Origin of the sequence: Streptomyces tagetis (assembly GCF_018069565.1) — a bacterium.
In the GTDB taxonomy this organism is placed as follows: domain Bacteria; phylum Actinomycetota; class Actinomycetes; order Streptomycetales; family Streptomycetaceae; genus Streptomyces; species Streptomyces tagetis.
In genome coordinates, this window is sequence record NZ_JAGPNL010000006.1 from 115,071 (window position 1) to 169,603 (window position 54,533).

54 protein-coding genes, 1 tRNA gene and 1 pseudogene are annotated in these 54,533 nt (G+C 72.4%); 32 read left to right on the forward strand and 24 right to left on the reverse strand.

The window, feature by feature from the left end; genetic code table 11:
- Positions 1 to 435 precede the first annotated feature (435 nt).
- The 3 genes from J5Y05_RS21340 (at position 436) to J5Y05_RS21350 (ending at position 4,050) form a co-directional block, all read left to right on the forward strand.
- Positions 436 to 2,232 carry a DEAD/DEAH box helicase gene (locus J5Y05_RS21340; RefSeq protein ID WP_210874649.1) on the forward strand — a complete coding sequence of 599 codons (1,797 nt, stop codon included), beginning with the start codon at positions 436 to 438 and terminating at the stop codon, positions 2,230 to 2,232.
- A gap of 324 nt (positions 2,233 to 2,556) precedes the next feature.
- Positions 2,557 to 3,207: an IclR family transcriptional regulator gene (locus J5Y05_RS21345; RefSeq protein ID WP_210874650.1), complete on the forward strand. Its 651-nt coding sequence runs from the start codon at positions 2,557 to 2,559 to the stop codon at positions 3,205 to 3,207.
- A gap of 51 nt (positions 3,208 to 3,258) precedes the next feature.
- Positions 3,259 to 4,050, forward strand: a complete 792-nt coding sequence (locus tag J5Y05_RS21350; RefSeq protein ID WP_210874651.1) for a S16 family serine protease — start codon at positions 3,259 to 3,261, stop codon at positions 4,048 to 4,050.
- A gap of 71 nt (positions 4,051 to 4,121) precedes the next feature.
- Here the strand turns inward: J5Y05_RS21350 and J5Y05_RS21355 are convergent, their stop codons facing one another.
- From J5Y05_RS21355 to J5Y05_RS21375, 5 genes are read right to left on the reverse strand one after another with little or no spacing between them, the layout of a single operon-like run.
- On the reverse strand, positions 4,122 to 5,087 hold the full coding sequence (locus J5Y05_RS21355; protein ID WP_210874652.1) for a glycine betaine ABC transporter substrate-binding protein: 966 nt from the start codon (positions 5,085 to 5,087) through the stop codon (positions 4,122 to 4,124).
- Entirely contained in the window at positions 5,084 to 6,001 is a 918-nt protein-coding gene (locus J5Y05_RS21360; RefSeq protein ID WP_307854019.1) for an ABC transporter permease, read from the reverse strand. The genes J5Y05_RS21355 and J5Y05_RS21360 overlap by 4 nt, the downstream gene beginning before the upstream one ends.
- Entirely contained in the window at positions 5,998 to 7,257 is a 1,260-nt protein-coding gene (locus J5Y05_RS21365) for a betaine/proline/choline family ABC transporter ATP-binding protein (protein ID WP_210874653.1), read from the reverse strand. The genes J5Y05_RS21360 and J5Y05_RS21365 overlap by 4 nt, the downstream gene beginning before the upstream one ends.
- Positions 7,250 to 7,897: an ABC transporter permease gene (locus J5Y05_RS21370; RefSeq protein WP_210874654.1), complete on the reverse strand. Its 648-nt coding sequence runs from the start codon at positions 7,895 to 7,897 to the stop codon at positions 7,250 to 7,252. Before J5Y05_RS21370 ends, J5Y05_RS21365 begins: the two co-directional genes overlap by 8 nt.
- Positions 7,898 to 7,946: 49 nt before the next feature.
- Complete coding sequence (locus J5Y05_RS21375) at positions 7,947 to 8,429, reverse strand: Lrp/AsnC family transcriptional regulator (protein WP_210874655.1); 483 nt, start codon at positions 8,427 to 8,429, stop codon at positions 7,947 to 7,949.
- 122 nt (positions 8,430 to 8,551) lie between these two features.
- On the opposite strand from J5Y05_RS21375, the gene hppD reads away from it, so the two are divergent.
- Positions 8,552 to 9,697 (forward strand): 4-hydroxyphenylpyruvate dioxygenase, encoded by a 1,146-nt coding sequence (gene hppD, locus J5Y05_RS21380; protein ID WP_210874656.1) that lies wholly within the window; start codon positions 8,552 to 8,554, stop codon positions 9,695 to 9,697.
- A gap of 10 nt (positions 9,698 to 9,707) precedes the next feature.
- Here the strand turns inward: hppD and J5Y05_RS21385 are convergent, their stop codons facing one another.
- Positions 9,708 to 11,132, reverse strand: coding sequence for a tetratricopeptide repeat protein (locus J5Y05_RS21385; protein WP_210874657.1), 1,425 nt, complete (start codon positions 11,130 to 11,132; stop codon positions 9,708 to 9,710).
- 92 nt (positions 11,133 to 11,224) lie between these two features.
- Here J5Y05_RS21385 and J5Y05_RS21390 point away from each other — a divergent pair, with 92 nt between their 5' ends.
- Complete coding sequence (locus tag J5Y05_RS21390; RefSeq protein WP_210874658.1) at positions 11,225 to 12,637, forward strand: FAD-binding oxidoreductase; 1,413 nt, start codon at positions 11,225 to 11,227, stop codon at positions 12,635 to 12,637.
- A 28-nt stretch (positions 12,638 to 12,665) separates the two neighbouring features.
- Here J5Y05_RS21390 and J5Y05_RS21395 read toward each other — a convergent pair whose 3' ends face one another.
- The gene (locus J5Y05_RS21395; RefSeq protein ID WP_030418438.1) at positions 12,666 to 13,079 is read right to left on the reverse strand and encodes an SsgA family sporulation/cell division regulator; all 414 of its coding nucleotides are present in this window, start codon (positions 13,077 to 13,079) and stop codon (positions 12,666 to 12,668) included.
- Between the two features lie 304 nt (positions 13,080 to 13,383).
- Between J5Y05_RS21395 and J5Y05_RS21400 the strand changes: the two genes are divergently transcribed.
- The gene (locus J5Y05_RS21400) at positions 13,384 to 13,617 is read left to right on the forward strand and encodes a DUF6087 family protein (RefSeq protein WP_307854020.1); all 234 of its coding nucleotides are present in this window, start codon (positions 13,384 to 13,386) and stop codon (positions 13,615 to 13,617) included.
- A gap of 394 nt (positions 13,618 to 14,011) precedes the next feature.
- The gene (locus tag J5Y05_RS21405) at positions 14,012 to 15,541 is read left to right on the forward strand and encodes an RDD family protein (protein ID WP_210874660.1); all 1,530 of its coding nucleotides are present in this window, start codon (positions 14,012 to 14,014) and stop codon (positions 15,539 to 15,541) included.
- Between the two features lie 97 nt (positions 15,542 to 15,638).
- Here J5Y05_RS21405 and J5Y05_RS21410 read toward each other — a convergent pair whose 3' ends face one another.
- On the reverse strand, positions 15,639 to 16,508 hold the full coding sequence (locus J5Y05_RS21410) for a hypothetical protein (RefSeq protein ID WP_307854021.1): 870 nt from the start codon (positions 16,506 to 16,508) through the stop codon (positions 15,639 to 15,641).
- 377 nt (positions 16,509 to 16,885) lie between these two features.
- Between J5Y05_RS21410 and J5Y05_RS21415 the strand changes: the two genes are divergently transcribed.
- Complete coding sequence (locus J5Y05_RS21415) at positions 16,886 to 17,635, forward strand: RDD family protein (protein WP_210874662.1); 750 nt, start codon at positions 16,886 to 16,888, stop codon at positions 17,633 to 17,635.
- A gap of 60 nt (positions 17,636 to 17,695) precedes the next feature.
- Here the strand turns inward: J5Y05_RS21415 and J5Y05_RS21420 are convergent, their stop codons facing one another.
- Positions 17,696 to 17,980, reverse strand: coding sequence for a hypothetical protein (locus J5Y05_RS21420; RefSeq protein WP_210874663.1), 285 nt, complete (start codon positions 17,978 to 17,980; stop codon positions 17,696 to 17,698).
- Between the two features lie 404 nt (positions 17,981 to 18,384).
- Between J5Y05_RS21420 and J5Y05_RS21425 the strand changes: the two genes are divergently transcribed.
- Together J5Y05_RS21425 and J5Y05_RS21430 are read left to right on the forward strand one after the other, a co-directional pair.
- Positions 18,385 to 20,760 (forward strand): immune inhibitor A domain-containing protein, encoded by a 2,376-nt coding sequence (locus J5Y05_RS21425; RefSeq protein ID WP_210874664.1) that lies wholly within the window; start codon positions 18,385 to 18,387, stop codon positions 20,758 to 20,760.
- 133 nt (positions 20,761 to 20,893) lie between these two features.
- Positions 20,894 to 21,235, forward strand: coding sequence for a hypothetical protein (locus tag J5Y05_RS21430; RefSeq protein WP_210874665.1), 342 nt, complete (start codon positions 20,894 to 20,896; stop codon positions 21,233 to 21,235).
- A 112-nt stretch (positions 21,236 to 21,347) separates the two neighbouring features.
- On the opposite strand, the gene J5Y05_RS21435 is transcribed toward J5Y05_RS21430, so the two are convergent.
- Entirely contained in the window at positions 21,348 to 21,938 is a 591-nt protein-coding gene (locus tag J5Y05_RS21435) for a nicotinamidase (protein WP_210874666.1), read from the reverse strand.
- An 84-nt stretch (positions 21,939 to 22,022) separates the two neighbouring features.
- Positions 22,023 to 23,369 (reverse strand): nicotinate phosphoribosyltransferase, encoded by a 1,347-nt coding sequence (locus J5Y05_RS21440; RefSeq protein WP_210874667.1) that lies wholly within the window; start codon positions 23,367 to 23,369, stop codon positions 22,023 to 22,025.
- 177 nt (positions 23,370 to 23,546) lie between these two features.
- On the opposite strand from J5Y05_RS21440, the gene clpS reads away from it, so the two are divergent.
- The 7 genes from clpS to J5Y05_RS21470 all read left to right on the forward strand — a co-directional run bounded on the left by clpS (position 23,547) and on the right by J5Y05_RS21470 (position 28,447).
- A complete protein-coding gene (clpS, locus tag J5Y05_RS21445; protein WP_210874668.1) occupies positions 23,547 to 23,864 on the forward strand; it encodes an ATP-dependent Clp protease adapter ClpS in 318 nt (105 codons plus the stop codon).
- 41 nt (positions 23,865 to 23,905) lie between these two features.
- Positions 23,906 to 24,514, forward strand: coding sequence for a DUF2017 domain-containing protein (locus J5Y05_RS21450; protein ID WP_210874669.1), 609 nt, complete (start codon positions 23,906 to 23,908; stop codon positions 24,512 to 24,514).
- A 339-nt stretch (positions 24,515 to 24,853) separates the two neighbouring features.
- Positions 24,854 to 26,281 (forward strand): amino acid permease, encoded by a 1,428-nt coding sequence (locus tag J5Y05_RS21455; RefSeq protein WP_210874670.1) that lies wholly within the window; start codon positions 24,854 to 24,856, stop codon positions 26,279 to 26,281.
- A gap of 144 nt (positions 26,282 to 26,425) precedes the next feature.
- Positions 26,426 to 26,848, forward strand: coding sequence for a M67 family metallopeptidase (locus tag J5Y05_RS21460; RefSeq protein ID WP_210874671.1), 423 nt, complete (start codon positions 26,426 to 26,428; stop codon positions 26,846 to 26,848).
- A 143-nt stretch (positions 26,849 to 26,991) separates the two neighbouring features.
- Positions 26,992 to 27,087 (forward strand): putative leader peptide, encoded by a 96-nt coding sequence (locus J5Y05_RS32650; RefSeq protein ID WP_324616640.1) that lies wholly within the window; start codon positions 26,992 to 26,994, stop codon positions 27,085 to 27,087.
- A 125-nt stretch (positions 27,088 to 27,212) separates the two neighbouring features.
- Entirely contained in the window at positions 27,213 to 27,491 is a 279-nt protein-coding gene (locus J5Y05_RS21465; protein ID WP_210874672.1) for a MoaD/ThiS family protein, read from the forward strand.
- A gap of 5 nt (positions 27,492 to 27,496) precedes the next feature.
- Complete coding sequence (locus J5Y05_RS21470) at positions 27,497 to 28,447, forward strand: PLP-dependent cysteine synthase family protein (RefSeq protein ID WP_210874673.1); 951 nt, start codon at positions 27,497 to 27,499, stop codon at positions 28,445 to 28,447.
- Between the two features lie 138 nt (positions 28,448 to 28,585).
- Here the strand turns inward: J5Y05_RS21470 and J5Y05_RS21475 are convergent, their stop codons facing one another.
- A complete protein-coding gene (locus J5Y05_RS21475; protein WP_210874674.1) occupies positions 28,586 to 29,059 on the reverse strand; it encodes a type II toxin-antitoxin system PemK/MazF family toxin in 474 nt (157 codons plus the stop codon).
- Positions 29,060 to 29,263: 204 nt separating this feature from the next.
- On the opposite strand from J5Y05_RS21475, the gene J5Y05_RS21480 reads away from it, so the two are divergent.
- Entirely contained in the window at positions 29,264 to 30,016 is a 753-nt protein-coding gene (locus J5Y05_RS21480) for an MBL fold metallo-hydrolase (RefSeq protein WP_210874675.1), read from the forward strand.
- Positions 30,017 to 30,112: 96 nt separating this feature from the next.
- Here the strand turns inward: J5Y05_RS21480 and J5Y05_RS21485 are convergent, their stop codons facing one another.
- Positions 30,113 to 31,378, reverse strand: a complete 1,266-nt coding sequence (locus tag J5Y05_RS21485) for a PTS transporter subunit EIIC (RefSeq protein WP_210874676.1) — start codon at positions 31,376 to 31,378, stop codon at positions 30,113 to 30,115.
- Positions 31,379 to 31,852: 474 nt separating this feature from the next.
- On the opposite strand from J5Y05_RS21485, the gene J5Y05_RS21490 reads away from it, so the two are divergent.
- The 4 genes from J5Y05_RS21490 to rdgB all read left to right on the forward strand — a co-directional run bounded on the left by J5Y05_RS21490 (position 31,853) and on the right by rdgB (position 34,291).
- Positions 31,853 to 32,086: a PTS sugar transporter subunit IIB gene (locus tag J5Y05_RS21490; RefSeq protein WP_030418420.1), complete on the forward strand. Its 234-nt coding sequence runs from the start codon at positions 31,853 to 31,855 to the stop codon at positions 32,084 to 32,086.
- A gap of 75 nt (positions 32,087 to 32,161) precedes the next feature.
- Entirely contained in the window at positions 32,162 to 32,899 is a 738-nt protein-coding gene (gene rph, locus J5Y05_RS21495) for a ribonuclease PH (RefSeq protein ID WP_210874677.1), read from the forward strand.
- Positions 32,900 to 33,077: 178 nt separating this feature from the next.
- Positions 33,078 to 33,503: a hypothetical protein gene (locus tag J5Y05_RS21500; RefSeq protein WP_210874678.1), complete on the forward strand. Its 426-nt coding sequence runs from the start codon at positions 33,078 to 33,080 to the stop codon at positions 33,501 to 33,503.
- 185 nt (positions 33,504 to 33,688) lie between these two features.
- Positions 33,689 to 34,291 carry an RdgB/HAM1 family non-canonical purine NTP pyrophosphatase gene (gene rdgB, locus J5Y05_RS21505; RefSeq protein WP_210874679.1) on the forward strand — a complete coding sequence of 201 codons (603 nt, stop codon included), beginning with the start codon at positions 33,689 to 33,691 and terminating at the stop codon, positions 34,289 to 34,291.
- Positions 34,292 to 34,299: 8 nt separating this feature from the next.
- On the opposite strand, the gene J5Y05_RS21510 is transcribed toward rdgB, so the two are convergent.
- Together J5Y05_RS21510 and bcp are read right to left on the reverse strand one after the other, a co-directional pair.
- A tRNA-Leu gene (locus J5Y05_RS21510) sits at positions 34,300 to 34,386 on the reverse strand.
- Positions 34,387 to 34,428: 42 nt separating this feature from the next.
- Positions 34,429 to 34,896 (reverse strand): thioredoxin-dependent thiol peroxidase, encoded by a 468-nt coding sequence (gene bcp / locus J5Y05_RS21515; RefSeq protein ID WP_210874680.1) that lies wholly within the window; start codon positions 34,894 to 34,896, stop codon positions 34,429 to 34,431.
- 138 nt (positions 34,897 to 35,034) lie between these two features.
- Between bcp and J5Y05_RS21520 the strand changes: the two genes are divergently transcribed.
- On the forward strand, positions 35,035 to 35,367 hold the full coding sequence (locus J5Y05_RS21520) for a DUF3618 domain-containing protein (protein WP_210874681.1): 333 nt from the start codon (positions 35,035 to 35,037) through the stop codon (positions 35,365 to 35,367).
- Positions 35,368 to 35,485: 118 nt separating this feature from the next.
- Positions 35,486 to 35,788: a GroES family chaperonin gene (locus tag J5Y05_RS21525; protein ID WP_247615119.1), complete on the forward strand. Its 303-nt coding sequence runs from the start codon at positions 35,486 to 35,488 to the stop codon at positions 35,786 to 35,788.
- Between the two features lie 91 nt (positions 35,789 to 35,879).
- On the opposite strand, the gene J5Y05_RS21530 is transcribed toward J5Y05_RS21525, so the two are convergent.
- Positions 35,880 to 38,840 carry a transglycosylase domain-containing protein gene (locus J5Y05_RS21530; protein ID WP_210874683.1) on the reverse strand — a complete coding sequence of 987 codons (2,961 nt, stop codon included), beginning with the start codon at positions 38,838 to 38,840 and terminating at the stop codon, positions 35,880 to 35,882.
- 239 nt (positions 38,841 to 39,079) lie between these two features.
- On the opposite strand from J5Y05_RS21530, the gene J5Y05_RS21535 reads away from it, so the two are divergent.
- From J5Y05_RS21535 to J5Y05_RS21550, 4 genes are all read left to right on the forward strand, one after another.
- Positions 39,080 to 39,886, forward strand: coding sequence for an ABC transporter permease (locus J5Y05_RS21535; RefSeq protein WP_210874872.1), 807 nt, complete (start codon positions 39,080 to 39,082; stop codon positions 39,884 to 39,886).
- Between the two features lie 85 nt (positions 39,887 to 39,971).
- Positions 39,972 to 40,829, forward strand: a complete 858-nt coding sequence (locus J5Y05_RS21540) for an ABC transporter permease (RefSeq protein WP_307854024.1) — start codon at positions 39,972 to 39,974, stop codon at positions 40,827 to 40,829.
- Between the two features lie 2 nt (positions 40,830 to 40,831).
- A complete protein-coding gene (locus J5Y05_RS21545) occupies positions 40,832 to 41,926 on the forward strand; it encodes an ABC transporter ATP-binding protein (protein WP_210874684.1) in 1,095 nt (364 codons plus the stop codon).
- A gap of 33 nt (positions 41,927 to 41,959) precedes the next feature.
- The gene (locus J5Y05_RS21550) at positions 41,960 to 42,748 is read left to right on the forward strand and encodes a DUF1707 SHOCT-like domain-containing protein (RefSeq protein ID WP_210874685.1); all 789 of its coding nucleotides are present in this window, start codon (positions 41,960 to 41,962) and stop codon (positions 42,746 to 42,748) included.
- 77 nt (positions 42,749 to 42,825) lie between these two features.
- Here J5Y05_RS21550 and J5Y05_RS21555 read toward each other — a convergent pair whose 3' ends face one another.
- The gene (locus J5Y05_RS21555) at positions 42,826 to 44,193 is read right to left on the reverse strand and encodes an SGNH/GDSL hydrolase family protein (RefSeq protein WP_210874686.1); all 1,368 of its coding nucleotides are present in this window, start codon (positions 44,191 to 44,193) and stop codon (positions 42,826 to 42,828) included.
- 417 nt (positions 44,194 to 44,610) lie between these two features.
- Between J5Y05_RS21555 and J5Y05_RS21560 the strand changes: the two genes are divergently transcribed.
- Positions 44,611 to 45,873: a DUF445 domain-containing protein gene (locus J5Y05_RS21560; protein ID WP_210874687.1), complete on the forward strand. Its 1,263-nt coding sequence runs from the start codon at positions 44,611 to 44,613 to the stop codon at positions 45,871 to 45,873.
- 273 nt (positions 45,874 to 46,146) lie between these two features.
- Here J5Y05_RS21560 and J5Y05_RS21565 read toward each other — a convergent pair whose 3' ends face one another.
- Positions 46,147 to 46,449: a hypothetical protein gene (locus J5Y05_RS21565; protein WP_210874688.1), complete on the reverse strand. Its 303-nt coding sequence runs from the start codon at positions 46,447 to 46,449 to the stop codon at positions 46,147 to 46,149.
- A 225-nt stretch (positions 46,450 to 46,674) separates the two neighbouring features.
- On the opposite strand from J5Y05_RS21565, the gene J5Y05_RS21570 reads away from it, so the two are divergent.
- On the forward strand, positions 46,675 to 47,145 hold the full coding sequence (locus tag J5Y05_RS21570) for a carboxymuconolactone decarboxylase family protein (protein WP_210874689.1): 471 nt from the start codon (positions 46,675 to 46,677) through the stop codon (positions 47,143 to 47,145).
- Here the strand turns inward: J5Y05_RS21570 and J5Y05_RS21575 are convergent.
- The 5 genes and pseudogenes from J5Y05_RS21575 to J5Y05_RS21595 all read right to left on the reverse strand — a co-directional run.
- Entirely contained in the window at positions 47,121 to 47,423 is a 303-nt protein-coding gene (locus J5Y05_RS21575) for a helix-turn-helix domain-containing protein (protein ID WP_210874690.1), read from the reverse strand. The genes J5Y05_RS21570 and J5Y05_RS21575 overlap by 25 nt on opposite strands.
- Positions 47,423 to 47,920, reverse strand: a complete 498-nt coding sequence (locus J5Y05_RS21580; RefSeq protein WP_210874691.1) for a DUF2975 domain-containing protein — start codon at positions 47,918 to 47,920, stop codon at positions 47,423 to 47,425. Before J5Y05_RS21580 ends, J5Y05_RS21575 begins: the two co-directional genes overlap by 1 nt.
- Before the next feature lie 135 nt (positions 47,921 to 48,055).
- The gene (locus tag J5Y05_RS21585; RefSeq protein ID WP_210874692.1) at positions 48,056 to 48,718 is read right to left on the reverse strand and encodes an HAD family hydrolase; all 663 of its coding nucleotides are present in this window, start codon (positions 48,716 to 48,718) and stop codon (positions 48,056 to 48,058) included.
- 152 nt (positions 48,719 to 48,870) lie between these two features.
- Positions 48,871 to 49,107 (reverse strand): DUF397 domain-containing protein, encoded by a 237-nt coding sequence (locus tag J5Y05_RS21590; protein WP_210874693.1) that lies wholly within the window; start codon positions 49,105 to 49,107, stop codon positions 48,871 to 48,873.
- Between the two features lie 5 nt (positions 49,108 to 49,112).
- A pseudogene (locus J5Y05_RS21595) lies at positions 49,113 to 51,500 on the reverse strand (DUF3427 domain-containing protein); the annotation flags it as partial.
- 398 nt (positions 51,501 to 51,898) lie between these two features.
- On the opposite strand from J5Y05_RS21595, the gene J5Y05_RS32480 reads away from it, so the two are divergent.
- Positions 51,899 to 52,939, forward strand: a complete 1,041-nt coding sequence (locus J5Y05_RS32480; protein ID WP_210874695.1) for a YDG/SRA domain-containing protein — start codon at positions 51,899 to 51,901, stop codon at positions 52,937 to 52,939.
- Here the strand turns inward: J5Y05_RS32480 and J5Y05_RS21605 are convergent.
- On the reverse strand, positions 52,936 to 53,946 hold the full coding sequence (locus J5Y05_RS21605; protein ID WP_210874696.1) for a hypothetical protein: 1,011 nt from the start codon (positions 53,944 to 53,946) through the stop codon (positions 52,936 to 52,938). The two genes, J5Y05_RS32480 and J5Y05_RS21605, sit on opposite strands and share 4 nt — an antisense overlap.
- Before the next feature lie 267 nt (positions 53,947 to 54,213).
- Between J5Y05_RS21605 and J5Y05_RS21610 the strand changes: the two genes are divergently transcribed.
- Entirely contained in the window at positions 54,214 to 54,525 is a 312-nt protein-coding gene (locus tag J5Y05_RS21610; RefSeq protein ID WP_210874697.1) for a DUF6412 domain-containing protein, read from the forward strand.
- The last annotated feature ends 8 nt before the right edge of the window (positions 54,526 to 54,533 follow it).

The window sequence follows — 54,533 nt, forward strand, 5'->3', positions numbered from 1 at the left end:
CATGCCGGCTGTGAAGTCGGTTCCGCGCCGCGCGGCCTGTGGCGTCGGTCCCGTCCCGGGTCGCCTGTGAAGCCCGTCCCACACCGCGTCGCCTGTGAATCCCGTCCCACACCACGTCGCCTGTGAATCCCGTTGACCCTGCGTCGGCTGTGAAGTCGGCCCCGCGCCGGGCCCGGCCGTGAACTCGGCCCCTCCCCGGGCTGGCTGTGAAGTCGGTTCACGTCGCGTCCGCCTGTGAACTCGGTCCCACCCCACCCCGGCTGTGGCGTCGGCCCCACCCCACCCCGGCTGTGACACCGGCCCCACCCCACCCCGGCTGTGACGTCGGTCCCACCCCGGGCCGGCGGGGCGTGGTCCGGGCCCGGAGCGGCGCGGGGCGCGGATAGGGTGGCCCGGTCGTCATACGTGGCCGCCGTTCTACCCCCATCGGAGACCGTGACTACCACCGCCAGCCCCAGCGCCTCCCACCACCTCTCCCCGGCCTTCCCGGGCCGTGCCCCCTGGGGCACCGCCGGCAAGCTGCGGGCCTGGCAGCAGGGGGCGATGGAGAAGTACGTACAGGAGCAGCCCCGGGACTTCCTGGCGGTCGCCACCCCCGGGGCCGGCAAGACCACCTTCGCCCTGACACTGGCGTCCTGGCTGCTCCACCACCACGTCGTGCAGCAGGTGACCGTCGTCGCACCGACCGAGCACCTGAAGAAGCAGTGGGCGGAGGCCGCGGCCCGGATAGGGATCAAGCTGGACCCGGAGTACAGCGCGGGCCCGCTCAGCCGCGAGTACCACGGTGTCGCCGTCACCTACGCGGGTGTCGGCGTCCGTCCGATGCTGCACCGCAACCGGTCCGAGCAGCGCAAGACGCTCGTCATCCTGGACGAGATCCACCACGCCGGCGACTCCAAGTCCTGGGGCGAGGCGTGCCTGGAGGCGTTCGAGCCGGCCACTCGGCGGCTCACGCTCACCGGCACACCCTTCCGCTCCGACACCAACCCGATCCCGTTCGTCACGTACGAGGAGGGCGACGACGGCATCCGCCGCTCCGCCGCCGACTACACGTACGGGTACGGGTCCGCGCTCGCCGACGGTGTCGTGCGGCCGGTCATCTTCATGAGCTACAGCGGCAACATGCGCTGGCGCACCAAGGCGGGCGACGAGATCGCCGCGCGGCTCGGCGAGCCGATGACCAAGGACGCGATCAGCCAGGCGTGGCGCACCGCGCTCGATCCGCGCGGCGAGTGGATGCCGGCCGTGCTGCGCGCCGCCGACCAGCGGCTGACCGAGGTGCGCAAGGCCATCCCGGACGCGGGGGCGCTCGTCATCGCCGCCGACCAGGAGTCGGCCCGCGCCTACGCCAAGCTGATCCGGGAGATCACCGGGGACAAGGCCACCCTGGTCCTCTCCGACGACACCGGCGCGTCGAAGAACATCGACACCTTCAGCCAGAGCACCGACCGGTGGATGGTCGCCGTCCGCATGGTGTCCGAGGGCGTCGACGTGCCCCGCCTCGCGGTCGGGGTGTACGCCACCACCATCTCCACGCCGCTCTTCTTCGCCCAGGCCGTCGGGCGTTTCGTCCGCTCCCGGCGGCGCGGCGAGACCGCCTCGGTCTTCCTGCCGACCGTGCCCGACCTGCTCACTTTCGCCAATGAGATGGAGCGCGAGCGCGACCACGTCCTCGACAAGCCCAAGAAGGGCGGCGAGGAGGACCCGTACGCCGAGTCCGAGAAGGAGATGGAGGAGGCGAACCGGGAGCAGGACGAGGACACCGGCGAGCAGGACACGCTGCCCTTCGAGGCGCTGGAGTCCGACGCCGTCTTCGACCGGGTCATGTACAACGGGGCCGAGTTCGGCATGCAGGCCCACCCCGGCAGCGAGGAGGAGCAGGACTACCTCGGCATCCCGGGGCTGCTCGAACCCGACCAGGTCCAGCTCCTGCTCCAGAAGCGGCAGGCCCGGCAGATCGCGCACAGCCGCAAGCGGCCCGACGACGAGGCCGACCTGCTCGAACTGCCGGCCGAACGGCGTCCGGTCGTCTCGCACAAGGAGCTGATGGAGCTGCGCCGGCAGCTCAACACCATCGTCGGCGCCTACGTCCACCAGAGCGGCAAGCCGCACGGTGTCGTCCACACCGAGCTGCGCCGGGTGTGCGGCGGCCCGCCGAGCGCCGAGGCCACCGCCGGGCAACTGCGTCAGCGCATCGACAAGGTGCGGGAGTGGGCAACCCGGATGAAGTAGGTGATCCGGATTAAGTAAGTGATCCGGGTGACGGGTGGTTCCCGCGGACGCGGTGTGTATCGGGACAAATGCGGAGAGTTCGCCCCCGCGATTGCCCGGATTCTGGACGGAGCCTTCCGCTGAGCGGACCTGGCTCGCTACTGTCCCGCTACGCACACGCCCCGTGGCAGCGCCGCCGCGGAGCGCAGCCGTGAAGCGACTGGGTCCGGGCACAGGGCCGGACCGTCAGCCGACCGGCGGCCTCTCTCCAGCGCGTCGCCGACGGGACTCGGTGACGCGCACACCGCGAGGGGACCGCCGACTCACCACGAAGGAGTGGGCGTCGTGACCGCGGAGACCTCCCAGACGCTCGACAGGGGACTGCGGGTCCTCAAGCTGCTGGCCGACACGGACCACGGACTGACCGTCACCGAGCTGTCCCACCGGCTGGGGGTGAACCGGACCGTGGTGTACCGGTTGCTCGCCACGCTGGAGCAGCACGCCCTCGTCCGCCGTGACCTCGGCGGACGCGCCCGCGTGGGACTCGGGGTGCTGGGCCTGGGCCGCCAGGTGCACCCGCTGGTGCGCGAGGCGGCGATGCCGGCGCTGCGGTCGCTCGCCGAGGACATCGGCGCCACCGCCCACCTGACGCTGGTGGACGGCGCCGAGGCGCTGGCCGTGGCGGTGGTGGAGCCGACCTGGACCGACTACCACGTGGCCTACCGGGCCGGGTTCCGGCACCCGCTGGAGCGGGGCGCCGCGGGCAAGGCGATCCTCGCCGCCCGCCGGTACCGGGCCGCCGAGCACGACGACCCCGGCTACACCCTGACCCAGGGCGAACTGGAGGCCGGCGCCTGCGGTGCCGCCGCGCCGCTGATCGGGGTGAGCGGGGTGGAGGGCAGCGTCGGGGTCGTCATGCTCTCCGACGTGGTGCCCGAACGGGTCGGCGTCCGCGTGATGGACGCGGCCCGGGAGGTCGCCGAGGCGCTGCGCTGACCGGTGCGGGCGCCCGCCCGGCCGCCGCGCGGGGCGCGTTAGATTGACCCCGTGCTCTCACGTCTCACGCGTCCCCGTGCCCTGGCCGTCTGCGCCCTGCCCGTGGCGGCCCTGCTGGCCACCGCGGTCTCCGCGCCGCTGCCGTTCTCCGTGGCCCGGCCCGGACTGACGGCCGACGTGCTGGGCGCGAACCAGGGCACGCCGGTCATCACCGTCTCCGGCGCCCCGACCCGGACCACCGAGGGCCAGTTGCGGATGACGACGATCGAGGCGACCGGGCCCGACGCCGACATCCGGATCGGCGAGGTGATCGGCGGCTGGTTCGACACCGACCGGGCGGTCATGCCGCGCGACGCGGTCTATCCGAGCGGCGGGGACGTCCGCGAGATCGAGCGGTACAACGAACGCCAGATGAAGCAGTCCCAGGACGCGGCGACCACCGCCGCCCTCGGCTACCTGGGGCGCGACGGCGAGGGCATCGACGTCACCCTGCGCCTCGCCGACGTCGGCGGCCCCAGCGCCGGGCTGATGTTCGCCCTCGGCATCGTCGACAAGCTGGACGGTGACGGCAGCGGCGGCGACCTCACCGGCGGCCGGGTCGTCGCCGGCACCGGCACCATCACCGACGGCGGCGTGGTCGGCGCGGTGGGCGGGGTGCCGCTGAAGACGCAGGCCGCCCGCCGGGACGGCGCCACCGTCTTCCTGGTGCCGAAGGCCGAGTGCGCCGACGCGCGGGCGGAGCTGCCGAAGGGCCTGCGGCTGGTCCCGGTCGGCACGCTCAAGGGCGCCGTCGACGCCCTGCGCGCCCTGACCACCGGCAAGGGCGAGGTCCCCGCCTGCTGAGCGCGGGGCCGGGGACGCGCCCGCGCCCGCCCCCGCGCCCTCCCCGCCTGCTCGCCCCGCCCCCGCCCCGCCTACTTCTCCTTCACGAAGCCCTTCTCCTTCAGCCAGTCCAGCGCCACCTGGTGCGGGTCCTCGCCGTCCACGTCGACCTTCGCGTTCAGCGTCCGCGCCACGTCGTTGTCCAGCGCCTTGGTGACCGGCGCCAGTACGTCGGCGATGGCCGGCCACTTCTTCAGCGTCGAGGTCCGGATCACCGGCGCCGCGTTGTAGTTCGGGAAGAACTTCTTGTCGTCCTCCATCACCACCAGCTTCATCGAGTTGATCCGCCCGTCGGTGGTGAACACCTCGCCGTAGGTGCAGGCGCCCTTCGCGGTCTGCGTGTAGATGATGCCGGTGTCCATCTGGGTGACGTTGCCGGCCGGGATGTGCATCCCGTACGCCTTCTCCATGCCCGGCAGCCCGTCCGCGCGGTTGGCGAACTCGCCCTCCACGCAGAGCGTCACCGCGCCCGGGTCGGACGCGGCCAGCTCGGCCACCTGCGAGAGGGTGTCCGTCCCGTACTTGCGGTGGTTGGCCTGGTTCATCGCCAGCGCGTAGGTGTTGTTCAGCGTCGACGGCGGCAGCCAGGTCAGCCCGTGCTTCAGGTCGGCGTCGTACACCGCCTTCCACTGCTGCTCCGGGTCGGGGATCGGGTGGCTGTGGCCGAGGTAGGTGATCCAGGCGGTGCCCGTGTACTCGTACGTGGCGTCGGCGTCGCCGTTCACGACGGCGGCGCGGGTGCCGACCGAGCCCTGGATGCCGGTCCGGTCGAGCACCTGCGCGCCGGCCGCCTCGAAGGCGATGCCCATGATGGCGCCGAGGACGAGCTGTTCGGTGAACTCCTTGGAGACGACCGTGAGGTCGGCCCCCTCCAGCGGCCTGCCCCGGCCGATCGTGCCCGGCTCCACGTTGTCGACCATCGGCGACCCGCTGGTCAGCCCGCAGCCGGAGGCGGCCACCAGGACCGCCGCCAGCAGCAGGCACGTACGCCTCCTCATGTCCCCACCTCCAGGCCGCGGGGCCGCATCAGCACTTCGGCCAGCGAGGCCAGCCAGTCCACCAGCAGCGCCAGCGTCACCGTCAGCACCGAGCCCAGCACCAGCACCGGCATGCGCTGGCTGGTGATGCCGGTGGTGATGAGCACGCCGAGCCCGCCGCCCCCGCCGAAGGTGGCCAGCGTCGCGGTGCCCACGTTCAGCACCAGGGCCGTACGCACGCCCGCCAGGATCAGCGGCACCGCCAGCGGCAGCTCCACGCGCGTGAGCACGCCCAGCGGCGACATGCCGATGCCGCGGGCCGCCTCCAGCAGCGTCGGGTCGTTGGCCCTCAGCCCCGCGATGGTGTTCGACAGCACCGGCAGGACCGCGTAGATGATGATGCCGATCAGCGCCGAACGGCGACCGATGCCCAGCCAGATCACCAGCAGTGCCAGCAGGCCGATGGCGGGTGTCGCCTGGCCCATGTTGGCGAACGCCATCGCCACCGGGGTCGCCCTGCGGAACGCCTTGCGGGTCAGCAGGATGCCGAGCGGGATGGCGATGATCAGCACGAAGAAGGTGGAGATCACCGTGAGCTGCACGTGCTGCCACAGCGCCTTGGTGACCTGGCCGTCGGAGAGCGCGTTGCGGCTGATCTGGTCCAGGTCGGCCTGCCGGAACCAGAGCCAGGTCGCCAGCAGCACCGCGATCAGCGCCACCGGCAGGATCGTCAGCCGCTGCCAGGTGATCCGCGCCGCGGGGGTCCGCGACGGCGGCCCGGCCTCCCTCTCGGTGTCGTGCTCGTGCTCGTGCTCGCGCTCACGCTCGTCGTGGTCGTGGTCGTGGTCGTGGTCGTGGCCGGGGCCGGGGCCGGGGGAGCCCGGGTGCCCGCGGCCGTGATCGCCGGCGGGGTGCCGGCCGGGGGAAGTGCTCACGCCTTCGCCGCCTCCCCTCCCGGTCCGTCGGCGCCCTCCTGCTCGGAGTGGGTCTGACCGGACCGCGCCTCCTCCAGTTCGTGCCGGTGCTCCAGCGCGTCCAGCCGGTCCTCCTCCAGCAGTTCGTGCACCGAGTTCATGAGCGTCTCCATGTCGACGACGCCCGTGTACTCGCCGCGCCGCCCGGTGACCGCGACCCGCCCCGCGTTGTCGGTCAGCACCGCCTCCAGCGCGTCCCGCAGCGTCGCGTCCCGGGTCACCGTGTCGTTGACCAGCGTCCCGGCCCGCGCGAGGGAGCCCTTGGCCCGCATCAGGTCGCCGCGCCGCAGCCACTTGTAGGGCCGGCCGCGCCGGTCCAGCAGCAGGATCTCGTTGGTGCCGCCCGCCCGCAGCAGCCCGAAGATGTGCTGGAGCGGGTCGTCCACCGTCACCGTCGGGTAGTCGGTGATCTCCACGTCCCGCACCCGGGTCAGGTTCAGCCGCTTCAGCGCCGCCCCGGCGCCCACGAAACCGGAGACGAAGTCGTCCGCCGGGTTGGTCAGGATCGCCTCGGGCGTGTCGAACTGGGCGATGTGCGACCGCTCGCGCAGCACCGCGATCCGGTCGCCGAGCTTGATCGCCTCGTCGAAGTCGTGGGTGACGAAGACGATCGTCTTGTGCAGCTCGTGCTGGAGCCGGATCAGCTCGTCCTGGAGGTGGTCCCGGGTGATCGGGTCGACCGCGCCGAACGGCTCGTCCATCAGAAGTACCGGCGGATCGGCGGCCAGCGCCCGCGCCACGCCCACCCGCTGCTGCTGGCCGCCGGAGAGCCGGCGCGGGTAACGGCCGTGGAACTCGCCGGGGTCCAGGCCGACCAGGTCGAGCATCTCCTCCACCCGCGCGCGGATGCGCGTCTTCGACCAGCCGATCATCTTCGGCACCAGCGCGATGTTCTGGGCGACCGTCATGTGCGGGAAGAGACCGGAGGACTGGATGGCGTACCCGACCTTGCGGCGCAGCCGGACCGGGTCGATGTCGGTGACGTCCTCGCCGTCGATGCGGATGCGTCCGCCGCTCGGCTCGATCAGCCGGTTGATCATCTTCAGTGTGGTGGACTTCCCGCACCCCGAGGGCCCCACGAGGATCACGGTCTCGCCCGCCCGGATCTCCATGGACACGTTCTCCACGGCCGGCTGCGGATTGCCCGGGTACCGCTTGGTCAGGCCCTCCAGTTCGATGGTCGCGCCCGTCGTGGCGCCCGGCGTCGTCTCAGGCACGAATCCCCCTGGAGATGGTCAGCCGCCCCAGCAGGACGTAGGCGGCGTCGAACAAGAGCGCCAGGATGATGATCCCCAGCGTGCCGGCGAGTACCTGGTTGAGCGCGTTCTTGCTGCCCAGGGAGGCGATCCCGCGGAAGATCTCGTTGCCCAGCCCGGGGCCGGAGGCGAACGCGGCGATCGCGGCGATGCCCATCAGCATCTGCGTCGAGACCCTGATCCCGGTCAGGATCGGCGGCCAGGCCAGCGGCAGCTCCACCCGCAGCAGCCGGGCCGCCCGCGACATGCCGATGCCCTTGGCCGCGTCCACCAGCGAGGGGTCGACCCCGCGCAGGCCCACGATCGCGTTCCGCACGATCGGCAGCAGCCCGTACAGGGTCAGCGCCGTCACCGTCGGGGGGACACCGAGCCCGACCACCGGGATCAGCAGGCCGATCATGGCCAGCGAGGGGATGGTCAGGATGCCGGAGGTGACCGTGGTGGCCAGGTTCCCCGCCCACTCGCTGCGGTAGGTGACCACCCCGATCAGCACGCCCAGCACGGTCGCCGCCACCATGCACTGGAAGACGGCGCTGGCGTGCTGGTAGGCGTCGGTGAGCAACTGCTGATGGCGACTGCCCAGGAAATCCCAGAAGTTCACGTCCCCCCCCTCCTCTCGGGTGGGCCGGCTCCCCGAGCGGCCGGCCGGTTCACTCGCGTCTACCCTCGTTTCCCGCCGCCTGCTCCACCAACGGGATGATCCGCAGCGGAACCGGGTTCTCCATCACGATCGCCGTGGCGGCGCGGACGATGCCATCAAATCCGACGACCCGGTCGATCACCCGCTGAAGATCGGCGTTGGAACGGGCCACCAGACGGCACAGCATGTCCCCCGTACCGGTGGTCGTGTGCAGCTCCAGCACCTCCGGGACGGTCGTCAAGTGCGCCCGTACGTCGGCCCCTTGACCCTGACGGATCTCCAGCGTGGCGAAGGCCGTCACCGGATAGCCGAGCGCCGCCGGGTCCACCTCGGGCCCGAAGCCGCGGATGACTCCATTCGACTGAAGCCGGTCCAGCCGGGCCTGCACCGTGCCCCGCGCCACCCCCAGCCGGCGGGACATCTCCAGCACCCCGATCCGCGGCTCGCGGGCCAGCAGCCCGATGATCCGCCCGTCCAGACGATCGATCCCCATCGCACCCCTCCGGCTGGTCATCCTGTACAGATCGCCCGCCCCCACCGGCCGGGCACTGGGCAGACTGCCCAGTGAACGCGCAAACTATTGCGCACCTTGCAGACGCGGGAGATTCTGCGGCTATGACGCAGACCACACACCACTCTCCCGACACCGCACGGCAGGCCGACCCCTTCCCGGTCAAGGGAATGGACGCGGTCGTCTTCGCCGTGGGCAACGCCAAGCAGGCCGCGCACTACTACTCCACCGCCTTCGGCATGAAGCTGGTCGCCTACTCCGGACCGGAGAACGGCAGCCGCGAGACCGCGAGCTACGTGCTGGAGAACGGCTCCGCGCGCTTCGTCTTCACCTCTGTCATCAAACCCTCCACCGAGTGGGGCCGCTTCCTCGCCCAGCACGTGGCCGAGCACGGCGACGGCGTCGTCGACCTCGCCATCGAGGTCCCCGACGCGCGCGCCGCCCACGCCTACGCCGTCGCCCACGGCGCCCGCTCCCTCGCCGAGCCGTACGAGGTGAAGGACGAGCACGGCACCGTCGTCCTCGCCGCCATCGCCACCTACGGCGAGACCCGGCACACCCTGGTCGAGCGCACCGCCTACGACGGCCCCTACCTGCCCGGCCACGTCGCCGCCCAGCCCCTCGTCGAGCCGCCCGCCCGGCGCACCTTCCAGGCCGTCGACCACTGCGTCGGCAACGTCGAACTCGGCCGCATGAACGAATGGGTCGGCTTCTACAACAAGGTCATGGGCTTCACCAACATGAAGGAGTTCGTGGGCGACGACATCGCCACCGAGTACAGCGCCCTCATGTCCAAGGTCGTCGCCGACGGCACGCTCAAGGTCAAGTTCCCGATCAACGAGCCCGCCGTCGCCAAGAAGAAGTCCCAGATCGACGAGTACCTGGAGTTCTACGGCGGCGCCGGCGTCCAGCACATCGCGCTGGCCACCAACGACATCGTGGAGACCGTACGCACGATGAAGGCCGCCGGCGTCCGGTTCCTCGACACGCCGGACTCCTACTACGACACGCTCGGCGACTGGGTCGGCGACACCCGCGTGCCCGTCGACACGCTCCGCGAGCTGAAGATCCTCGCCGACCGCGACGAGGACGGCTACCTGCTCCAGATCTTCACCAAGCCGGTCCAGGACCGTCCGACCGTCTTCTTCGAGATCATCGAGCGCCACGGCTCGATGGGCTTCGGCAAGGGCAACTTCAAGGCCCTCTTCGAGGCGATCGAGCGCGAGCAGGAGAAGCGCGGCAACCTCTGAGTCCGGGCGCCTACGCGGGCGGCGGGTCCCCCACCGGGGGCCCGCCCAGCTCGTCCAGCGCCCGCCGCGCCGCCGGGGCGTGCAGCGGCGAGAAGTACGGGTTGACCCGCAGCGCCTCCTCCAGATGCCGCCGCGCCGCACCCGTGAGCCCCAACCCCCGCTCCACCACGCCCCGGTGGAAGGCGAACAGGGCGCTGCGCACCCCGCCGCCCCGCTCGCCGTCCGTCGCCGCCACCGCGAAGGCGAGGGCCTCCTCGTCCTGCCCGGCCCGGTGCAGCGCCCAGCCCAGCGCGTCCGCCACCTCCGTCGACGGCTGCCGCCCCCACTCGGCCCGCAGCCGCTCCACCGCCGCCTCCGCGTCCCCGTGGTCCGCCTCGGCCAGGCCCAGCACCAGCGACCCGTCCGCCCCCGCGGCCTCGGCCTGCCGCACCCGCTCCCGCACCAGCGCCCACTGCTCCTCGGCCTCCGGCTCCCGGCCCAGCGACGCGAACAGCTCGCCCAGCTCCCGCGCGTACTCGGCGCCCGGCCGCGCGGCGTACGCCGCCCGGTACGCCGACACCGCCTCCTCGGTCCGGCCCAGCGCCGCCAGCGCCCGCGCCTCGCCGGCCCGCGCCGCCGCCTGGTCCGGGCCTTCGCGCAGCGCCTCCCGGGCGTAGCGCAGCGCCTTCTCCCGGTCGCCCCGCTCGAAGGCCAGCCGGCCCGCCTGCTCCAGGTACGCGGCCCGCTCGGCCGGCGTCCCGGCAGCCGCCGCCGCGTCGCCGATCTGCGCCTCCGCGTCCTCCCTCCAGCCCCGGTCCCGGTAGACGGCCGCCGCCCGCGCCCGCACCGCCGGCAGCTTCGGCCCCAGCTCCACCATCCGCTCCAGCGCCTTCCCCGCCGCCTCGTGATCGCCGAGCCCCGTGTACGCCTCGATCAGCACCGCCTGCGCCGTCCACCGCTTCGGCGCCCGCCCGGCCGCGCGCTCGCCCCACGTCCGCGCCTCGGCGAAATCGCGCCGCGCCACCGCCAGCGCCGCCAGCGACTCCAGCGCCCCCGGATCGCGCGCCGCCCCCGTCTCCAGCGCCGTGCGCAGCGCCTTCTCCGCGCGCGGCCAGTCGGCCGGGTCCGCCGTGCGCCGGCCCCGCTCCACGTAGGCCGCGCCCAGCACCGCCCACGCCGGGCCGTCCCGGGGACGCTCCCGCACCCGCGCCTCCCGGTCCCCGATCAGCACCGCCAGATCGGACAGGGCCGCCGGCGCCCCCGCGGCGAACGCCCCGCGCGCCGCCGCCGCGGGACCCGGCGCCGGCGGGGGAGCGCCGTCCCGGCCCCGGCCCGGCAGCACCAGCGCCCCGCCGAGCACGGCACCGCCGGCGACGCAGACGATCAGCACCCGGCGCGCGCGGCCGGCCCGGCGCCGGGGACGGCGGTCCGGGGCGCTCGACGTGTCGTGGTCCATGGCGCCCACTGTGCGCCCGTACGACAAGCACACCCGGGCAGGTGACAGGTGCCGTCCACGGGGTTCACACCGATGGACCCGGGTGCCACGCTGTGATCATGAGCCGCATCGAAGCGCCACGCGACGAAGACAGCGCCGCCGGCACCCTCGTCGGCCGCCTGCTGGGCGTCCTGCCCCCCGACTCCGTCCTCACCGACCCCGACGTCACCGCCTCGTACGCCCACGACATGGCGAGCTTCTGCCCGGCCGGCACCCCGGCCGCCGTCGTCCTGCCGCGCACCGTGGAGGAGGTCCAGCACGTCCTGCGCACCGCCACCGACCTGCGCGTCCCGGTCGTCCCGCAGGGCGCCCGCACCGGACTGTCCGGCGCCGCCAACGCCACCGACGGCTGCGTCGTGCTCTCCCTGACCAGGATGGACCGCATCCTGGAGATCGACCCCGTCGACCGGATCGCCGTCGTCGAACCGGGCGTCGTCAACGCCGTCCTCTCCCGCGCGGTGGAGGAGCACGGCCTCTCCTACCCGCCGGACCCCTCCAGTTGGGAGACGTGCACCATCGGCGGGAACATCGGCACCGCCTCCGGCGGCCTGTGCTGCGTCAAGTACGGGGTGACCGCCGAGTACGTCCTCGGCCTCGACGTCGTGCTCGCCGACGGCCGCCTGATGACCACCGGCCGCCGCACCGCCAAGGGCGTCGCCGGGTACGACCTCACGCGCCTGTTCGTCGGCTCCGAGGGCTCCCTCGGCGTCGTCGTCCGCGCCGTCCTGGCGCTGCGGCCGAAGCCGCCCGCGCAACTGGTGCTGGCCGCCGAGTTCGCCTCCGCCGCCGACGCCTGCGACGCCGTGTGCCGCGTCATGGAGGAGGGGCACGTGCCGTCCCTCCTGGAGCTGATGGACCGTACGACCGTCAAGGCCGTCAACGACCTGGCCCGCATGGGGCTGCCGGAGACCACCGAGGCCCTGCTGCTCGCCGCCTTCGACACCGCCGACCCGGCCGCCGACCTCGCCGCGGTCGGCGCGCTGTGCGAGGCGGCCGGCGCCACGCAGGTGGTCCCCGCCGAGGACGCCGCCGAGTCCCATCTGCTGCTCCAGGCGCGGCGCCTGTCCCTCACCGCCCTGGAGGCCGTCAAGGGGACCACGATGATCGACGACGTGTGCGTGCCCCGCTCCCGGCTCGGGGAGATGCTGGAGGGCATCGAGCGGATCGCCGGGAAGTACCGCCTGACCATCGGCGTCTGCGCCCACGCCGGTGACGGCAACACCCACCCCACGGTCTGCTTCGACGCCCAGGACCCCGACGAGTCCCGGCGGGCCCGCGAGTCCTTCGACGAGATCATGGCCCTCGGGCTGGAACTCGGCGGCACGATCACGGGCGAGCACGGCGTGGGGGTGCTGAAGAAGGAGTGGCTGGCGCGCGAGATCGGCCCCGTGGGGCTGGAGATGCAGCGGGCCGTGAAGAAGACCTTCGACCCGCTCGGCATCCTCAACCCGGGCAAGGTGTTCTGACCGGCGATCCCGCGCGCCCCTCGTCCCGTCACCGGGCGAGCAGCTCGGCGATTCCGTCGTCGATGCCGAGCTGTTCGCCCTCCGACCCCGGCGGCACCGCCCGCAGCGTCCGCTCCAGCCACGCCGACACCTGCGCGGCGGGCGCCTCCAGCAGGGCGTCGCCGTCGGGGCTGCTCAGCGCGATCAGTACGACGCTGCGGCCCTCGGCCTTCGACGGCCACACCCGCACGTCCCCCTGCCCGCCCGGCCGGAAGACGCCCTCGACCAGCAGGTCGCGGGCGAACGTCCAGTGCACGGGGTGGCCCGAGTCGATGTGGAAGGTGACGTGGACCGCGTAGGGATCGTCGGAGTGGTAGGCCAGCAGCGCGGGGACCGCGAGGCCCCGCTCCGGCGACAGGATGAGCCGCATCTCCAGTTCGCGTTCGACCACGATGGGGTGCATGGCGGTGTCCTCTCTCGGTTCTCGTACGGGTTCGCGGGGGCCGCGGTGAGCGTCCCCGTACGAGGGAGAGGAGGCGGGAGCGCGAGCATTACGCGAGTTCCCGCAAGTTTTTTCCGAAGCGCCGTCCGGAGGCGTGACCCGGATGCCCGGACGCCCGGGTAGGGGCCGCCTCAGGGCCTGGCCGGCGGCAGGCCGGGCATCCGCGGGTGCCGCAGGTGCACGATCGCCGCCTGAGACCATCGGGAGTATGGGCAAGCACCGCCGACCCGGCCCCCCGAACCAGCCATCCCGTGCTGTCCCGCGCGTGGACGCCGACGACCCGCTCGCCGCGTACGACAAGCGCCGCCGCCCACCGATGGATCAGTACCGCCGTCACCGACCCGTCCACGGCGGTGCCGGCCACCTCCGGCCGGACGAGCCAAGGGTGTTGGAGGAGTGGGACGACTTCGCGTACGCGGTGGTCGGCACCGCCCCGACCCTCACCGCCGCCCAGGAGTGGGTGAACGAACTCCAGATCGGTGACGACTCTGCCGCCTGACCACCTCGATGAGGACTGTCATGCTGCGTGCCGGCGGAAACGAGCAGGTCCGAGAGGCTGCGGCCCTCCCCCGGACCGTGTCCGGTTTGAGCCTGATCTCGTGCCGCCCTGGTCACCTTCTTCGCCGGCCTGACCGAGTCCGGGCGCGGGTGCGTTCGGGAGGAGTCCCCGGAGGGCCGGGCAGTCGCCCGCGAGCGCGACTCATCGCGCTTTTGACGCGTACCTGGGCCACACCCGTCCGGCGCCCCCGCAGGCGCGTCCGTCAGGTGAAGGTGTGGGTGCAGGCGTTGCCCGAAAGGGGCCGGTCCGGCCGGACCGGCGGTATGGCGTGTTCCCGTCTGATAGATGTGGACACTCCCCCCATCCATCCCCGAGCAGATACGGGACGACGGACATGAGCGCCCCAACCCCGGCACCCGGTGACGACAGGCCCCGCGAGGGGTATTACCCGGACCCCTCCATCCCCGGATACGTCCGGTACTGGAACGGGGCCTCCTGGGTGGCGGGCACGAGCCGGCCCGCCCCCCGGGACGGCGAGTCGCTCGCCCCGCCGCCCGGAGCGCTGCCCTCCGTGGAGGAGACCGGCCCGCACTTCTTCGACGAGGACCCGCTCCAGGGGCCGCCCCCGGCCGCCGCGTCCCAGCACGGCAGTCGGCCGGAACCGGCCGCCGCGTGGGGCGCCGACGCGCACCCGGGCGGGACCGGCGCCCCGCAGGTCGCCTGGCCCAGCCCGCCGGGCGCGGACCCGCGGGTGCCGCACACGCCCGCCGCGGCCCCGGCGCCCGGTCCGGCGGCGGCTTCCGGCACGGGGAGCGCGCAGGACGGCGGGGCGGGCATGGGTGCCGGTGTGAGTACGGGTGCGGGTGCGGGTGCCGGTGCCGCTCCCGGTCCCGTCGTCCCCGAGGCCCCGTCCGCCTCCGTTCCCGGTGACACCTTCGTCTTCCGCCGCCCGGGTGGGGCGTCCGGCCCGGCCCGGCCGGGCTCCGAAGGGCCCGCCGACGAGGGCACGATGACCTTCCGTCCCGTCCCGCCGCGTACGGCGGGGGAGCCGGGGCCGCAGCAGGGGCCCGGTTTCGGCCCCGCGAACGCCGCCGCGAACGCCGCCGCCCACGCGGGTGCGGCACCGGCCGGAGCACCGGCCCCGGCGGCCCCCGCGCCCTCGCCGTCCCCGCCGTCCGGCCCGCAGGGGGCGGCCCCCGGACCGGCGTTCCCCCGGCAGCCGGCGAGCCCGGGGCCCGCCGGGGCGCCGCAGCAGCCCGCCGTCCCCTTCCCCCCGGTCGCGTCCTCCGCCCCGCTGTCGGCCGGTCCCGGCGGCGGACAGCCGTCCTGGGCCCAGCAGGTGCACCGGCTCGCCGCGACCGGCGGCGACGAACAGCCGCCGGTCGCGCCCTGGAAGCCCCCGGTCGACGACGTGTTCCAGGCCGCCGCCCGTCGGCAGGCGGCGGCCCGCCCCGCGCCCCTCGGCAAGCGGCTCGCCGCCCGGCTGATCGACACCGTGGTCCTCGCGGGCGTCACCGCCGTGGCCGCCGTCCCCCTCGGCACCCGCGCCGCCGACCACCTCCAGGCCAAGATCGACGCGGCCCGGCTCTCCGGGGAGACGGTCACCGTCTGGCTGATCGACGGCACCACCGGCACCTACCTCGGGATCGTCCTGGCCGTCCTCCTGCTCTTCGGCGTCGCCTACGAGGTCCTGCCCACCGCCAAGTGGGGCCGCACCCTGGGCAAACGGCTGCTCGGCGTGGAGGTGCGGGACATCGAGGCGCACGAGCCCCCGTCCTTCGGCGCGGCCCTGCGCCGCTGGCTGGTCTACAGCGTCCCCGGCCTCCTGGTGATCGGCGTCGTCGGCGTCGCCTGGTGCCTCTTCGACCGCCCCTGGCACCAGTGCTGGCACGACAAGTCCGCCCACACCTTCGTGGCCGGCTGACCCCCGAAGGAGCGCGGTCCGGACCGGGTGCCCGAGGGCCGGGACCGTCCCGGGGGTGGTGCGCGGACGCCCCGCCCCCGGGTGGGCCGGGGGCCGGTCAGTCGTCGGTCTCCTCGGGGAGGCCGTCGTCCAGGACGATGCGGATGGTCGCGCCGTGGCCCCTCACATCGGTGAGGACGGCCGCGATCCGCCCGTAGACGGTCCTGGCCATCGCCCAGTCGCCGTCCAGCGCGGCGGTGGCGCCGTGGGTGTCCCACAGTCTGATCAGCAGGGCGATGAGCGTGCGTCCGGACAGGACGGTGCGGACGCGGCCTCCTCCGACGTCCTCGACGGAGGACGGCAGGCGGAAGTGGGCGTGCCGGACGGCCAGGGCGACCAGCCACTCCCAGGTGTCGTGCTGCGCGACCAGTTCGGCGGAGGCCACACCGGCGGCCTTGAGCAGCAGGACACCGTGGGCGATCCGCGGGTCACGGTCCGGCTCGGCGGCGCCGGAGCCGGCAGCCGGTGCGGCGGGGCCGTCCGGGCCCCGGTAGGCGGCCTCGATGGCGTTCTTGAGGCCGCGGTCCGGGTCCTGGTCCTCGGCCCCGGACCGCGGCCCGTGTTCGCTGTTCTCCATGGTTCCCCCCTGGGATTCGGTGTCGGACGAGGCGGGCGGTGGTGCCCCGGTGGGTTCGGCGGGGCCGTGCCCCGGCTCGTCGCCGGGCTCCGTCCCCGGCGAGGACTCCTCCGGTGCCCCTCGGGCGTCGTCCTCGACCCGCTCCACCGCCGCGACGGGGCGCAGGGCCTCGACGGCTTCCCGCAGCCGGACGAGCTCGCCCCGCGTCTCGTCCAGGTCGCCGAGCATCCGGTCCTGACGCCGGCACACCGTCTGGTGGTCCTCGCGCGAGGCGGCGATGCCCCGCTCGACGCGCTCCAGCACCGTCAGGCGGCTGTGCGTGAGGTTCTCGTCCAGCTTGGCGAGCCCCACGGCCGGATCGTCGAGCTGTTGCCTCGTCGCCTCCAGATATCTCCGCGCCTCATGGAAAGCGCTTCTCCACCCCACGTGACCCCCTCGTCGCTCTTCGTGGCCGGGTCGCTCGTACCTCCCCACGAAGGCCGTGCGTGACGCGGCGGTTTCCGGCCCTTCACTGGCCGGTACGCGCCCCGAACAGGTGTCGGCACCAGGGACGTTGGTCCCGAGGGCGAGCGCCGCCGGGCCGACACGCCCGGCCGTGTTCCCGCCGGCCCCGCGGCGGGGCGGCGGTGTGTCGCGCGAGGTGTCCCGCGGACCCCCGGCGGGCCGGGGTACCCCGGACGGCGGCTCGCCGGATGCGGGGGTGGGGGGTTTCGGGGTCGACTCGGGCCATGAGCAGCGAACCGCCCTACGGCTCCGGCGGGCAGCCGCCCGAGGACGACCCGTTCCGCAAGCGCCCCCCGTCCGGACCCGGCCCGGAACCGGGCCAGGGCGCGGGCGGCGCGGGCTCGCCGTACGACACGCCGTCGTCGGGCGGCGGTGAGCCCCCGCCCTGGGGCGGAAGCCCCTACGGCGGCGGGCAGCCCCCGCCCGCGGGAGGCCCCTACGGCGGCGGCGGGCAGTACGGCGGCGGAAGTCCCTACGGCGGTGACCCGTACGGCGGCTCGGGCGGGCCCGGCGGCCCGCCGCCCGGTATGCCCCCGCTGGCCGACAGCGGGCGCCGCACCCTCGCCCGGATCATCGACATGATCCTGGTGGGCCTCGTGGTCTGGCTGCTGAGCTGGGCGTTCAACGTCGCGGAGTTCCGGGTCAACGGCGACCAGCTCGACGCGGGCAGGTCCTTCGGGCAGTCCGTGATCGCCGCCGTGCTCTACATCGGCTACGACACCTACATGACCGCGAGCCGGGGCCAGACGCTCGGCAAGAAGTGGTTCGGCCTGCGGGTGGCCAACCTGGACAACGGCGCCACGCCCTCCGTGCAGACCTCGCTGATCCGGGCCGCGGTGCTGTGGCTCCCGTTCGCCTTCTGCTGCGCCTGCGTGTGGACGATCATCGCGGGCGGCTGGAGCTTCTTCGACAAGCCCTACAAGCAGGGCCTGCACGACAAGGCGGCCAAGACGGTGGTGGTCAGCACCCGTTGACGTGCCGGGCGCGGGTCCGCGCTCCGCCCGGAGGGCGTGGCGCGGACCCGGGCCGGCGGGTCAGGCGGCGCGTCCGCGCACCGGCTCACCGGCGCTCGCGGAGACCCGCGGCGGCGGCACCGGGAGCGGCCTCCCGGCCGTCGCGGACGGCGCGGCGCCGGCGGCCGGGCGCCTGCGGGGCGAGGAGGCCGTCACGGCGACCAGCACACCGAGGGCGAGCGCCGCGACGGCGATGACCGCGACGCCGGGACCCGAACGTGTCTGCGACAGCAGCAGCATGGCGAAGGTCGAGAAGACCACCGTGCACGAACCGTAGGCGAACTGTGCGGGAGTCGGACGGGGCATGGCCATCGTGTCCTCGGAAGACGATCTGGGGGTCGGGATCGGCTGTCGGCCCGGCGCCGCGCCGGTTCGGGGCGCCGTGCCGGGCGACTCTCAGGTGCTGTGTGCCCGAGTGCTTCTCACAGTAAGCGCGGCCCGGAGGGCGGGGCAGATGCACGGGGGGCGCACGGAGTCATGGCGTCCGGCAACCGGACGGTATCGCGCGCCCGCCGAGGGCGACCGGGCGTCCGCTGAGCGAACACCCGCTCACATAATGCAGTTGATATGCTCAAGTCAAGATCTGTCTTTTCCTCTGAACCTCTAGTCAAATGACGTCACTTGACTACACGCGTTGATCACGGGTGCGCGGACCTGCCATGTCCTTGTCCTTTATCTTCCGCGCGCGTGGACGCGGGGGAGGAAATCAAGTGACCAGTAGACCCTGGACGTTCAGGACGGCGGCCACCGTCGTCGCACTGGCCGCAGCCGCGGCCACCATGTCCGCGGCGACCGCGGCCCAGGCGGACGCACCGGTCCGCCCGGCGGCCTCGGAGGGCAACGACCCGCACCCGGCCAAGGGTATGGACGAGCACAACCTCGACGGCCCGCTCAGCCGCACCCAGGAGGCCCAGCGCCAGGAGGCCCTGGACCAGGTCCTCTCCGGCCGGGCGTCGGTCGAGAACCGCGGCGGCTCGAAGGTCGTCCGGCTCGACGGTAAGGGCAACGGCAACGGCAAGGGCAAGAAGGGCGACACCAAGTACGTCGAACTGGGCCGGGAGAAGACCGACAAGATCTTCACCATCCTGGTCGAGTTCGGCGACCAGGTGGACAGCCGGTACGGCGGCACGCTCGGCCCGCTGCACAACGAGATCGCCCAGCCCGACCGCCGCAAGGACAACTCCACGGCCTGGCAGGCCGACTACAACCGCGAGCACTTCGAGGACCTGTACTTCGGCACCGGCAAGAACACCGAGTCGGTCAAGAAGTACTACGAGAAGCAGTCCTCCGGCCGCTACTCGGTCGACGGCGAGGTCTCCGACTGGGTCAAGGTGCCCTACAACGAGGCCCGGTACGGCAACAACGCCTGCGGCGCCTCCACCTGCTCCAGCGTGTGGAACATCGTCAGCGACGGCCTCGACGCCTGGGTCGCCGACCAGAAGGCCCGGGGCCGCACCGACGCCCAGATCAAGGCCGACGTCGCCCAGTACGACCAGTGGGACCGCTACGACCACGACGGCGACGGCGACTTCAACGAGCCCGACGGCTACATCGACCACTTCCAGATCGTGCACGCGGGCGAGGACGAGTCCGCCGGCGGCGGCGCCCAGGGCACCGACGCGATCTGGGCCCACCGCTGGTACGCCTTCGGCACCGACGCCGGCGCCACCGGCCCCGAGGGCAACAGGCTCGGCGGCGCGCAGATCGGCTCCACCGGCATCTGGGTCGGCGACTACACCATCCAGCCGGAGAACGGCGGACTGGGCGTCTTCGCCCACGAGTACGGCCACGACCTCGGTCTGCCCGACCTCTACGACACCGCCGGCGGCGACAACTCGACCGGTTTCTGGACCCTGATGTCCTCCGGCTCCTGGCTCGGCACCGGCCGCAAGGAGATCGGCGACCTGCCCGGCGACATGACCGCCTGGGACAAGCTCCAGCTCGGCTGGCTGAACTACGACACGGCCAAGGCCGGGACCAGCTCCTGGCACAAGCTGGGCCTGGCGGAGTACAACACCAAGCACAAGCAGGGCCTGGTCGTCCAACTCCCGAAGAAGGCGGTCACCACCGAGATCGTGCCGCCCGCACAGGGCGAGACCCAGTGGTGGAGCGGCAGCGCCGACAACCTCAAGAACACCCTGACCCGCAGGGTCGACCTCACCGGGAAGCAGACCGCCTCCCTCACCCTGGACGCCTGGTACGACATCGAGGCCGACTACGACTTCCTCTACACCGAGGTCTCGACCGACGGCGGCGCCAACTGGACCGCGCTGGACGGCACCTTCGACGGCAGCCCGCTCCCGCGCGACGGCAGCGACAAGCCCGGCCTGACCGGCACCGCCGACGCCTACGGCACCCTGGTCCACCCGCTGGACGCCTACGCCGGCCGCACCATCGACCTGCGCTTCCGCTACCAGACCGACGGCGGTGTGGCCCAGAAGGGCTTCACGGCCGACCGCATCACGGTCACGGCGGACGGGGCCACCCTCTTCTCCGACGACGCCGAGTCCGCGGACGCCGCCTGGACCGCCAACGGCTTCACCCGCGTCGGCGCCTCCTTCACCAAGGACTACGCGCAGTACTACATCGCCGAGAACCGGCAGTACGTGTCGTACGACAAGACCCTTGAGGTCGGCCCGTACAACTTCGGCTTCGCCTCGCGCCCGGACTGGGTGGAGCACTTCCCGTACCAGAACGGCCTGCTGATCTGGAAGTGGGACACCTCCCAGAAGGACAACAACACCAGCGTCCACCCGGGCACCGGCCTGATCCTGCCGGTCGACTCGCACCCGGCCGCGCTGCGCTGGTCCGACGGCACGCTGATGCGCAACCGCGTGCAGTCCTACGACTCGCCGTTCAGCACCTTCCGGACGGACGCGATCACGCTGCACAAGGCGGACGTCAGGACCCGCGTCCCGGGCAAGCCGGGCGTGCCGGTCTTCAACGACCGCACGAACGACTACTACGACCCGGCCAACCCGACCGGCGGTGTCAAGATCACTGACACCAACACCAAGATCAAGATCACCAAGGAGGCGCGGGACGGCTCCACGATCGAGCTGGAAGTCGGCCGAGCGGTGAAGTAGCTCACGTCATCCCAGGTCAGAGCATGATCGGCGGCGGTCCCCTGGCGGGCCGCCGCCGATCCGTGTTTAGGTGCGTGTGTGGTTCTCTTATTGACACCGGTCCAGGCACCGGCCGACACGGGGGTATGAGCGCATGGCCGCAGGAGGCTTCTGCAAGCTGCCGAACGGCACCGTGGTGGTGGCGCTGAACCTGCCCAGCCCCGCCGCCGGGACCCCGGGCAGCGTCCGCGTCCTGGTCCACGCGCACAACCGGCCGCGCGCCCTGACCCGGCTGCGCAACCTGGGGCTGCGCGCGGTCTACCTGCGGGGCAACGCGGCCCCGCCCACCCCCGACGAGATCACCGCCGTCCTCCACCACCCGGACGGCCTGATATGGCGTACGGCCCCGACGGGCACCACCGGCGGCCCGGACCTCGTCCAGGAGCTGTGGCGCCCCATCCGGGCCCTGCTCGGCCGCCCGATGGCCCGCACCTGAGCCGTCCCCGCGGCGCCTCCGGCGGCCCGCACCTGAGCCCCCGCGGCGCCTCCGGAGGCCCGCACCCGAGCCCCGCCGCCTACCGGAGCCGTCGGTCCCCGGGGCGGGCGCCCTACGCCGCCACGACCGGCTTCCCGGTCAGCTCGACACCCGCCTCCCGCAGCTCCGCGAGGGCCCGCTCGGTGGTGGCCGGCGCCACCCCCGCGGTCAGGTCGAGCAGCACGTGCGTACGGAAGCCCTCGCGGGCGGCGTCCAGCGCGGTGGCGCGGACGCAGTGGTCGGTGGCTATGCCCACCACGTCGACCTCGTCTATCTCCCGCTCCTTCAGCCAGTCGGCGAGCGGGGTCCCGTTCTCGTCGGTGCCCTCGAAGCCGCTGTACGCCGCCGAGTAGGCGCCCTTGTCGAAGACGGCGTGGACGGCGCCGGAGGCGAGGGCGGGGGCGAAGTTCGGGTGGAACCCGGCGCCCTCGGTGCCGGCGACGCAGTGGGCGGGCCAGGTGCGGACGTAGTCGGGCCGGTCGGCGAAGTGGTCGCCGGGGGCTATGTGGTGGTCACGGGTGGCGACGACGTGCCGGTAACCGGCGGGGGCCTGTCCTATCAGCTCGGTGATGGCGGCGGCCACGTCACCGCCGCCGGTCACCGCGAGGCTTCCTCCCTCGCAGAAGTCGTTCTGTACGTCTACGACGATCAGGGCGCGGCGCATGGTCGGTGTCCTTCGTGTGGGCGGGGAACGGAACGGGGCGGGGCCGGACGGCGTCTTCGATGGGCGATTTCCCGCCACACCGGTTCACGTGCCCGAGCCCGTGCGGAGGTACTCCGTGGGGAGGACGGGTTCTCCCCGGGAGAGCTGGGTCGCCGAGAGCGGCAGCCCGGCGCGGGCGGCGGCGTGCCGGTCCCGGGCCGCGTCCAGCGGCTCGCGGGCGACGGTCTCGCCGCCCTTGACGAGCTGGACCAGGAGCTGCCGGCCGGCCAGGGCGGCGGGGACCGGCCCGGTGCCGACCACCTCGGCCTCGGCGGTCCCGGAGGCGTCCAGCCGCCGCGCGGCCCACTTGCGGCCGCCGATCGAGGTCTTGCCGCCGGTCGCCTTCTTGGCCACCGGCACCAGCGGCGCGGACTCGTCGTCGGACTCGGCGCGGGCGACCAGCTTGTAGACCATGGAGGCGGTCGGGTGCCCGGAGCCGGTCACGAGCTGGGTGCCGACGCCGTAGGCGTCCACGGGCGCCGCGGCCAGCGAGGCGATGGCGTACTCGTCCAGGTCCGAGGTGACCACGATCCGGGTGCCGGTGGCGCCCAGCTCGTCCAGTTGCCGGCGGACCCGGTGCGCGACCAGCAGCAGGTCGCCGGAGTCGATGCGCACGGCGCCCAGCTCGGGCCCGGCGATCTCCACGGCCGCGCGGACCGCCTCGGTGACGTCGTAGGTGTCCACCAGCAGGGTGGTCCCCCGGCCGAGGGAGTCCACCTGGGCCCGGAAGGCGTCCCGCTCGCTGTCGTGGAGCAGGGTGAAGGCGTGGGCGGAGGTGCCGACGGTGGGGATGTTGTAGCGGAAGCCGGCGGCCAGGTCGGAGGTGGTGGCGAAACCGCCGACGTAGGCGGCGCGGGCGGCGGCCACGGCGGCCAGCTCGTGGGTGCGGCGGGCGCCCATCTCGATCAGCGGGCGGTCGCCGGCGGCGGAGGCCATCCGGGAGGCGGCGGCGGCGATCGCCGAGTCGTGGTTGAGGATCGACAGGATCACCGTCTCCAGCAGCACGCACTCCGCGAACGAGCCCTCCACCCGCAGGACCGGCGAGCCGGGGAAGTACACCTCGCCCTCGGGGTAGCCCCAGATGTCGCCGGTGAAGCGGTAACCGGCGAGCCACTGCAGAGTCGTTTCGTCAACGATCTCCCTCTCCCGCAGGAAGCGCAGGACGTCCGCGTCGAAACGGAAGTTCTCCACGGCGTCGAGGACCCGCCCGGTGCCCGCCACGACGCCGTAGCGGCGCCCGTCGGGCAGCCGGCGCGTGAAGACCTCGAAGACGCTCCGCCGCGCGGCCGTGCCCGACCGCAGGGCCGCCTGGAGCATGGTCAGCTCGTACTGGTCCGTGAAGAGCGCCGTCGAGGGAACGTCCACCGGCAGCCCCAGGTCCGCTACGTCCACAAAGCTCTCCTCGCCATGACTCGCGGGTGCCCCCGGCGCGGCCGGGGGGCCGGGTTCCGCCCCGGCACGTGCAGCATGACGTTGGATGCTACCCCCATCTCGTCAATCTGACGATTTAAGGTTCCGGTGCCGCTCCCCGCGGCGGCGTTTGTGCGAGTACCCCCCTGTGGTGGCAGCATGGGCCTTGTGACGGCAGCCGCACCCATCGAGATCGAGAAGACCGAGCCGGCGGAAGAGGTCTCCGCCGTACCCGAGCCCGACGTGCCGTGGGTGACGATCGTCCACAACGACCCGGTCAACCTCATGAGCTATGTGACGTACGTCTTCCAGTCGTACTTCGGCTATCCGAAGGACAAGGCCACCAAGCTCATGATGGACGTGCACCACAAGGGCCGGGCGGTCGTCTCCAGCGGCACGCGCGAGGAGATGGAACGGGATGTCCAGGCCATGCACGGCTACGGTCTGTGGGCCACCCTCCAGCAGGACCGGAAATGACCCACGCCCGCCCGCAGGACGGAAGTAGCTGAATCATCTCCATGCCCGGACAATTCGAACCGCTTCCCGGCGGCGGTGCCGCCGTCGCCCTCGACGACGTCGAGATCTCCATCATCCGGTCGCTGGCCGTGCAGCTCCTGGAGCTGATCGGGCCCGGTCCGGCCGAGGACGTCTCCGGCGACCCGCTCGCCGAACTCTTCGCCGAGGGCCCGAGCGAACCGCCCTCCGACCCGGTGCTGCGGCGCCTGTTCCCGGACGCCTACGGCGACCCCGGCGGCACCCCGCAGGCCGCGGAGGCCGAGGAGCAGCGGGCCCACTCCGCCGAGTTCCGCCGGTACACGGAGAACGACCTGCGGGCCGGCAAGCGCGAGAACGCCCTCGCGGTGATCCGCACCCTGGACGCCCTCTCCTCGGCGTCGGCGGGGGAGGACGGGGCGGTGCTGAAGCTCTCCCCGGCGGAGTCCCGGCAGTGGCTGAGCGCCCTCAACGACCTGCGCCTGGCGATCGGCTCCCGGCTGGAGATCACGGACGAGGACGACAGCGACCTCCTCTTCCGGCTCCCCGACGAGGACCCGCGCAAGCCGATGGTGATGGCCTACCTGTGGCTCGGAGGGCTCCAGGAGACGCTTGTCTCCACCCTTATGCCCTGATTCGCCCCCGTCTGGCCGTCCGCTCAGACGAGCCTCAAATCCGGATAACGATCGCGTCAAAGGGCCGCCTTTTTTGGGTCGCCCGCGTCTCCTTTGTCCGCTCTGTTGGTGTGACGCATCCCACGTACGCCCTGTGATCAGCGCTGTGGCCGTGGTACATCTTCACGACCGCCCGGCGAACACCATCCGAATGTTCGGCCGGGTGCGCCACCGAGCCGGTGACCGCCGGCCAGGCAAAGAGCGGGAAGTGAGGCCCGCTCCGCTCCATCATCCGGGGGGATCGAGACCCGATCCGCGGCCGACAGGGCCCGGGTCGGCATGGAGAAAGGCGCACCACACATGACCTCAGCGAAGGTCGACAGGGAGCAGGCCCCCGAAGAGGGGTACGAGCGAGGACTCGGCAGCCGCCAGGTCCAGATGATCGCCATCGGCGGCGCCATCGGCGTCGGCCTCTTCCTGGGAGCCGGGGCCAACATCGCCAAGGCCGGCCCCAGCCTCATCGTCATGTACGCCCTCGCGGGCGTGATCATCTTCTTCATCATGAGGGCGCTCGGCGAGCTGCTGCTCTACCGTCCGGTCTCGGGCTCCTTCGCCGAGTACTCGCGCGAGTTCCTCGGCCCGTTCTTCGGCTACTTCACCGGCTGGACCTACTGGCTGATGTGGGTGGTGACGGGCATGGCGGAGCTGACCGCCGCCGCCATCTACATCCACTACTGGTTCCCGAGCATCCCGCAGTGGGTCTCGGCGCTGGTCTTCCTCATCGTGCTCTTCGCGGCCAACCTGATCTCGGTCAAGCTCTTCGGCGAGATCGAGTTCTGGTTCTCGATGGTCAAGGTCACCGCGATCATCGGCATGATCGTCATCGGTCTCGGCGTGCTCACCTTCGGCTTCAGCCAGGCCGGCGACACCGCCGCGGTCTCCAACCTCTGGGCCTTCGACGGCTTCTTCCCCAAGGGCATCGGCTCCTCCCTGATGACCCTCCAGGGCGTCATGTTCGCCTACCTCGCCGTCGAGCTGGTCGGCGTCACGGCCGGCGAGTCGGCCGACCCGGAGAAGACCCTCCCCAAGGCCATCAACACCCTGCCCTGGCGCATCGCCCTCTTCTACGTCGGTGCCCTCACGGTCATCCTGTGCGTGGTGAAGTGGACCGAGTTCGCGCCCGGGGTGAGCCCCTTCGTCGCGGCCTTCGCCAAGATCGGCATCCCGGCCGGCGCCGGCATCGTCAACTTCGTCGTGCTGACCGCCGCGCTCTCCTCCTGCAACTCCGGCATGTACTCCACCGGCCGGATGCTGCGCACCCTCGCGGACAACGGCGAGGCCCCCGGCGTCTTCCGCCGCCTGTCGCCCTCCAAGACCCCGGCGATCGGCATCGCGATCTCCGTCGTCTTCATGGGCGTCGGCGTGGTCCTCAACTACGTCGTCCCGGAGAAGGCGTTCGGCTACGTCACCTCCGTCGCCACCGCGGCCGGCATCTGGACCTGGCTGATGATCCTCATCAGCCACGTGCGCTACCGCCGCCACGTCGTCGCGGGCCGGCTGCCGTCCTCGTCCTTCCCGGCGCCCGGCGGCTCGGTCTGCTCGTACATCGCCATCTTCTTCCTCCTCTTCGTCACCGGCCTGATCGCGTACGACGCCGACGCCCGCGTCTGTCTGTACGTGATGGCCGGCTGGGCCGCCGCCCTCTGGGCCGGCTGGGCCGTACTCAAGGGCCGCAACCCGCGGATCACCGAGAGGTACGGCGAACCGGAGCTGGAGAAGGTCGGCTGACCGGCGCGCACTTCGCGCGCCCCGGACGCCGGCCGCACGGAGCGCTCGTGGCGCTCCAGCGCGGTCGCCGCTCAAGGCGTCCGGCATGTGGGCCGTCGCGTACCACCCCTCGGTACGCGGCGGCCCTCTGCTTATGCTGGCCGCATGCTGACCATCACCCAGGCCCTGTACGACCAGATCGTCGCCCACGCCCACCGCGACCACCCGGACGAGGCGTGTGGCGTGGTGGCCGGTCCGGTGGGCGAGGGCCGCCCCGAGCGCTTCATCCCCATGCTCAACGCCGCCCGCTCGCCCACGTTCTACGAGTTCGACTCGCAGGACCTGCTCAAGCTCTACCGCGAGATGGACGACCGCGACGAGGAGCCGGTGATCATCTACCACTCCCACACCGCGACCGAGGCGCACCCCTCCCGTACCGACATCGCCTACGCCAACGAGCCCGGCGCCCACTACGTCCTGGTCTCCACGGCGGACCTCGACGGCGTCGGCGACTTCCAGTTCCGCTCCTTCCGCATCCTCGACGGCGAGGTCACCGAGGAGGAGGTCAAGGTGGTGGAGGCGTACTGATCCCCGCGGGCGTACGGCCCCCCGCGCGACATCCCGCCCGCCCGCGCCGCCGTCCCGGACGCCGTCTCGCACTCCGGATGAGCGGCGTCCGAGGTCTGGGATCACATTCCGGAATCCGGACCGGGAATCGATACGATGAACCCATGGTTCTTCCCGACGTGAGCGAAACGGCGACGAGCACCCTGCTCGTGGCGCGGCTGCACGTCGACCTGTGCAGGCTGAACAGCGCCATCTGTTGATCGTCCGCCGCCGCCGTACGGCCGGGTGCCGCGGCGGCCCGCCGGCGCGGCCGAAACAGCCCCCGGGGACCGCCGCCGCGCGCACCCACCGCACCTACGACACCATCCGACAGGAGCCCTCAGCCATGGCCATCGAGGTCCGCATCCCCACCATCCTCCGCCAGTACACCGACGGTCAGAAGGCGGTGGAGGGCACCGGGAACACCCTCGCCGAACTCCTCGCCGACCTGGAGACCCGCCACACCGGCATCCAGGCCCGCATCGTGGACGACGGGCAGCTCCGCCGCTTCGTCAACGTCTACCTCAACGACGAGGACGTCCGCTTCCTCGACGGCATCGAGACCAAGCTCGCCGACGGCGACTCCCTCACGATCCTGCCGGCGGTCGCCGGCGGCATGGCCTGATCGGGATGCGGTACGACTCCCCGCTGGCCGCGGTGGGCAACACCCCTCTGGTGCGCCTGCCGCGGCTGTCGCCGTCGGACGACGTCCGCATCTGGGCCAAGCTGGAGGACCGCAACCCGACCGGCTCGATCAAGGACCGCCCGGCCCTGTACATGATCGAGCAGGCCGAGAAGGAGGGCCGGCTCACCCCGGGCTGCACCATCCTGGAGCCCACCAGCGGCAACACCGGCATCTCGCTCGCCATGGCCGCCAAGCTCAAGGGCTACCGCATCGTCTGCGTGATGCCCGAGAACACCTCGCAGGAGCGCCGCGACCTGCTCGGCATGTGGGGCGCGGAGATCATCTCCTCGCCGGCCGCCGGCGGTTCCAACACCGCGGTGCGGGTCGCCAAGGAGATCGCCGCCGAGCACCCGGACTGGGTGATGCTCTACCAGTACGGCAACCCCGGCAACGCGGGCGCCCACTACGCCACCACCGGCCCCGAGATCCTCGCCGACCTGCCCTCCGTCACCCACTTCGTGGCCGGGCTCGGCACCACGGGCACCCTCATGGGCGTCGGCCGCTACCTGCGCGAGCACCGGCCGGACGTGCGCATCGTCGCCGCCGAGCCGCGCTACGACGACCTCGTCTACGGGCTGCGCAACCTCGACGAGGGCTTCGTCCCCGAGCTGTACGACGCCTCCGTGCTCACCACCCGCTTCTCGGTGGGCTCGGCCGACGCGGTCACCCGCACCCGCGAACTCCTCCAGCAGGAGGGCATCTTCGCGGGCGTCTCCACCGGAGCCGCCCTGCACGCCGCGATCGGCGTGGGCAAGAAGGCGGTCAAGGCGGGCGAGAGCGCCGACATCGTCTTCGTCGTCGCCGACGGCGGCTGGAAGTACCTCTCCACCGGCGTCTACACCGCGGCCACGACCGAGGAGGCCATCGAGGCCCTCCAAGGTCAGCTCTGGGCCTGAGCCGGGCCGGCTTCGGCCTGAGCCGGGTCGGTTGTGGCCCGAGCCGGGGCGGGCGCAGGGCCTGAGCCACCGGTCCCGGCGCCCCGTGGGCCCCGCCCCGGCGCCCGGTCGGCCGGGGCCGCGCGCCCGCCGGGCGGCTCAGCGCGCGAGGTGACGGACCCGGTCCCACAGGGCCGGGTCCAGTACACCCACCCGCCGCCGGAAGCCGCCCACCGGCACCTCCCGCAGCTCGTCCGTCTCCAGGAAGCTCGCCCGCCCCCGCGCGTCCCCGACCGAGCCCGGCGGCAGCGCGATCACCCCGGCCCGCCCCGACCGGTCCCGGCTGGTGATCTTGGCGACCAGCACCCGCCGTCCGCGTACCGCGATCACCAGGCAGGGCCGGTCCTTCGCCTCCCGGGTGTCCTCGTAGGGCACCCGCGCCCACCAGATCTCCGCCGGCCGCGGCCGGACGCCCTTCTCCGCTTTCTCCGCCGCCCGCCGCGGACCCCGCGGGCGCCCCGGAGGGCGCCGCGCCCCGCCGGGCCGCTGGCCCCGGCCCCAGCCGTCGACCAGCGTGGCGACGAAGGCGAGCAGGACCACCGCGACCAGTGCGAGCCACCAGGACCTGTCCATACCCCGCGACGTTACCGGCGCCCGCCGCGCCCGCGCGCCCCCTCGCGGGTCCCGGGCGCCCCGGTTCCAGCCGAACCGGTGACACCACAGGTGAGTTCGCCCACAACGGACCCGGGCGGAGGAGCGACCGGACGTTTTGCGCCTTACGCTCGACGCACCGCACGACCCCCGTCTCTCCACACCCGCAGCGGAGGTTTCTGCTTCATGAAGCTCACCGTCGTCGGCTGCTCGGGGTCGTTCCCGTCCGCGGAATCGGCCTGTTCGAGCTACCTCGTCGAGGCCGACGGCTTCCGGCTGCTGCTCGACATGGGCAACGGCGCCCTGGGCGAGCTCCAGCGCCACTGCGGTCTCTACGACCTCGACGCGATCTTCCTGAGCCATCTGCACGCCGACCACTGCATCGACATGTGCGCCTACTTCGTGGCGCGCTACTACCGGTTCGACGGAGGGCCCTGCGACCCCCTCCCCGTCCACGGGCCCGAAGGCACCGAGCACCGTCTCACCACCGCCTACGCGGACACGCCCTCCGCGTCGTCCATGAGCGAGGTCTTCGACTTCCACACGGTCAAGCCGGGCACCTTCGAGATCGGCCCCTTCACCGTGCACACCGAGCGCGTCGCCCACCCGGTGGAGGCGTACGGCATCCGCCTGGAGCACGGCGGCCGGTCGCTGACGTACTCCGGTGACACGGGCGTGAGCGCCGCCCTGGACGAACTGGCCCGCGACAGCGACCTGTTCCTGTGCGAGGCCGCCTTCACGTACGGCAAGGAAGACATCCCCGACCTCCACCTCAACGGGCGCGAGGCGGGTGAGACCGCCGCCAGGGCCCGCGCCCGGCGGCTGATCCTCACCCACATCCCCCCGTGGACCGACCCCCGGATCAACCTGGAGGACGCGCGGGCGGTCTTCGACGGCCCGGTCGAACTCGCCGCCCCCGGCGCCGTCTACCGGGTCTGACCCGCCCCGAGGGACCGCCCCGCGCCCGGGACCCGCACACCACGAGGAGGGGCCCGGCCGTCACCCGGCCGGGCCCCTCCTCGTCGTCTGTACGCGCTACTTGGCCTCGGCCTTCTGCAGCTCGGCCAGCTCCTCGTCCGTCTCGCGGCCCGGAGTCGGCAGGTTGAACTTGGTGATGGCGAACCGGAAGACCACGTAGTAGAGGCCCGCGAAGCACAGGCCCACCAGCGCCAGCCCCCACGGGTTGGTCGCGATGCCCAGGTTCAGGAAGTAGTCGACCGCGCCGGCCGAGAAGCCGAAGCCGTCCTTCATGCCCAGGGCCCAGGTCAGCGCCATCGAGACACCGGTCAGCACCGCGTGGATCGCGTACAGCACCGGGGCGATGAACATGAACGTGAACTCGATCGGCTCGGTGACACCGGTGACGAAGGAGGTCAGCGCCAGCGAGAACATCATGCCGCCCACGACCTTGCGGCGCTCGGGCCGCGCGCAGTGCACGATCGCCAGGCACGCGGCCGGCAGCGCGAACATCATGATCGGGAAGAAGCCGGTCATGAACTGGCCCGCGCTCGGGTCGCCGGCCAGGAAGCGGGCGATGTCGCCGCTCTTGCCCTCGTAGTCGCCCGCCTGGAACCAGGGGAAGGAGTTGAGCAGGTGGTGCATGCCGATCGGGATCAGCGCGCGGTTGGCGACACCGAAGATGCCCGCGCCCACCGCGCCCGAGCCCACCAGCCACTCGCCGAAGCTGTGCAGGCCCGTGCCGAGGACCGGCCAGATGTAACCGAAGACGATGCCGAGCAGCAGGCCCGCGAAGGCCGACAGGATCGGCACCAGCCGGCGCCCGCCGAAGAAGCCCGCCCAGTCCGGCAGCCTGGTCCGGTAGAAGCGCTGGTAGAGCAGGGCGACGACGATGCCCATCACGACACCGCCGAGCACCTTGGCGTCGACCGGCGCGTCGGTCATGACGATCTTGCCGTCGATGACCTTGGCCACCTGCGGCAGGTTCTTGTCGGTGAAGGTGCCGAGCACGTTCTTGAAGACCAGGTAGCCCACGACCGCGGCGAGCGCCGTCGAGCCGTCCGACTTCTTGGCGAAGCCGATGGCGATGCCCACCGCGAAGAGCAGGGCCATGTTGTCGAGGATGGCGTTGCCGCCGGCCGCCATGAACCCGGCGATCTTCGTCAGGAAGGCGGGGAACTCCGGGCGGCCCAGCATGTCGTCGTTGCCGAGGCGCACCAGCAGGGCCGCGGCGGGCAGCACCGCCACCGGCAGCATGAGGCTGCGGCCGATGCGCTGCAACACCGACATCACGCCGGCGCCCTTCTTCTTGTCGGCCGCGGATGCGGCGCTGGCCGTGGTCACAACAACCTCCAGGTGGGGCAGGGCGCCGCACGGGGACGGAGGGGGACGGCGGCGTCTCTGGTCTACACCACTAATGGTGTAGACCAGTTTTAGCACGATGAAGGGCACATAAGGAACCCGCGATCGAGCGATCGTCGCGCTACGCACCGTAACCGTCTGGCCTGCGCACACGCGGGTGCGGCAGGGCGTGGCGGGCCCGGTGCGGGGCGCGTCGAAGGCCCCCGGACGGCAGTGTCCGTAAGGCCCGTACACAGGGTACGTGCCTTTCCCTCTTCGGGACCCGGGCCGCAAGTCCCCCCGTACCGGGCCGGTGTGCGCGGCCGTTTGGCGACCCTCTGTACGGTGGTGTAGACCAGGCGAGGGACGGTCTGCCGTCGTGACGTCGTCATCCGGTACCCGCCGCGTGACCGTTCGCGTCAAGGGGCCGACTGTGGGTTACTGCCACAAAGCGGTTTCGGATCAGGGAGAAGGAACATGGCCAGCAAGGCTGAGAAGATCGTCGCCGGGCTCGGCGGCATCGACAACATCGACGAGATCGAAGGCTGCATCACCCGACTCCGTACCGAGGTCAACGACCCCGACCTCGTCGACGAGACCGCCCTCAAGGCCGCCGGCGCCCACGGCGTCGTCCGCATGGGCACCGCCGTCCAGGTCGTCATCGGCACCGACGCGGACCCCATCGCCGCGGAGATCGAAGACATGATGTGACGTTTCGGCGCACGCCCGCGGGGGGCCCGCCCGGCCACGGGCGGGCCCCCCGCGCGCGGGCGCTAGGCTCACCGCATGTCACGCATCGACGGCCGCACCCCCCAGCAGCTCCGCCCCGTCACCATCGAACGCGGCTGGAGCAAGCACGCCGAAGGCTCCGTCCTCGTCTCCTTCGGCGACACCAAGGTCCTCTGCAACGCCTCCGTCACCGAAGGCGTCCCGCGCTGGCGCAAGGGCAGCGGTGAAGGCTGGGTCACCGCCGAGTACGCCATGCTGCCCCGCGCCACCAACACCCGCGGCGACCGCGAGTCCGTCAAGGGCCGCATCGGCGGGCGCACCCACGAGATCAGCCGCCTCGTCGGCCGCTCCCTGCGCGCCGTCATCGACTACAAGTCCCTCGGCGAGAACACCATCGTCCTCGACTGCGACGTCCTCCAGGCCGACGGCGGCACCCGCACCGCCGCCATCACCGGTGCCTACGTCGCCCTCGCCGACGCCATCGCCTGGGCCCAGGGCCGCAAGCTGATCAAACCCACCCGCAAGCCGCTCACCGGCACCGTCTCCGCCGTCTCCGTCGGCATCGTCGCCGGCGTCCCCCTCCTCGACCTCTGCTACGAGGAGGACGTGCGCGCCGACACCGACATGAACGTCGTCTGCACCGGCGACGGACGCTTCGTCGAGGTCCAGGGCACCGCCGAGGCCGAGCCCTTCGCCCGCGACGAACTCGACGCCCTGCTCGGCCTCGCCACCGCCGGCTGCGCCGAACTCGCCGAGCTCCAGCGCGCCGCGCTCGCCACCACCCTCGAACGGTGAGCCGGTGACCGGCCGCTGACGAGGGCGCGGGTCACGCGCCGCGAAGAGCGGCCCCGGGCAGGCAACTGCGCCGCCCGCCGCGGCGTCTTGGTCGGTACGGGCGTACGGCCGGCTCCGCGGCCCGGCGCCGCACCGCACCCGGGCCGCCCGGCCCGTCCCCAGGGGAGGACCGAGACCCATGGCCGCGATCCGACGCCGCCGCCTTCGCCACGCGACCCTCGCCGCCGTGGCGGCCCTGCTCACGGCCTCCGCGGCCACCGGCTGCGACGCCGTCGGCCGGACCGTCGACTGCGTCCAGAGCGCCGACGCCATCGCCGACGGCGTGACCGAACTCCAGCAGGCCGTCGAGACCGCCTCCGAGGACCCGGCCCGGCTCGACGCCGCCCTCGACGCCATCGAGCGCGACCTCGGCGAGATCGGCGAGCACACCGGGAACGCCGGGAACGCCGAGAAGGCCCAGCACACCGACGTCGACCGGGCCGCCGGCCACCTGGAGGAGGCGGTCGGCAACGTCCGCGCCGCCGTGAGGAAGGGCGACACCACGCCCGACCTCACCCCGGTCACCGCCGCGGCCGGCGAACTCACCAAGGCGTGCACGCCGTAGCGGAAGCGAAACGCGCGCCGGGCGCCGGGTCATCGGCACCTGACGGGGAAGCGGGTCACCCGGCACCGTGCGCGAGGCAGCGGGCCCCGGGGCGGCGGACCGGGGCACGGCACCGGCACCGCACGCGAGGCAGCGGGCCCCGGGGCGGCGGAGGCGGCCACCCCGCACCCGGGATACTGAACCCCATGACCCGCCTGATCCTCGCCACCCGCAACGCCGGAAAGCTCACCGAGCTGAAGGCCATCCTCGCCGACGCCGGACTGCCCCACGACCTCGTCGGCGCGGACGCCTACCCCGACGTCCCCGACGTCAAGGAGACCGGCGTCACCTTCGCCGAGAACGCCCTGCTCAAGGCGCATGCCCTCGCCCAGGCCACCGGTCTGCCCGCCGTCGCCGACGACTCCGGCCTCTGCGTCGACGTCCTCGGCGGCGCCCCCGGCATCTTCTCCGCCCGCTGGGCCGGCCGCCACGGCGACGACCAGGCCAACCTCGACCTGCTCCTCGCCCAGCTCTCCGACATCGCCGACGGACACCGCGCGGCCCACTTCGCCTGTGCCGCGGCCCTCGCCCTGCCCGACGGCACCGAACGCGTCGTCGAGGGCCGGCTCACCGGCACCCTGCGCCACGCCCCCGCGGGCACCGGCGGCTTCGGCTACGACCCGGTCCTCCAGCCCGACGGCGAGACGCGTACCTGCGCGGAGCTGACCGCCGCCGAGAAGAACGCGATCAGCCACCGCGGCAAGGCGTTCCGCGCCCTGGTCCCCGCAGTGCGGGACCTGCTCGGCTGACCCGATCCTGGTGCGGCCGGAGGGACTCGAACCCTCACGGGATTTCTCCCACTGGGACCTAAACCCAGCGTGACTGCCAATTCCACCACGGCCGCCCGGCGCTGCTGCCCGGCCATGGTACTGGCCGGGCAGCGCCGTCAGATCCCCAAGTCCTTGATGATCTTGGCCACGTGGCCGGTGGCGCGGACGTTGTAGAAGGCGTGCTCGACCTTGCCGTCCTCGTCGACGACGATCGTGGAGCGGATGACGCCCTGATAGGTGCGGCCGTAGTTCTTCTTCTCGCCGAAGGCCGCGTAGGACTCCAGGACCTTCTTGTCGGGGTCGGCGAGGAGGGTGACCTTCAGCGACTCCGCCTCGCGGAACCTGGCGAGCTTCTCCGGCTTGTCGGGGGAGACGCCGATCACGTCGTACCCGGCGCCGGCGAGCAGCTCCAGGTTGTCCGTGAAGTCGCAGGCCTGCTTGGTGCAGCCCGGGGTGAGGGCCGCCGGGTAGAAGTAGACGATGACCTTGCGGCCCTTGTGGTCGGCGAGCGAGACCTCGTTGCCGTCGGCGTCCGGCAGGGTGAAGGCGGGGGCCACGTCTCCGGGGGTGAGGCGTTCGGTCATCGGTTCGGGCTCCTCGTGCGTAGTCCATGCGTGGATCGGGTACCGGGATCGAGCGTAACCGGGGGTCCTGACCGTGCGCGGCGGCCCGGAGCTGACAAACTGTCCGGAACAGCGTCAAGCGACTTCGGAGGCCGTACGGTGGCGGACACGTCGGACATCAGAACCCCGGCGCAGATCGAGGCGGACATCAAGCGCCGCCGCGAGGTGCTGGCCGAGACGCTCGACGAGCTCGGGATGCGGGTGCACCCGAAGACGATCGTCGGCGACGCCAAGGCCCGGGTGGCCTCCAGCGTCGACCACACGCTCGGCCGGGCCTACGTCGGGGTCAATCGGGCGGTCAGCGGGGTGAAGGCGCAGTTCGTCGACGAGGAGGGTGCCCCGCGGCTGGAACGCGTCGTCCCCGCCGCCCTCGTGGTCGTCGGCGTGGTCGGTCTGCTGGTCCTCGGCGGCTCGCGGCGGCGCGGGCGGTGAGCGGGCGTTCCGCGACGGCCACCCGGCCGCTCGCGGACGGGCCCGGGGCAGGTAGGTTCGGGGCGTGAGCGCCAACAGAAACGAGCACCGCCCCCACGACGACAAGCTGCCCATCCGGATGCTGCACGACCGCGTACTCGTGCGGCAGGACACCGGTGAGGGCGAGCGGCGTTCGGGCGGCGGCATCCTGATTCCCGCCACGGCCGCGGTGGGCCGGCGGCTGGCCTGGGCCGAGGTCGTCGCGGTGGGACAGAACGTCCGGACCGTCGAGCCGGGCGACCGGGTCCTGTACGACCCCGAGGACCGGGCGGAGGTCGAGGTGCGGGGCACGGCGTACGTGCTCATGCGCGAGCGCGACCTGCACGCCGTGGCCGCGGACCGCTTCGAGGGGTCGGAGGACTCGACCGGGCTGTACCTGTGACCCCCGGGCCCTGAGCGGGCCGGGCGGGACGAAGGGCCGGTGACCCGAGGTCACCGGCCCTTTCCCGTGCGCTGCTACCGCGGCGGCGCCGTCACTGGCGCCGGGGCGGGAAGACGATGCCGCCGGGCCCGGTGCCCGGGTCGGTGCCGCCGCCCCCGTCCGCCCCGCCGCCGCCGGCCCCGTCCGTGGAGCCCTCGCCGCCGTTCTCGCCACCGGTGTCGGCCCCGCCGGTGGGACCGGGCTCGGTGGTGGCGCCGCCGCTGCCGGGCCCGCCGGCCCCGGTGCCGTCCGTGCCGCCGGTGCCCGGTTCGGTGGTGGTGCCGCCGTCGGTGCCCGGGGTCGCGCTGCCGGTGTCCGGGCCGCCGGTGGCGTCGTCGCCGGGGCTCTCGCCGGCGCCGGTGCCGCCGTCCTCGCTGCCGGACGCCTCGGAGGAGGGCAGTTCGGTCGGGCCGCTGCCCTCGCGGACCCGCAGGTCGAAGTCGCTGACCGGGGTGTCCTTCAGCGCCTCGCGGGTGAACTGGGCCCAGATCTCCGCGGGCGGCCCGCCGCCGTTGATGCGGCTCAGGCCCATCACGCCGTACAGCGGCTTGTGCTGCGCGGTCTCGGGGTCCTGGCCCATGACGGCGACGACGGTGGCCAGGTCGGGGGTGTACCCCGCGAACCAGGCGGCCTTGTCCTCCTCCGCGGTGCCGGTCTTGCCGGCCGCGGGCCGGCCGGCGGCCTGGGCGGCGGTGGCGGTGCCGTTCTGGACGACGCTGCGCAGGATCGACGTGGTGGTGTCGGCGGCCTCGCGGCTGACGGCCTGGCGTTCGCTGCGCCGCGGCAGCGTCAGCTCGTGCTTGCCGTCCTTGACGACCTTCTCCACCAGGACGTACGTGCCGTGCCGGCCGTGGTTGGCGAGGGTGGCGTACGCCTGCGCCATGTCCAGCGGGCTGGCGGTGGCGGTGCCGAGCGCGAGGGCCGGGCCCTCCGGCATCTCCGGGGTGTCGGCGGCGAGACCGAGGTCGACGGCGGTGTCGCGGACCTTCTTCGGCCCGACGTCGACGGCCATCTGCGCGTAGACCGCGTTCACGGACTTGTCGGTGGCCTCGGTGACGGTGATGTCGCCGTAGTCGTGGTGGTCCTCGTTCTCCGGGGCGTACGGGCTCGGCCAGCCCTGGACGGGACGCTCGCTGGTGCCGTCGTACTTCGTGTTCGGGCCGATCACGCGGCCGTCCTGGGTCTCGGAGCGGTTCTCCACGGCCGAGGTGAAGACGAAGGGCTTGAAGGTGGAGCCGACCTGGAAGTCGCGGCGGGTGGCGTTCGGCGTGTACTGCTTCACGTAGTCGATGCCGTTGTACATGGCGACGACCTTGCCGGTCTTCGGGTCGACGGCGGCGCCGCCGGCGCGGACGTACCCGTCGACCTTGCGGTCCTCGTCCAGCTTGGACATCAGCCGGTCGTCGACGGCCTTGACGAAGGCGTCCTGCTTCTTCTTCTCCAGGGTGGTGGTGATGCGGTAGCCGCCGCGGTCCAGCTCCTCCTCGGTGACGACCTTGTTCGAGATCAGGTAGTCGCGGACGATGCGGACGACGTAGCCGCGCTGGCCGGACATGCCGGTGGAGACGGTGGTCTCCTTCGGCGCCGGGAAGGTGGCGGCCCGCCGCTCGGTCTGGTCGAGCCAGCCCATCTTGACCATGCCGTCCAGGACGTAGTTCCAGCGGGACTCGGCGGCGGGCTTGTTCTCCGGGTGGGCGATGACGTCGTACTCGCTGGGCGCGTTGAGCAGCGAGGCGAGGTAGGCGCCCTGGGCGGCGGTGAGGTCCTTGGCGTCGATGCCGTAGTACGCCTGGGCGGCGGACTGGATGCCGTAGGCGCCGCGGCCGAAGAAGCTGGTGTTGAGGTAGCCCTCCAGGATCTCGTCCTTGCTCTTCTCGCGGTCCAGCTTGATCGCGATGAAGAACTCCTTCACCTTGCGGGTGACGGTCTGCTCCTGGGCCAGGTAGTAGTTCTTGACGTACTGCTGGGTGATGGTGGAGCCGGACTGCTTGCCCTTGCCGGTGGCGGTCTTCCAGCCCGCGCGGATCATCGCCTTCGGGTCGACCGCGGACTCGGTGTAGAAGTCGCGGTCCTCGGCGGCGAGGACGGCGTGCTGCGCCTCCTTGGAGATCTTGGCGAGGGCGACGCTCTCCCGGTTGATCTCGCCGTCGCGGGCCAGGACGCTGCCGTCGGCGTACAGGTAGACGTTGCTCTGCGCGGTGGCGAGCGCGTTGGCGGACGGGATGTGGACCATCGAGTAGCCCACGAAGAAGCCGCCGACCAGCAGCAGGACGACGAGGACACCGGCGCCGAGCACCATGCGCCAGGTCGGGATCAGCCGGCGCCAGCCGGTGCGCTTGGGCCGCTTCGCCTTCTTGCCCTTCTTCCCCTTCGTGCCCTCCTGCGGGCCCTCGGGACCGCCGGCGGCCTGCGCGTGCGGGGCCTGGTCGTGCGGGGCCTGGTCGTGCGGGGCCTGGTCGTGCGGGGCGCGGGGCTGCTCGGGGCGGGGCTGCTGGGGGTGGGGCTGCTGGGGGTGGGGGGCCTGGGCCTCCGGGCGCGGGGTCTCCGCCGGTCCCGGGGGCGGCGGGGGAGGGGGCGGGGTGGGGGCGGCGTGGTCCTGGGGGGCCGGGCGGCCGGGGGCCGACGGGGTCCGGGGGGCCTTGCCCTGGGGGGCCTTGCCCCGGTCTTGTGCGGCCTGTTCGGCCCGTTGGGCCTGGGCGGCCTGGGCGCCGTCCGGTCCGGACCGCGCCGCCTCGTCCTCCGCGCGCCGGGCCGGCGCCGGGTCCCGGGTCTTCGGGCGACGGTCGTCCGGGGCCGCTGCCTTCGGGCCCCCGGCGTCCGCGCGCCGGGTCTCGCCACCCTGCGGCTGCCCGCCCCCGGCGTCCCCGTCGCGGGTCTCCTCGCCCCGGGGCTCCTCGTTCCGGGCGTCCGTGTCCCGGGTGTCCTCGCCCCGGGCCTCCGGGTCGCCGGCCGCCGGCGGCCCCTTCGGTGCCGAGCCCTTCTTCGGCTGCTGCGGCTGCGGCTCGTCGCTCATCTCGTGCACGGACTCCTGTTTCGCGTCGTACGGTCTGGTCCCGTACGGCCTCGTACGCTTCTGCGCCCTGTGGTGAAGACTCTCGCACCGGGCATTCCGTTCCCGGCCGACGGCACACCTGTGAAACTCGATGCCGCCCCGGAGCATTCTGTACCGGACCGGGCCCCGGAAATTCCGTGGCACGGCCGCTCACCAGCCCACTAGGCTCACCCGGTTCGGTCCGGCGGAGCGGGAAGGTGGTGGAGGTGGGCTCGTGGCGGTTGTACACGTCCGTCGCGGCGGGGGGATTCCGACGGTACGCGACCTACCGGGCGGCCACCGCCGCCGGGGTCTTCACCAATACCGTCTTCGGACTCGTCCTGGTCTACGCCTATCTGGCCCTGTGGGACGAGAAACCGCAGCTCGGAGGGTACGACCAGGCGCAGGCCGTCACCTATGTGTGGCTCGGACAGGCGATGCTGGCCACCCTGGCGATCGGGGGCGGCGGCATCGAGGACGAGCTGATGGAGCGCATCCGTACGGGTGATGTCGCCGTCGACCTGTACCGTCCCGTCGACCTCCAGATGTGGTGGCTGGCGGCCGACGGCGGGCGGGCGGTCTTCCAGTTGCTGGGGCGCGGTGTGGTGCCGTTCGTGTTCGGCTCGCTGGTCTTCCCGGCGTCGTTGCCGGGGGAAGCGTCCACCTGGGTGGCCTTCCTTGTGGCCGTGGTGCTGGCGATGCTGGTGAGTTTCGCCATCCGGTACCTGGTGGCGCTCTCCGCGTTCTGGCTGCTGGACGGGGTGGGGATGACGCAGATGGGGTGGCTCCTGGGGTTCTTCTGCTCGGGGATGACGCTGCCGCTGAACGTCTTCCCGGGCGCGCTCGGCGAGGTGGTCCGGGCGCTGCCCTGGGCGTCCCTGCTCCAGGCCCCGGCGGACGTGCTGCTGGGGAAGGCCGACCCGCTGGGCACCTTCGCCTTCCAGGCGGGCTGGGCGGTGGCGCTGCTGGCGCTCGGCCGGCTGGTCCAGTCGGCGGCGACCCGCCGGGTGGTGGTCCAGGGTGGCTGAGGGGAGCGTGACGCGGGGGCCCGTCGGACAGGGCCGGGCGGCCGACGGGACCGACGGGACCGGTGGGGCCGGCGGGCCCGGTGGGGTGGTCACTGGCATCGGTGAGGCGGCCCGCCCCGGGGACACGGGGTGGGGCCGGGTCGTCGAGGGGCTGCGGGCGTACCGGCTGATCGCCGGCATGTGGCTGCGTTCCACGATGGCGTACCGGGCCTCCTTCGCCCTGACCGCCTTCGGGAACTTCGCCATGACCGCGCTGGACTTCGTGGCGATCCTGCTGATGTTCTCCCGTATCGACGCCCTCGGCGGCTACGCCCTGCCCGAGATCGCGTTCCTCTACGGACTCTCCGGCGTCTCCTTCGGCCTCGCCGACCTGGCGATCGGCTCGATGGACCGGCTCGGCAGGCGGGTGCGCGACGGCACGCTGGACACGCTGCTGGTGCGTCCGGCGCCGGTGCTGGCGCAGGTCGCCGCCGACCGCTTCGCCCCGCGCCGGCTGGGCCGCGTCCTCCAGGGCGCGCTGGTGCTCGGCTGGGCGCTGACCGCCGTCGACGTGGCGTGGACGCCGGGCAAGCTGGTGCTGATGCCGCTGATGCTGGTCAGCGGCGCCGGGATCTTCTGCGCGGTGTTCGTGGCGGCGGCGGCCTTCCAGTTCGTGGCGCAGGACGCCTCCGAGGTGGCGAACGCCTTCACCTACGGGGGGACGACGCTGCTCCAGTACCCGCCCACCGTGTTCGCGCGGGAGCTGGTGCGCGGGGTGACCTTCGTGGTGCCGCTGGCCTTCGTCAACTGGCTGCCCGCCAGTCACGTACTGGGGCGGCCGTACCCGCTGGACCTGCCCGCGTGGACGGCGTTCACCCCGCCGCTGGTGGCCCTCGCCTGCGGCGCGGCGGCCGGCCTCGCCTGGCGTGCGGGCCTTCGTTCCTACCGCAGCACAGGGAGCTGACCATGCCGCACACGACGGACACCGAGGCCGGCGAGGACGCCGGGGGCACCGGGGGCACCGGGGCCGCTGAGGCCACGGGGGCCACAGCGGTCACCGAGCGGGACGCGGGGCCCGGGGGAGACCCGGCGCCCCGCGGCGGCTTCATCGAGCTGAACGGCGTCGAGAAGGTCTTCGAAGTCCGCAGGAAGACCGGCCTGTTCCGGCGCGAGCGGCGCCAGGTGCGCGCCGTGGACGGGCTGTCGTTCACCGTGGAGCGCGGCGAGATGGTCGGCTACATCGGCCCCAACGGCGCCGGCAAGTCGACGACGATCAAGATGCTCACCGGCATCCTCACCCCGAGCGGCGGCCGGCTGCGGGTGGCCGGCATCGACCCGTCCCGGGAACGGACCCGGCTCGCGCACCGGATCGGCGTGGTGTTCGGGCAGCGCACGACGCTCTGGTGGGACCTGCCGCTGATCGACTCCTACCGGCTGGCCCACCGCATGTACCGCATCCCCGACGCCCGTTACCGGGAGAACCTGGACCGCTGCGTCGAACTCCTCCAGCTCGGCGCCCTGTTGGACGTGCCGGTACGGCAGCTCTCGCTCGGCCAGCGGATGCGCGGCGACATCGCCGCCGCCCTGCTGCACGACCCGGACGTGCTGTACCTGGACGAGCCGACGATCGGCCTCGACGTGGTCTCCAAGGCCCGAGTGCGGGAGTTCCTGCGGGAGTTGAACGCCGAGCGGGGCACGACGGTGCTGCTCACCACCCACGACCTCCAGGACATCGAGCAGGTCTGCTCCCGCGTGATGGTCATCGACCACGGCCGCCTCATGTACGACGGCCCCCTCGACGGCCTGCACCAGGCGGGCGAGAGCGAACGGACCCTCGTGGTCGACCTGGAACGCGAACTGCCGCCCATCGACGTGCCCCCGCCCGCCCGCGTCGTCCGCGTGGAGGGGCCCCGGCAGTGGGTGGCGTTCCCGGCGTCGGAGTCGGCCGCCGCCCTCGTCGCCCGGGTCGCCGCCGGCCATCCGCTGGTCGACCTGTCCGTACGGGAGCCCGATATCGAATCCGTCATCGCCAAGATCTACGCGGAACGGACGAGCGCGTAGTGCCCGGGGCGCCGACCTCGTAGGCTGCTGTCCATGACCGACGACGTACCGGAGCTGCGCGCATCCGACGCCGACCGTGAACGAGTCGCCGAGGTCCTGCGGGACGCCCTCGCCGAGGGCCGTCTGGACATGGCGGAGTTCGACGAACGGCTGGACGCGACCTACCGGGCGCGTACCTACGGCGAGTTGACGCCGATCACCCGCGATCTCCCGACGGGCGCGACCGGCGCCGGTGCCGTGCCGCGCTCCGAGGCGCCGGCCCGCACCGGGGGCTGGGCGAGCCGGATCACCGGCGGTGAGGGCTCCTCGACCTGGGCCGTCGCCCTGCTCTCCGGCTTCCAGCGCCGGGGACGCTGGACGGTGCCCCGGCGCTTCACCTGCTACGCCCTGATGGGCGGCGGCGAAGTCGACCTGCGGGACGCCGACTTCGCCGAGCGCGAGGTCGTCATCACCTGCGTGACCATCATGGGCGGGGTCAACGTGATCGTGCCGCCCGGCGTCGAGGTGTCGGTGAACGGCGTCGGCATCATGGGCGGCTTCGACCAGCGCGAGGACGGTGTCGCCGGGGAGCCGGGCGCCCCCCGCGTGATCGTCAAGGGCTTCGCCTTCTGGGGCGGGGTCGGCGTGGTGCGCAAGCTGCCGCGGGCGGAGAAGCAGCGGCTGAAGGAGGAGCGCCGCCGGGAGAAGGAGTCGCGCGGCGGCCGGGACCTGGAGGCGGACTCCGGGCGCGGGATGCTGGAGGGCCGGCGGGAGCGGCCCGACCCGTTCCGCAAGGAGGAGCGCGGAGAGCGGGAGACGGAGCGGGAGCGGCGCGAGGACTGAGGTCCGGCGCCCGGGACCGGGCGGGGCCGCGGTGCCCCGGGCCGTCCCCCCCCGTGTGCCCTCGGGTTCAGGCCCGCTCAGAGGCGGGCCGGGGCCGCCCCCTTCAGGCTGCGCAGGTCGAAGACCCGGGCCATCCGCTCGTACCCCCGGTCGTTGGGGTGCAGGTGGTCCCCGCAGTCGTAGTCGGCCCGCAGCCGCCGGGGGTCGTACGGGTCGCGCAGCGCCTTGTCGAAGTCGACCACCGCGTCGAAGACCCTGCCCGCGCGGATCTCCGCGTTGATCTCCTGCCGCATGGTCTCGCGGGCGGCGTTGTACCCGCCGTGCCCGCCGAACGGCATCACCGTCGCGCCCACGACCTTCAGCCCCCGGGCGTGCGCCAGGTCGACCATGGTCCGCAGCCCTTCGAGGATGCCGTCCCGGTCGGCCAGCTCCGGGCTGTTGAGGATGTCGTTGACGCCGAGGGCGACGACGACGGCCCTGACGTCGGTGCGGCCGAGGACGTCCCGGGGGAAGCGGCTGACCCCGCTCGGGTTGTCGGCGGGCCGCCCGGACCGGCTGGTCAGTACGCGGTTCCCGCTGATCCCCTGGTTGACGACGCTGTAACGGGGGACGTCCGCGCCGGCCTCGGCCGCCGTACGCAGCCGCCGCGCGAGGTGGTCGGGCCAGCGGTGGTTGGCGTCCACCGTGGACGCGTACCCGTCGGTGATCGAGTCGCCGAAGGCGACGACCGTCCCCACGGCCTCGTTGCTCAGCACGTCCAGCGCGGTCAGGTGGCGCCAGTACGGCGTCCGCTCGGTGTACGCCGCCGCCGTCGGGTCCTCGGCGCGGTCGCCGTCGGCCAGGTAGCTGGTCTGCCGGGCGAAGGGGTGGTACGTCACCGGGCCCGACGGCACGTCGGAGAAGAGCGTGACCAGCACGTCCGCGCCGTAGGGGACGGGCACGCGGGCCGCGTCGCTCATCACCTCGCCGCCCGGCGGGACGACGACGCGGGCGCTGCCGCCGAAGGTGAGCCGGCGCATGCTGCCGGGGATCGCGGCGGCCGTGCCGGGGCCCGCGGCCAGGGCGAGCGTGGCGTGCGAGACGGTCAGCGGGGAGTGGCCGTAGTGGTTGGAGAGGGTGATCCGGGCGGCGGTGCCGCCGACGGAGACATGGACGACGTTGCGGACCGAGCGGCCCGCCACGCCGGTCGTCTCGGTGCCCGGTTCCGCCCCGGCGGGGGAGGCGGACCAGGCGCCGACCCAGGTCCCGGTGGAGGCGGGCGCGGCTTCGTTGTGGGGCGGACGGCTGCCGGCGGGCTGCGCGGCGCGGCTCTGCGCACCGCCGCCGGAGGAGGCGGTGGCGTAGATCGCGGCGGAGATGGCGACGATCAGAGCGACGATCGCGGCCAGCAGGGCACGGTGTTGGGTGGGGCTGACGCTCGCACCCCGGTCACGACCCCGGGTCATGCTGTGTTGTTCTCCTCGGGCGAGAGGGAGCACCGAGGCTCCGGTCCGATGTGCCCATGATGGGGCATGGGCCGGGTGAGGGGCGCGGGGACCCCGGGCGTTCACCCCTCCCTCAGACGCCGGGAACGGATGGTCCGTTCCGCCGGCCGGCCAGGAAGGGACAATGGTGAGGTGACGGACCGGCGACGGGTGGAGCGGATGGAACGGGCGAAAGCGCGGCGTACGGAGGGTACGGGGGCCTCCGACGGACGCGGCCGGGAAGGGCGGGGGGCGGGTGGGGCTTCCGGGGCGGGTGGGGCTTCCGGTCCCGGTGGGTCCTTCGGGGCGGACGGGGCTGAGGGGGCGGCCGGTACTGTCGCGGGCCCCGCTGCGGGCCCGGCTGTGAGCCCCGCCGGGGGAGCCTCCCCGTACCGCTCGATGGCCGTCTTCAGCCCGGCCGACGAGGAGAAGCGCCGCGGCGTACGCCGGATGAAGATCACCGCCACCGGCCTGCTGCTCTTCGTCGCCCTCGTCTACGTCCTCGCCGAATGGGCCGCTCACCACGGCGCCGGCCCCTGGGCGGGGTACGTCTCCGCCGCCGCCGAGGCCGGCATGGTCGGCGCGCTGGCCGACTGGTTCGCGGTCACCGCCCTCTTCCGCCGCCCGCTCGGCCTGCCCATCCCGCACACCGCGATCATCCCGAACAAGAAGGACCAGCTCGGCGTCTCGCTGGGCGAGTTCGTCGGCGAGAACTTCCTCTCCGAGGACGTGGTGCGCAGGCGGCTGCGCGCGGTCGGCATCGGCAGCCGCCTCGGCGCCTGGCTCGCCGTGCCCGAACACGCCGACCGCGTCACCGCCGAGCTGTCCGCCGCCCTGCGCGGCGCCCTCACCGTGCTGCGCGACTCCGACGTCCAGGCGGTGGTCGGCGAGGCCGTCACCCGGCGGGCCGGCGCGCGGGAGATCGGCCCCGGCCTCGGCAAGATGCTGGACCGGATCGTGGCCGACGGGGGTCACACCCGCGCCGTCGACCTGGTCGTCGCCCGCGCCCACGACTGGCTGGTGCTGCACGGCGACTCCGTGATGCACGCCGTCCAGGGCGGCGCCCCCGGCTGGACCCCCCGCTTCGTCGACCGCAAGGTGGGCGAACGCGTCTACCGCGAGCTGCTGCGCTTCGTCACCGAGATGCGCGACATGCCCGCCCACCCGGCGCGCGGCGCCCTCGACCGCTTCCTCACCGACTTCGCCTCCGACCTCCAGTCCGACACCGAGACCCGGGCGCGGGTGGAGCGGCTGAAGACCGAGGTGCTCGCCCGCGACGAGGTCCAGGACCTGATCGCCTCCGCCTGGACGGCCGTACGCTCCATGATCGTCTCGGCGGCGGAGGACGAGCGCAGCGAACTGCGCCTACGCGTCCGCGCCTCGCTGCTGTCGCTGGGCGCGCGGATGGCCTCCGACGCCCGGGTCCAGGGGAAGGTGGACCACTGGGTGGAGGGCGCGGCGGTGTACGTCGTCACCACCTACCGCCGCGAGATCACGTCCCTGATCACCGACACCGTGGCCGGCTGGGACGCCGAGCACACCACCCGGAAGATCGAGGCGCACATCGGCCGCGACCTCCAGTTCATCCGGATCAACGGCACGGTGGTGGGCTCCCTCGCCGGGCTGCTGATCTACACGATCTCCCGCATGGTGGGTGGGTAGCCCCGGGGCCGGGCCGCTCCCTCGGCGCCGGGTTCCCGGTACGGCGCCGGGCTCCCGGTATGGTTCCGCGCGCCGTCCGGGCCGCGCGTCGTCCGGGCCACACGCCGTCCGGGTTATACGCCGTCCGGGCCGCGCGCGCACGACGCTGACGGCCTGTCGGCGCGTCGTGCCGTCCTTCGCCTCGGCGGGTGCCTCCGGTCGGCGGGGGCTTCCAGCGCGGACCCGGCCGTCTCCGAGGTCCTCCCGGGTCCAGGTCCGCCGGAGGCGGTGCGCTCAGCCCCGCCGGTCGGCGACCGCCCAGGAGGCCAGGGCGACGGCGCCGGCGACACCGAACACGGCCGGCCAGGCGCCCACCTTCCTGGCCAGGGGGTGCGATCCGGCGAAGGCGGCGACGTAGGCGGCGGACAGCGCCCCCGCGGCCGTGGCGCCGGCCCGCTCGTGCCACTGCCGGGCGGCGAGGGTCCCGGCAGCGGCGAGGACGACGCCGCCGAGGGGACGCCTGCGCGTCCAGCGGGCCACGCCGTACCCGCCGACGAGCCCGCCCGCCGCGACCAGCGCGCTCGGAACCTTCTCCATGACTGCCTCCTGCCACCCGGCCGGCCGCGGGGAGGGGCCGGCGTCTGCGCCCGAGGCTAACCGGCGCCGTCCCGGAGCCCTCCGGGGGCCGCCTCACTCACCCGAACGGGTGAGGTGCAGGTCACACCATCGGCGGTGGTCGGTGTGTCACATCCGGAAGGGGTGTTCCGTCGTAAGGACGTAACGCGCAACGGCGCACCAGCGACACCCATGGAGGACGCCACGATGGACGCTCGTCTCGACCTGTTCGGCACCCCGCTCGCGGGCAAGGTCCTGCGGCACATCAACTCGGCGAGCAAGGTCATCGGCGACTCGACGCTCCCGGCCGCGACGCAGGAACTCGTGAAGATCCGCGCCAGCCAGATCAACGGCTGCGGCTTCTGCCTCGACATGCACACCAAGGACGCCGCGAAGGCGGGGGAGACGCCGCTGCGCCTGAACCTCGTCGCGGCCTGGCGGGAGGCCACGGTCTTCACCGACGCCGAGCGCGCCGCCCTGGAACTCGCCGAGCAGGGCACCCGCGTCGCCGACGGCACCGGCGTCTCCGACGAGGTCTGGGCGGAGGCCGCCAAGCACTACGACGAGGAGCAGCTCGCGGCCCTCGTCTCGATCATCGCCGTGATCAACGCCTACAACCGCCTGAACATCCTGACCCGCCAGCCGGCCGGCGCCTACGAACCGGGCATGTTCGGCTGACCCGCCCCGGTCTCCGGGACCTCCCACGGGTTCCCCGGAGACCGCCTCTGGCCCTCATTCCCGTCCGCGTCCTCGTCGGGCACCCAGCGCAAGACGTCGCCGGGCTGGCAGTCGAGGACGCGGCAGATCGCGTCGAGTGTGGTGAAACGCACCGCCCTGGCACGCCCGTTCTTCAGGACGGCGACGTTGGCGGGGGTGACGCCGACGGCTTCGGCGAACTCGCCCACCGACATGCGCCGTCGGGCGAGCTGGACGTCGAGGTCGACGACGATCGCCATCAGATCACCCGCGCCATCTCGGTCTGCAGGTCGGTCGCCTTGCGCAGCAGACCGCGCATGACGAGGACGAGCAGGACGAACCCCGCCCCCACGCCGACGCCGGCGATCGCGGCACCCAGCGCGCCGAGCACCTCCATACCGTCGTCGGGCGAGGGGATCTCGGCGACGGCGAGATGCCCGGCCACACCGAGGGCCAGCAGCGTCGCCACCGCGGCGGCCCCGATGACCGTGTCCACCCACCGGAAGGCCCGCGGCGTGAAGATCGCCTCGCTGCGCACCATGGACAGCAGCATCCACACGGCGACGAGCCCCACCTGCACACAGGCGACCCCGAGTATCGCCACGGTCGAGTACGGCACGGCGTACGGCGCGTACGGCGCGAACCGCTCCACCTCGTCGGCCACCGTCGTCGGGATGACCACGACCTGACCGAAGAAACCGAGCGACACCAACCCGACGATGCCGACCCGAAGCAGTCCGATGAGTAAACGAGGCATGCATCGATTATCGATCGATACCTATCGAGATTCAATAGGTCCGGTGCCCGAGTGACCGAGACCGAAGGAGACCCGCCGCCCCGCCCCGGTGTGTCCGTGAGCTGGACGACCGCCTGTACGACTGGTCGACGACGGTCAGCGCGCTGAGCCGTTGAATCCGGCTATGGCGTCGGGAAGCTCCGCCAGGCTCTCGACGTGGAAGGTGGGCAGTTCCCTGGCCTCGGTGCCGTTCCACTGGATGGTGGCCCAGGGGCCGCGGCGCACGAGCGCGGTGGGCATGCCGGACTGCCGGGCCGGCCGGACGTCGTTGTCGCAGCGGTCGCCGACGTAGAGGATCGCGTCGGCCCCGAAGGGCGTGGCGTCGGCGACCCGGGTGAAGAACAGGGGGTCGGGCTTGGCGGTGCCCCAGTCCTCGGACGTGCCGATCAGGTCGACGTCCTCGGCGAACAGCTCCCGCAGGATGCGTCCGGCGCGCACGGTCTGGTTGCCGGCGATCCCGAGCCACAGCCCGTCCGCGCGAAGTCGCCGGAGGGTGGGCCGGACGTCGTCGTACAGGTCTTCCTCCCCGAAGGTCTCGCCCCGCCCCGCCGCCACCCTCTTCTCGCGCTCGACGTGGAGGTCGAACCCGGGACGGAACTCCTGGAAGGTCTCCCGGTAGTCACGCCCCTGCGCGATCACCGCGCCGAACACGGAATGGAAGGTGTGCCGCGGCACGCCGAGCCAGTCCGCCCACGTCCCGTACTCCCGCGTCTCGTCCACGAGACACTCACCGACATCGAAGACCACCGCGCGGATCACGGGGGCAGGGTACGCGCGGGCCCGCCCCTGCGGCCGGCCTCTCGGGAACATCCACGGACCACCGCACCTGCTCTCACACCAGCCCGCGCGCGAGGCCAACTCGGGCGCAAGGCGCTCAGCGGCTCTGACACGCCAGCAACTTGCATGGACTTCTACACGGCTTTTCCGCGTCCCCCCGTCTTATTCAACTGATCGCGTCGCACCGCTCCCACGAAGTGGGCCCAGGTATCGGTACGCACCGTAACGATGGGCCCATCCTTGCGCTTGGATTCACGTATCAGGGCGTGGAATGTGGCGTAGGCGCACTCCACGCACTCGGTAATGTTGCCTCCGCTGTGCGTGGATTTGAACCACTTAAGGCTAGAGGTGGGCGATGGGGTGGGCGGCATTAGTGTCAGTGCGTTTCTTTGGCGTAGGTCAGGACGGCCGCCGGAAGAGGGTGTTTCAGCCTCCAAGTGATGGCCATTGGCTTGCTGCCCCGGTGGCTCTCGTACTGCGCCGGCCCGAGCAGCATCCACGGCTGCGCGCCGCCGATGTCCGTGGTTTTGTACCGCCGGACGAAGAGCAGGACCTGGCTGCCGTTAGCGACATGCTGTTGGTAGCGCTGGCCGGTCGGGGAGCTCTCCGAAGTCTGGTTCTGGGACTCCCAGTGGAACTCCGTCTCGCTCACCGCGTAGTCCTGGTACCGCGTCTGCGGGGAGAAGTCCTTCTCATCCTTCTCCAGAGTGATGAGGAGCGCGTCCGTCCGGAGGGATTCGCACCACTTCACGCCCTCGCGGAAGTCCCCCGGCATGAAGCCTCCGATGCTGGACTGGCCGAGCGCGGGAAGAATCTCCTCCCGGCTGTACGAGGCGTGCACGGAGAGCGGGACGAACTGGTCGCCATGGCCTCGGGGGAGCGGGAGGGGGACATGCTCGGTGTGGGCGAGGTTGTGGGCCAACACCTGACACAGTTCGCTCCGGAAGGCTTCTTGACGTCGGAGGGCTGAGAATCCCTCCTCGTAGCTGGCGAAGCCCTTCCTCGTGGTGCCACCCAGGGGCCACAGTTGGAAGAAGAGCATGCGGGCATACGACTTGCCCTGCTCGTCGAGGTCTTCGTAGGCGGGGGCGTCGTCCTCCAGCATGCGCGTGTACACGGCCACCCTGTCGGGGTCGTCCACGTGCAGGAAGGCAGGTACGCGCTTGAGGAGCGCGCCCTCCTCCTCGGACGCCTCCTGCGCCAGCATGCCGGCGCGGCGCAGGAGTCCGGTCCAGGAGTTCCCGGAGCCTCGGTAGAGCTCCCTGATGTCCCGCCCGCTCTCTTCAAGGTAGGAACTGAGGTGCGACTCCGCGTAGTCGGCCACCTCGCGCGCCAATGCAGCGACGTTGACGCTGAGTTGTTCGCGGATGTTGCTGATGATGGTGCGCTTGGCTTTCTCTTCGAGCCTGATCGCGCAGCCGGGCGGCAGGTGCGGGAAGTCATGCTCAAGGTGATCCAGCAGGCGCTTCCGCGACAGATTGGTGAGGGCGCGGAACTGGTTCTCGAACCGGAACTCCTTGCGGTGCTGGCCGATGAAGTCCAGTACCGTCAGCCATTCCTTGTGCGGGGAACGTCGTAGACCCCGACCGAGTTGCTGGAGGAACACCGTCGCGCTCGACGTGGGCCGGAGCAAGAGCAAGGTGTCCACATCAGGAACGTCGACCCCTTCATTGAAGAGGTCCACGGAGAAGATCACCTGTACTTCCCCGGACTTCAGGTCCGACAATGCCTTCTCCCGCTGGTCCGCCGGGGTCTCCCCAGAAACGGCAACGGCCGTGAACCCAGCAGAACGGAAGACCTGTGCCATGAAGTGCGCATGGGAGACCGAGACGCAGAACCCCAGCGCACGCATGCGGGCGGGATCTGGCACCTTCTCCCGAACGGCACTCACCACGAGGTCCGCACGGGTCTCGTTGCTCACCAGGGCATGGCTGAGGGAATCCCGGTCGTACGATCCCCGCTTCCACGCCACTGCGCTCAAATCGGTGCTGTCGCTGATGCCGAAGTAGTGGAACGGGCACAGCAGGTCATTCTCCAGCGCCTCCCACAGGCGCATCTCGGCGGCGATGCGCCCGTCGAAGAACTCGTCCTGAATGGTCTTGCCGTCCATGCGCTCGGGTGTGGCGGTGAGCCCGAGGAGTTCCCGCGGCCGGAAGTGATCGACGATCTTCCGGTACGTCGGAGAGGTGCCGTGATGGAACTCGTCGATCACGATGATGTCGAAGTGTTCCGGGTCGAGACGCTCCAGGGCGCGTGCATTGAGGGACTGGACGCTGGCGAAGACATGGGTCCACCGCTCCGGGATCTCCCCGCTGTGCAGGGGTTCACCGAAGTTCGGTTGGAGCAGGACCTTCCGGTAGGTGGAGAGGGACTGCTGCAAGATTTCTTTGCGATGAGCCACGAAGAGGAGGCTCAGAGGGCGGCCGTGCTTGTGGCAGAGTCGCTGGTAGTCCAGGGCAGCCATCACCGTCTTGCCCGTGCCCGTCGCCGCCACCAAGAGGTTGTGGTGCCGGTCATGCAGGACACGCTCCACGTCCAGGCGCTCCAACATGTCGCGTTGGTACGGGTGCGCGTGCAGCGTGCCGTCGGGGAGAGGGATCTCGGGTGCGGGGAGGGGAGAAACGGCGGCTGGCGTCGGGGCGTCCGGGCGCGCGGCGAAGACCTCCGGTGCCTCCTGGTGCGGGAGGGTCAACGGCGAGTGCGCTTCGTCGGCGGTGAGCTCCACCCACCGGCGGGCTCCGTCCATGGTGCTGAGGGACTCCAAGATGCGGTTCGCTGCGTGGACGCGTTCGTCGGTCGGTGCATGGCGCAGGGCGCGTAGGGCTGCGCGCGAGACGCGTCGGGCCAGTACGTGCGGGGCGGTTTGCCCGTCCGTGGTGTCGCCCACTGGGCGCCATCCACTCGCGGAGAGCTCCTTCAGGGTCTGCTCGAACCGGAGCACGAGGAGCTCTTCATACAAGCCCGAGGTGGGTGCGGAGAGGTCCTCCAGCTCAGACACAGCAACTCCTTGGCTCATGCGGGGCACCAGGACTCCTCCTGTCTAGCAGAGGGCTCGGACAACCCAGCTTGATGCCGGCGGCCGAGCCAGGTTCACCGCCACCGACACGGCCGGAAACGAAAGATGTTTGACAGAGCTGGTCGGGATCAATCAAGTATGGGCGGGTGAGTGCGAAGCGCGGCATCGGTCATGTGGAGGGCGTCCTGGTCGGGATGACCTTCCCTCGAAGGCTGGACGTCCTGCAGGCAGGGCTCCACCGGACGAATCAGCGGGGCATCTCCTGGTGCCAACAAGAGGATGGCACCAAGGTCGGTGATGCGATCGTCCTGCACGGTGGCTACGAGGACGACGAAGATCACTGGGACTGGATTCGCTATACGGGGGCGTCTCCCAACAAGGACAAGGACTCCTCCAAGAGGCTGCTGCGCAGCCAGTCTTGGTCGTACGAGGACAACGCAGCACTCCGCCTCAGCTACGAGCGGGGCATCTCGGTTCGGGTGATCCGCGGCTACGAGGGTGATCCGCGGTATTCCCCCACCGATTGCTACCGGTACGACGGCCTCTATCGGATCACCGAGGTGCGCACGGCCAGGTCTCGCCGCCCCGCACCGGACGGATCACCGATCGACATCTGTCAGTTCGACCTGCGCCGGCTGCCCGAGCGGGACCAGGTGCAGGACGCGGCGCAGCAACGTTTGCTCGACGCATGGGAAGAGCTTGACAGGAGCGAACCCCCGCAGAGCGCCGTCATGCCGGACGGGGCAACGCCAAGCGATGCAGAAACCTTTTGCGAGCCCGGCGATGAGGAGAGGTTCCCCACATCACGCGAAGAGCGGGTGCGTCGCCTGATCCGGGACACCGCTGTCGCCAGGCGGATCAAGCAACTCTACGAAGGTCAGTGCCAGTTGTGTGGACTGCGCCTGGTAGGCCCGGACGGCAAGCCCTACTGTGAGGGCGCCCACATACGGCCGCTCGGAAGACCTCACCACGGTCCCGACGTCGAACCCAACCTCCTGTGCTTGTGCCCCAACTGCCACGTGCGGTTGGACCTCGGTGCCGTCCTGATCGACGACGACCAGTCGGTCATCGTGCGCGCGGACCTGTCCGGAGCGCAGCTCCTGCCGCGGCTCATGGTGAAGGACGGTCACCGGGTCCACCCGGAGTACCTGCGCTACCACCGGACCTACTGGACGCGGCAGGGCTAAACCCCGTGGCACCCCTCGTACGCCCGGTCGGTGCCGCACCAGCACCCCGTGCCCCGCTGTGGGGGCCAGGCCACTGCGTGGCCTCGGGCGGCGAGGGTGGTGGCGTATTGGGGGAGGAGGGACGGGTCGGTGGGGGAGGTGGCCTCGGAGGCGGCGAACGCCTCGTAGGAGGGGACCGTGCCGTGGACGACGCCCAGGTTGGGGGTGCCCGAGGCGGCGAGGTCGCGCAGGGCCGTCTCTATCGAGGCGAGGTGCTCCTCGCGGGAGGGGTACTCGTCGGCCAGGGACGGGTACGCCTCGGTCAGTTCGGCCAGCTCGCCGGCGGGCCAGTGGAGGATCGCCACCGGGAAGGGGCGGGACAGGGCCGCCCGGTACGCGCCCAGCTCGGCGCGGAGCCGGGACAGCTCGGCCTCCAGCTCGGCCGGCTCCTCCGAGCCCAGCGACCACACGCGCTTCGGGTCGTGCAGCTCGTCCAGGGTGACCGGCAGCGAGTGCAGCGTGTCGGCCAGCCGGTCCCACTCGTCGTGCGCGGCGCCCAGCATGCGCCGGACCCGGTGCCGGGCGACGAGGAGCGGGCGGGCCGCGTGGGGCGGTTCCGTCACGCCGGCCAGGACGCGGCGGGCGCCCTCGGTCAGCGTCTCGTCAGCCGCCTCCAGCTCGTCGTGGGTCTCCAGCGACTCGGCCACCACCACCCAGGGCGCCGGATCGCGCGGTGACGCCGAGCGGACGCCGTCGATGATCGCCCTGGCCTCCGCCTCGTGGCCGTACTCCCACAGGTTCGCCGCCTTCAGCGCGCGGATCAGGTACGGGTTCTCGGCGCCGTCCGGCGAGGAGAGCAGGCGGTCGTAGAGCGCGGTGGCGGCGGGGCGGTCGCCGCCGAGTTCCCGGTGGGCGGCGGCGCGCAGCAGCAGCGCCTCGGCGTCCTCGGGATACAGGCCGGCGGTCCGCTCCAGACGGGCGGCCTCGGCGGCGTGGTCGACGTGTGCGGCAGGCGTGTCGGGGCGCATGGGGGACACCGTACTGCCGCCGGGTGACGGAGGGCAGGTGTCCCCGGGGCCGGGACCCAGGGCCGGGGCCGGGGCCCAGGGCCGACGTCCGGGGAGGGTGGAGCGGGGGAAACGGCGGGCCGGTCCCGCGCCAGGCCCCCTACGAGCCCCGCCCTGTATAACTGGAGGACGACCGGAGGATCGTGCGATCGGTGTCGTTCCTCGGCGGGCCGGTGCGGTCCCGTGGGGTTCCGGTCGTGACCGGCGGCGACGGAAGGAGGGGTGCGGGTGAACCGGGGACGGTCGCTTCCGCGGCCCCTGCTCGCGCTGCTCTTCGTCCTGCTGCCCGTCGTCCTCGTCGACGCCGGCCCGCTCTCCCTCGCCGTCGGCCTCGCCGCCACCGCGGCGGCCGGTGCCGCGCTCGCCGCGTGCGCCCTCGTCGCCGCCCGCTGCGCGCCCGTCGTCGCCCCGACCCGGGTGCGCACGGCCATCCGCGACCGGGACCGGCGTACGGCCTTCCTGCCCCAACGCGATCCCGACGCCCCCGGCCGCCGACGGCCCCGGGCACCCGGACACGCCCTCCCGGCGACCGCCGCGTAGGGCGCTTT

Excerpts from the sequence above, each read along its gene's own strand:
- J5Y05_RS21355 (WP_210874652.1), bottom strand. The coding sequence starts at position 5,087 with ATGAGGAGGCGTACGTGCCTGCTGCTGGCGGCGGTCCTGGTGGCCGCC.
- J5Y05_RS21375 (WP_210874655.1), bottom strand. The coding sequence starts at position 8,429 with ATGGGGATCGATCGTCTGGACGGGCGGATCATCGGGCTGCTGGCCCGC.
- hppD (WP_210874656.1), top strand. The coding sequence starts at position 8,552 with ATGACGCAGACCACACACCACTCTCCCGACACCGCACGGCAGGCCGAC.
- J5Y05_RS21385 (WP_210874657.1), bottom strand. The coding sequence starts at position 11,132 with ATGGACCACGACACGTCGAGCGCCCCGGACCGCCGTCCCCGGCGCCGG.
- J5Y05_RS21395 (WP_030418438.1), bottom strand. The coding sequence starts at position 13,079 with ATGCACCCCATCGTGGTCGAACGCGAACTGGAGATGCGGCTCATCCTG.
- J5Y05_RS21405 (WP_210874660.1), top strand. The coding sequence starts at position 14,012 with ATGAGCGCCCCAACCCCGGCACCCGGTGACGACAGGCCCCGCGAGGGG.
- J5Y05_RS21415 (WP_210874662.1), top strand. The coding sequence starts at position 16,886 with ATGAGCAGCGAACCGCCCTACGGCTCCGGCGGGCAGCCGCCCGAGGAC.
- J5Y05_RS21420 (WP_210874663.1), bottom strand. The coding sequence starts at position 17,980 with ATGCCCCGTCCGACTCCCGCACAGTTCGCCTACGGTTCGTGCACGGTG.
- J5Y05_RS21430 (WP_210874665.1), top strand. The coding sequence starts at position 20,894 with ATGGCCGCAGGAGGCTTCTGCAAGCTGCCGAACGGCACCGTGGTGGTG.
- J5Y05_RS21435 (WP_210874666.1), bottom strand. The coding sequence starts at position 21,938 with ATGCGCCGCGCCCTGATCGTCGTAGACGTACAGAACGACTTCTGCGAG.
- clpS (WP_210874668.1), top strand. The coding sequence starts at position 23,547 with ATGGGCCTTGTGACGGCAGCCGCACCCATCGAGATCGAGAAGACCGAG.
- J5Y05_RS21450 (WP_210874669.1), top strand. The coding sequence starts at position 23,906 with ATGCCCGGACAATTCGAACCGCTTCCCGGCGGCGGTGCCGCCGTCGCC.
- J5Y05_RS21455 (WP_210874670.1), top strand. The coding sequence starts at position 24,854 with ATGACCTCAGCGAAGGTCGACAGGGAGCAGGCCCCCGAAGAGGGGTAC.
- J5Y05_RS21460 (WP_210874671.1), top strand. The coding sequence starts at position 26,426 with ATGCTGACCATCACCCAGGCCCTGTACGACCAGATCGTCGCCCACGCC.
- J5Y05_RS32650 (WP_324616640.1), top strand. The coding sequence starts at position 26,992 with ATGGTTCTTCCCGACGTGAGCGAAACGGCGACGAGCACCCTGCTCGTG.
- J5Y05_RS21465 (WP_210874672.1), top strand. The coding sequence starts at position 27,213 with ATGGCCATCGAGGTCCGCATCCCCACCATCCTCCGCCAGTACACCGAC.
- J5Y05_RS21470 (WP_210874673.1), top strand. The coding sequence starts at position 27,497 with ATGCGGTACGACTCCCCGCTGGCCGCGGTGGGCAACACCCCTCTGGTG.
- J5Y05_RS21475 (WP_210874674.1), bottom strand. The coding sequence starts at position 29,059 with ATGGACAGGTCCTGGTGGCTCGCACTGGTCGCGGTGGTCCTGCTCGCC.
- J5Y05_RS21480 (WP_210874675.1), top strand. The coding sequence starts at position 29,264 with ATGAAGCTCACCGTCGTCGGCTGCTCGGGGTCGTTCCCGTCCGCGGAA.
- J5Y05_RS21490 (WP_030418420.1), top strand. The coding sequence starts at position 31,853 with ATGGCCAGCAAGGCTGAGAAGATCGTCGCCGGGCTCGGCGGCATCGAC.
- rph (WP_210874677.1), top strand. The coding sequence starts at position 32,162 with ATGTCACGCATCGACGGCCGCACCCCCCAGCAGCTCCGCCCCGTCACC.
- J5Y05_RS21500 (WP_210874678.1), top strand. The coding sequence starts at position 33,078 with ATGGCCGCGATCCGACGCCGCCGCCTTCGCCACGCGACCCTCGCCGCC.
- rdgB (WP_210874679.1), top strand. The coding sequence starts at position 33,689 with ATGACCCGCCTGATCCTCGCCACCCGCAACGCCGGAAAGCTCACCGAG.
- bcp (WP_210874680.1), bottom strand. The coding sequence starts at position 34,896 with ATGACCGAACGCCTCACCCCCGGAGACGTGGCCCCCGCCTTCACCCTG.
- J5Y05_RS21525 (WP_247615119.1), top strand. The coding sequence starts at position 35,486 with ATGCTGCACGACCGCGTACTCGTGCGGCAGGACACCGGTGAGGGCGAG.
- J5Y05_RS21530 (WP_210874683.1), bottom strand. The coding sequence starts at position 38,840 with ATGAGCGACGAGCCGCAGCCGCAGCAGCCGAAGAAGGGCTCGGCACCG.
- J5Y05_RS21545 (WP_210874684.1), top strand. The coding sequence starts at position 40,832 with ATGCCGCACACGACGGACACCGAGGCCGGCGAGGACGCCGGGGGCACC.
- J5Y05_RS21550 (WP_210874685.1), top strand. The coding sequence starts at position 41,960 with ATGACCGACGACGTACCGGAGCTGCGCGCATCCGACGCCGACCGTGAA.
- J5Y05_RS21555 (WP_210874686.1), bottom strand. The coding sequence starts at position 44,193 with ATGACCCGGGGTCGTGACCGGGGTGCGAGCGTCAGCCCCACCCAACAC.
- J5Y05_RS21560 (WP_210874687.1), top strand. The coding sequence starts at position 44,611 with ATGGCCGTCTTCAGCCCGGCCGACGAGGAGAAGCGCCGCGGCGTACGC.
- J5Y05_RS21565 (WP_210874688.1), bottom strand. The coding sequence starts at position 46,449 with ATGGAGAAGGTTCCGAGCGCGCTGGTCGCGGCGGGCGGGCTCGTCGGC.
- J5Y05_RS21570 (WP_210874689.1), top strand. The coding sequence starts at position 46,675 with ATGGACGCTCGTCTCGACCTGTTCGGCACCCCGCTCGCGGGCAAGGTC.
- J5Y05_RS21575 (WP_210874690.1), bottom strand. The coding sequence starts at position 47,423 with ATGGCGATCGTCGTCGACCTCGACGTCCAGCTCGCCCGACGGCGCATG.
- J5Y05_RS21580 (WP_210874691.1), bottom strand. The coding sequence starts at position 47,920 with ATGCCTCGTTTACTCATCGGACTGCTTCGGGTCGGCATCGTCGGGTTG.
- J5Y05_RS21590 (WP_210874693.1), bottom strand. The coding sequence starts at position 49,107 with ATGCCGCCCACCCCATCGCCCACCTCTAGCCTTAAGTGGTTCAAATCC.
- J5Y05_RS21605 (WP_210874696.1), bottom strand. The coding sequence starts at position 53,946 with ATGCGCCCCGACACGCCTGCCGCACACGTCGACCACGCCGCCGAGGCC.